Origin of the sequence: Shewanella sp. 4_MG-2023, from assembly GCF_030548015.1 — a bacterium.
Lineage (GTDB): Bacteria > Pseudomonadota > Gammaproteobacteria > Enterobacterales > Shewanellaceae > Shewanella.
In genome coordinates this window covers 1-57671 of the sequence record NZ_JAUORL010000009.1, presented here as the reverse complement: position 1 = coordinate 57671, position 57671 = coordinate 1, and the positions used below count along the sequence as shown (strand labels likewise).

45 protein-coding genes (1 of these 45 running past the window's edge) are annotated in these 57671 nt (G+C 41.8%); 17 read left to right on the top strand and 28 right to left on the bottom strand.

Annotation, left to right across the window (positions count from 1 at the left end; genetic code table 11):
- Both Q4546_RS06930 and nrfA read right to left on the bottom strand, forming a co-directional pair.
- Positions 1 to 138, bottom strand: partial view of a GFA family protein gene (locus Q4546_RS06930; RefSeq protein ID WP_303445966.1) — the 5' end (the start) only. Its footprint begins 288 nt before the window's first position; 138 of the gene's 426 nt are visible here — the first part of the coding sequence; the start codon lies at positions 136 to 138; its stop codon lies off the left edge, out of view.
- A 128-nt stretch (positions 139 to 266) separates the two neighbouring features.
- Positions 267 to 1661, bottom strand: coding sequence for an ammonia-forming nitrite reductase cytochrome c552 subunit (gene nrfA, locus Q4546_RS06925; protein WP_303445965.1), 1395 nt, complete (start codon positions 1659 to 1661; stop codon positions 267 to 269).
- A gap of 249 nt (positions 1662 to 1910) precedes the next feature.
- Between nrfA and narQ the strand changes: the two genes are divergently transcribed.
- Positions 1911 to 3647, top strand: coding sequence for a nitrate/nitrite two-component system sensor histidine kinase NarQ (narQ, locus tag Q4546_RS06920; protein WP_303412005.1), 1737 nt, complete (start codon positions 1911 to 1913; stop codon positions 3645 to 3647).
- Positions 3640 to 4269 (top strand): response regulator, encoded by a 630-nt coding sequence (locus Q4546_RS06915; protein ID WP_102438422.1) that lies wholly within the window; start codon positions 3640 to 3642, stop codon positions 4267 to 4269. Before narQ ends, Q4546_RS06915 begins: the two co-directional genes overlap by 8 nt.
- Before the next feature lie 137 nt (positions 4270 to 4406).
- On the opposite strand, the gene Q4546_RS06910 is transcribed toward Q4546_RS06915, so the two are convergent.
- Positions 4407 to 4778 (bottom strand): YacL family protein, encoded by a 372-nt coding sequence (locus tag Q4546_RS06910; RefSeq protein ID WP_102438420.1) that lies wholly within the window; start codon positions 4776 to 4778, stop codon positions 4407 to 4409.
- A 257-nt stretch (positions 4779 to 5035) separates the two neighbouring features.
- Here Q4546_RS06910 and Q4546_RS06905 point away from each other — a divergent pair, with 257 nt between their 5' ends.
- Positions 5036 to 6004: a zinc transporter ZntB gene (locus Q4546_RS06905; protein WP_102476908.1), complete on the top strand. Its 969-nt coding sequence runs from the start codon at positions 5036 to 5038 to the stop codon at positions 6002 to 6004.
- A 55-nt stretch (positions 6005 to 6059) separates the two neighbouring features.
- On the opposite strand, the gene fkpA is transcribed toward Q4546_RS06905, so the two are convergent.
- Positions 6060 to 6812 carry an FKBP-type peptidyl-prolyl cis-trans isomerase gene (fkpA, locus tag Q4546_RS06900; RefSeq protein WP_303445964.1) on the bottom strand — a complete coding sequence of 251 codons (753 nt, stop codon included), beginning with the start codon at positions 6810 to 6812 and terminating at the stop codon, positions 6060 to 6062.
- A 150-nt stretch (positions 6813 to 6962) separates the two neighbouring features.
- On the opposite strand from fkpA, the gene Q4546_RS06895 reads away from it, so the two are divergent.
- The 6 genes from Q4546_RS06895 (at position 6963) to pepN (ending at position 13593) form a co-directional block, all read left to right on the top strand.
- On the top strand, positions 6963 to 7928 hold the full coding sequence (locus Q4546_RS06895) for a WD40 repeat domain-containing protein (protein WP_102438414.1): 966 nt from the start codon (positions 6963 to 6965) through the stop codon (positions 7926 to 7928).
- A gap of 21 nt (positions 7929 to 7949) precedes the next feature.
- Positions 7950 to 8162, top strand: coding sequence for a SlyX family protein (locus Q4546_RS06890; protein ID WP_076540726.1), 213 nt, complete (start codon positions 7950 to 7952; stop codon positions 8160 to 8162).
- Positions 8163 to 8296: 134 nt separating this feature from the next.
- Positions 8297 to 8833 (top strand): peptide deformylase, encoded by a 537-nt coding sequence (def, locus tag Q4546_RS06885; RefSeq protein WP_303445963.1) that lies wholly within the window; start codon positions 8297 to 8299, stop codon positions 8831 to 8833.
- Positions 8833 to 10200, top strand: a complete 1368-nt coding sequence (locus Q4546_RS06880; RefSeq protein WP_102438410.1) for a COG3014 family protein — start codon at positions 8833 to 8835, stop codon at positions 10198 to 10200. Before def ends, Q4546_RS06880 begins: the two co-directional genes overlap by 1 nt.
- Before the next feature lie 68 nt (positions 10201 to 10268).
- Positions 10269 to 10862, top strand: a complete 594-nt coding sequence (gene lpoB, locus Q4546_RS06875; RefSeq protein ID WP_175609517.1) for a penicillin-binding protein activator LpoB — start codon at positions 10269 to 10271, stop codon at positions 10860 to 10862.
- Between the two features lie 97 nt (positions 10863 to 10959).
- Positions 10960 to 13593 (top strand): aminopeptidase N, encoded by a 2634-nt coding sequence (gene pepN / locus Q4546_RS06870; RefSeq protein WP_102532007.1) that lies wholly within the window; start codon positions 10960 to 10962, stop codon positions 13591 to 13593.
- A gap of 53 nt (positions 13594 to 13646) precedes the next feature.
- On the opposite strand, the gene Q4546_RS06865 is transcribed toward pepN, so the two are convergent.
- A complete protein-coding gene (locus tag Q4546_RS06865) occupies positions 13647 to 14969 on the bottom strand; it encodes an endonuclease/exonuclease/phosphatase family protein (protein ID WP_303445962.1) in 1323 nt (440 codons plus the stop codon).
- Positions 14970 to 15181: 212 nt separating this feature from the next.
- On the opposite strand from Q4546_RS06865, the gene Q4546_RS06860 reads away from it, so the two are divergent.
- From Q4546_RS06860 to Q4546_RS06850, 3 genes are all read left to right on the top strand, one after another.
- The gene (locus Q4546_RS06860) at positions 15182 to 16558 is read left to right on the top strand and encodes a DUF4397 domain-containing protein (protein ID WP_303445961.1); all 1377 of its coding nucleotides are present in this window, start codon (positions 15182 to 15184) and stop codon (positions 16556 to 16558) included.
- Positions 16559 to 16738: 180 nt separating this feature from the next.
- The gene (locus Q4546_RS06855; protein ID WP_102519184.1) at positions 16739 to 17302 is read left to right on the top strand and encodes a CIA30 family protein; all 564 of its coding nucleotides are present in this window, start codon (positions 16739 to 16741) and stop codon (positions 17300 to 17302) included.
- 92 nt (positions 17303 to 17394) lie between these two features.
- Positions 17395 to 17994, top strand: coding sequence for an HAD family hydrolase (locus tag Q4546_RS06850; protein WP_303445960.1), 600 nt, complete (start codon positions 17395 to 17397; stop codon positions 17992 to 17994).
- 159 nt (positions 17995 to 18153) lie between these two features.
- Here the strand turns inward: Q4546_RS06850 and Q4546_RS06845 are convergent, their stop codons facing one another.
- Positions 18154 to 18519, bottom strand: coding sequence for a DUF2750 domain-containing protein (locus tag Q4546_RS06845; protein WP_303445959.1), 366 nt, complete (start codon positions 18517 to 18519; stop codon positions 18154 to 18156).
- A 127-nt stretch (positions 18520 to 18646) separates the two neighbouring features.
- Positions 18647 to 19027, bottom strand: coding sequence for a hypothetical protein (locus tag Q4546_RS06840; RefSeq protein WP_303445958.1), 381 nt, complete (start codon positions 19025 to 19027; stop codon positions 18647 to 18649).
- A 1290-nt stretch (positions 19028 to 20317) separates the two neighbouring features.
- Here Q4546_RS06840 and Q4546_RS06835 point away from each other — a divergent pair.
- Complete coding sequence (locus tag Q4546_RS06835; protein ID WP_102438391.1) at positions 20318 to 20533, top strand: TIGR02450 family Trp-rich protein; 216 nt, start codon at positions 20318 to 20320, stop codon at positions 20531 to 20533.
- Here Q4546_RS06835 and Q4546_RS06830 read toward each other — a convergent pair whose 3' ends face one another.
- From Q4546_RS06830 to Q4546_RS06820, 3 genes are all read right to left on the bottom strand, one after another.
- Complete coding sequence (locus Q4546_RS06830) at positions 20534 to 21205, bottom strand: nitroreductase family protein (protein ID WP_303445957.1); 672 nt, start codon at positions 21203 to 21205, stop codon at positions 20534 to 20536.
- Between the two features lie 63 nt (positions 21206 to 21268).
- Positions 21269 to 21442 carry a YbaM family protein gene (locus tag Q4546_RS06825; RefSeq protein WP_102438387.1) on the bottom strand — a complete coding sequence of 58 codons (174 nt, stop codon included), beginning with the start codon at positions 21440 to 21442 and terminating at the stop codon, positions 21269 to 21271.
- A gap of 154 nt (positions 21443 to 21596) precedes the next feature.
- Positions 21597 to 21971, bottom strand: coding sequence for a PH domain-containing protein (locus tag Q4546_RS06820; protein ID WP_102438386.1), 375 nt, complete (start codon positions 21969 to 21971; stop codon positions 21597 to 21599).
- 431 nt (positions 21972 to 22402) lie between these two features.
- On the opposite strand from Q4546_RS06820, the gene Q4546_RS06815 reads away from it, so the two are divergent.
- On the top strand, positions 22403 to 23119 hold the full coding sequence (locus Q4546_RS06815) for a nucleoside-diphosphate sugar epimerase (protein ID WP_303445956.1): 717 nt from the start codon (positions 22403 to 22405) through the stop codon (positions 23117 to 23119).
- Between the two features lie 167 nt (positions 23120 to 23286).
- Here the strand turns inward: Q4546_RS06815 and cydC are convergent, their stop codons facing one another.
- Together cydC and cydD are read right to left on the bottom strand one after the other, a co-directional pair.
- On the bottom strand, positions 23287 to 25074 hold the full coding sequence (gene cydC, locus Q4546_RS06810) for a cysteine/glutathione ABC transporter ATP-binding protein/permease CydC (RefSeq protein ID WP_303445955.1): 1788 nt from the start codon (positions 25072 to 25074) through the stop codon (positions 23287 to 23289).
- The gene (gene cydD, locus Q4546_RS06805; RefSeq protein ID WP_303411970.1) at positions 25074 to 26954 is read right to left on the bottom strand and encodes a cysteine/glutathione ABC transporter permease/ATP-binding protein CydD; all 1881 of its coding nucleotides are present in this window, start codon (positions 26952 to 26954) and stop codon (positions 25074 to 25076) included. Before cydD ends, cydC begins: the two co-directional genes overlap by 1 nt.
- Before the next feature lie 350 nt (positions 26955 to 27304).
- Here cydD and Q4546_RS06800 point away from each other — a divergent pair, with 350 nt between their 5' ends.
- Positions 27305 to 28186, top strand: coding sequence for a sensor domain-containing diguanylate cyclase (locus Q4546_RS06800; RefSeq protein WP_102476892.1), 882 nt, complete (start codon positions 27305 to 27307; stop codon positions 28184 to 28186).
- A gap of 56 nt (positions 28187 to 28242) precedes the next feature.
- On the opposite strand, the gene Q4546_RS06795 is transcribed toward Q4546_RS06800, so the two are convergent.
- Positions 28243 to 29316, bottom strand: coding sequence for a DUF3626 domain-containing protein (locus Q4546_RS06795; RefSeq protein ID WP_102520552.1), 1074 nt, complete (start codon positions 29314 to 29316; stop codon positions 28243 to 28245).
- Between the two features lie 277 nt (positions 29317 to 29593).
- Here Q4546_RS06795 and Q4546_RS06790 point away from each other — a divergent pair, with 277 nt between their 5' ends.
- On the top strand, positions 29594 to 31009 hold the full coding sequence (locus Q4546_RS06790; protein WP_102438374.1) for a DEAD/DEAH box helicase: 1416 nt from the start codon (positions 29594 to 29596) through the stop codon (positions 31007 to 31009).
- Positions 31010 to 31312: 303 nt separating this feature from the next.
- On the opposite strand, the gene dbpA is transcribed toward Q4546_RS06790, so the two are convergent.
- The 8 genes from dbpA to Q4546_RS06750 form a co-directional block, all read right to left on the bottom strand.
- Positions 31313 to 32716, bottom strand: coding sequence for an ATP-dependent RNA helicase DbpA (dbpA, locus tag Q4546_RS06785; RefSeq protein WP_102438372.1), 1404 nt, complete (start codon positions 32714 to 32716; stop codon positions 31313 to 31315).
- Between the two features lie 144 nt (positions 32717 to 32860).
- Positions 32861 to 33742 carry a pirin family protein gene (locus tag Q4546_RS06780; protein WP_303445954.1) on the bottom strand — a complete coding sequence of 294 codons (882 nt, stop codon included), beginning with the start codon at positions 33740 to 33742 and terminating at the stop codon, positions 32861 to 32863.
- A 185-nt stretch (positions 33743 to 33927) separates the two neighbouring features.
- A complete protein-coding gene (locus Q4546_RS06775) occupies positions 33928 to 34323 on the bottom strand; it encodes a DUF2391 family protein (RefSeq protein ID WP_303445953.1) in 396 nt (131 codons plus the stop codon).
- A 52-nt stretch (positions 34324 to 34375) separates the two neighbouring features.
- Complete coding sequence (fumC, locus tag Q4546_RS06770; protein WP_303445952.1) at positions 34376 to 35788, bottom strand: class II fumarate hydratase; 1413 nt, start codon at positions 35786 to 35788, stop codon at positions 34376 to 34378.
- A gap of 173 nt (positions 35789 to 35961) precedes the next feature.
- The gene (locus Q4546_RS06765; protein WP_102438364.1) at positions 35962 to 36321 is read right to left on the bottom strand and encodes a group 1 truncated hemoglobin; all 360 of its coding nucleotides are present in this window, start codon (positions 36319 to 36321) and stop codon (positions 35962 to 35964) included.
- Between the two features lie 423 nt (positions 36322 to 36744).
- Entirely contained in the window at positions 36745 to 37401 is a 657-nt protein-coding gene (locus Q4546_RS06760; RefSeq protein ID WP_102438362.1) for a hypothetical protein, read from the bottom strand.
- A gap of 222 nt (positions 37402 to 37623) precedes the next feature.
- Complete coding sequence (locus Q4546_RS06755; protein WP_303445951.1) at positions 37624 to 38346, bottom strand: hypothetical protein; 723 nt, start codon at positions 38344 to 38346, stop codon at positions 37624 to 37626.
- 642 nt (positions 38347 to 38988) lie between these two features.
- Positions 38989 to 39438 carry an SMI1/KNR4 family protein gene (locus Q4546_RS06750; protein ID WP_102476887.1) on the bottom strand — a complete coding sequence of 150 codons (450 nt, stop codon included), beginning with the start codon at positions 39436 to 39438 and terminating at the stop codon, positions 38989 to 38991.
- 413 nt (positions 39439 to 39851) lie between these two features.
- Between Q4546_RS06750 and Q4546_RS06745 the strand changes: the two genes are divergently transcribed.
- The gene (locus Q4546_RS06745) at positions 39852 to 42266 is read left to right on the top strand and encodes an ATP-binding protein (protein WP_303445950.1); all 2415 of its coding nucleotides are present in this window, start codon (positions 39852 to 39854) and stop codon (positions 42264 to 42266) included.
- 167 nt (positions 42267 to 42433) lie between these two features.
- Here the strand turns inward: Q4546_RS06745 and Q4546_RS06740 are convergent, their stop codons facing one another.
- From Q4546_RS06740 to Q4546_RS06710, 7 genes are all read right to left on the bottom strand, one after another.
- Positions 42434 to 44593, bottom strand: coding sequence for an ATP-binding cassette domain-containing protein (locus Q4546_RS06740; RefSeq protein WP_303445949.1), 2160 nt, complete (start codon positions 44591 to 44593; stop codon positions 42434 to 42436).
- A gap of 3 nt (positions 44594 to 44596) precedes the next feature.
- Entirely contained in the window at positions 44597 to 46207 is a 1611-nt protein-coding gene (locus tag Q4546_RS06735; protein ID WP_198589346.1) for an ABC transporter transmembrane domain-containing protein, read from the bottom strand.
- A complete protein-coding gene (locus Q4546_RS06730) occupies positions 46200 to 47576 on the bottom strand; it encodes a TolC family protein (protein WP_102438349.1) in 1377 nt (458 codons plus the stop codon). Before Q4546_RS06730 ends, Q4546_RS06735 begins: the two co-directional genes overlap by 8 nt.
- Positions 47573 to 49804: a response regulator gene (locus Q4546_RS06725; RefSeq protein ID WP_303445948.1), complete on the bottom strand. Its 2232-nt coding sequence runs from the start codon at positions 49802 to 49804 to the stop codon at positions 47573 to 47575. Before Q4546_RS06725 ends, Q4546_RS06730 begins: the two co-directional genes overlap by 4 nt.
- A 2-nt stretch (positions 49805 to 49806) precedes the next feature.
- On the bottom strand, positions 49807 to 51156 hold the full coding sequence (locus Q4546_RS06720; protein WP_102438345.1) for an HlyD family type I secretion periplasmic adaptor subunit: 1350 nt from the start codon (positions 51154 to 51156) through the stop codon (positions 49807 to 49809).
- 43 nt (positions 51157 to 51199) lie between these two features.
- Positions 51200 to 51523, bottom strand: a complete 324-nt coding sequence (locus Q4546_RS06715; RefSeq protein WP_102438343.1) for an Hpt domain-containing protein — start codon at positions 51521 to 51523, stop codon at positions 51200 to 51202.
- 184 nt (positions 51524 to 51707) lie between these two features.
- Positions 51708 to 57671 (bottom strand): tandem-95 repeat protein (locus Q4546_RS06710; RefSeq protein WP_303445947.1); only part of this gene is annotated, 5964 nt, incomplete at its 5' end.

Sequence of the window (57671 nt, the reverse complement as noted above, 5' to 3'; positions counted from 1 at the left end):
CGCACCTGATGACTTTTGACACTGCACACAATGGCAATAATCTGCATCAAACGGCGCGGCACTGACTTGATAGCGGATCGCGCCGCACAAACAGCCACCCGTTAGCATCACAGCCTGTTCAGTTGATTTATCATCCATATAAACATCCTGTTGTTAATCCTGTAAACCTTAATTAAAGCACAAATTTATGCCAATAAAAAAGCCCTCACAAGAGGGCTTTTACAAGACATAATGACCTAAGCTCTAGTGCTAAGTTCTAGTGCTAATTAATAAGTCGCTTCGCGCTTTTCAGCTTCAGCATCCCACTGTGGCACAAGATCTTTTAAGAACTTTTGCTTATCAGCATTCATTTTGTCCATATCCATGCCAAGTGCTTCCTGTGCTTTCTCTTTAGTAGAGATATCAGGGATAGCGATAGGCATTTTAACGCCTTTAGCAGCAAGTAATTGAGCCAGCTTGATACGTGCATCAGCGGCTTTATCAACAGCGCCACCTAAAATACGTAATGCTTCAGCTGGAGCATGTGCAGCAACACCGTGAGATGCAGTTGCAAAGTCCCAACGCCACTGGCTGTGACGGATATCCATTAGGATAGGCTTCATTTCAGCTTCAGTTGCACCAGCGTCCCATGCAGCACCCGCTTCGAAGTGAGCGTGTACAAGTTGAGTTTCAGCTCTTAGCTTGATTTCTGTAACACTTTTTTGATTAGCATGTGTTACTTCCATCATGAACTCTTTAGTCTTGCCTTTATGACAAGTTGCACAAGTTTCTTCGAAACGATCAAATGGGTTACCCACTTTATGATCGGTAAACTTACCTTTACCATTTGCTTTAGCAACACGTGGCATGTGACAGTCAGTACAACTTACGTTGTTCTTACCGTGCATACCTAACTGCCAAGTTTCATAACCTGGATGTTGTGCTTTGAGCATCGGGGTTTTAGACACAGCATGAGTCCAATCAGAGAAGTTGATGGCATCGTAGTACACTTCCATTTCTTCAACTGTTGTACCGTTATCCCAAGGGAATTTTACGAAACCTTTACGGTCTGCTGTTTTCTCGAAGTAGTACTCAACGTGACATTGACCACAAACCATAGATTGCTTGTCTTTACGAGAAGCTTTATCAAATGGCTTATCAATTGCTACTAGAGCGCGATCAACATATGGACGAGAAATACGTAGTTTTGGTGAACCTTTTTCATGACAATCGCCACAGCCAAGACTGTTAACGATTTCAGGACCGCCTTTAGCCCATTTACCTTTGAAGTAACCGTCTTCGCCTTGCTCTTCGATCATGCGAGGTACATCAGGGCTTTTACAGCTCCAACATGCCATAGGCATTGGGCCGTCATCAGGTCCTGTTGGTGCGCCAGTACGTAATGTATTACGTAAGTCAGTCACGGTATAATGGTGACCACGTGCTTTATTGTAATCCTTAGCAAAGCCGTAACCTGCCCATAACACAACAAGGTTTGGATCTTGAGCTAACACATCAACAATTTCATCACTTTCTGAGGTAGCATGCCAAGTTTCATATTGAAGCTTGTACTTATCTTTATATACTTCATTTCTAGGTTCTGTTTTATCACTAGCCATTGCACTAGTCATCATAAAACTGCTTGCTAATAATGCACTTAGTGCAACAATCTTTCCTTTCATCTTCATCACCGTTCATCTCCGTGTTACATTTTATATTTGAATAATCACGACATCTCTATTGGCAAACTTATACATTTAAGGTTCAATTAAGAATACCCCTTAATGAGTATTAAGCAATAAGCTTGCGCTAGATCAAAGTGTTAATATGTTGTATGTCACATATTTGCTATTCTGTTAACATAATGACAAGACTCTCAATGAAAAAATTGAGTGCTTTGTGTTCAATAATATACTTAAGTTGGGTAACTCATGGCGCAGCGAGGCAGTCTCACATCAACAATATTAAGACTAATGTTAGTACTAATATTTATTTCTTCCAGCCTAGCTGTGTACTCAATTATTAATCTTTCATTTAGTATTGGCGATGCCCGAGCCATTAATGCCTCTGGTTCATTAAGAATGCAAAGTTACCGCTTAAAGTTATTTTTAGAGCGAGAACCACAGTTATTGAATGAAAAAATAAATCAGTTTGAAGAAACCCTAGACTCTGAAGCACTACAGCGCTCCAATGCTTGGTATAGCCCGAAAGAACTTTCAGACCAATATTTATTGGTCATTGATAAATGGCAACAAATGCGTTATTTCATTGAAAATAATGAAAAACCACTCTATACCGCTGCCCTAAAAGACTTTGTTGATACTATTGATTTACTGGTTCTAGAAATGGAGCGGTTTGCGGCATTTAAGCTCAGAGCATTAGTTATAAGCCAAATAATCGGTTTATTTTTAATGCTAATAGTGGCAAGTTTTGCGACCCGCTATACCCGCAAAAAGATGGTGCAACCGATACTGCAATTAATGGATGTGGCCAATTCAATATCTAAAGGAAAATTTAACGTTGAGGTGCCAGCCACAGACTATATAGAGCTGCACTCATTAGGGGTCGCTTTCAAAAAGACCGCCGCCGAGCTTGATAGGCTATATCAAGACTTAGAAGGCCAAGTAAATGAAAAAACCACTGCCTTAACTCGCGCCAATAATGAGTTGAGTTTTTTATATGACAACTTAATTATGCTTCATGCTGACAGACTGGATTACAAAGCATTGGGCTTAGCATTAAACCAGCTGCAGCAATTTGAAAGTCTTGATTTTTTACGCCTTGTTATCGAACATGATGACCATTCAATCGATACCATTGAGGCTGATACAGGCTGGCCATCACCTGAACATATCCTAAATAAAGAAAGCAAACTAATCCCTGTTAAGTTTGACCTTAAACTGGAAAATAAAACCTTAGGTTATCTGGAAGTTATTTCTCTAAAGCCGATCAATAACATGTTATTTGTCAATTTCGCTATGATGCTAACCCGCTCTATTGTGATCCATAATGCCACCGAAGAGCGCCAGCAATTAGCTTTAATGGAAGAGCGCGCCGTGATTGCCAGAGAGCTACACGACTCTCTAGGTCAGCTATTATCATATTTAAAAATTCAGGTGAGTTTATTAGGAAAACAAATTCAACCAGCACATAAAACTGAGAAAGTAGCATCACAATTAGCTGATATTAATGAAGGTGTTAGCGTAGCATACGGTCAATTACGAGAACTATTATCCACCTTCCGCTTAACCATTAAAGAGCCTAATTTAAACCAAGCCATTGAAGTCATGATTAGTGAGTTACGTAAGCAATCTGGCATTAACATTGAGCTTAAATATAGCCTTTCGCAGCACCTATTTGCCTCAAGCCAGCATATTCATGTGCTACATTTAATGCGTGAAGCAACCATTAATGCCATAAAACATGCCAAGCCAAATAAAATAGTTATTGATTGTTTTTTAGCAGACTCTGGTATGATACAAATCAACATAAAAGATGACGGCATTGGTGTCTCTCACTTAAAAGAGCGGGATCAACATTTTGGCATCGGCATCATGCATGAGCGTGCAACTAAATTGCACGGCACGGTAAAGTTTGACAATAATCCGCAGGGCGGCACAACTGTTTCCCTCGTATTTCCACCCCAGCAGGAGCCTTTAAATGGGTAAACCTTATTCTGTACTCGTAGTTGATGACCACCCTCTACTTCGGCGTGGCATCTGTCAGTTAATAACCTCAGATAGCGATTTTAAACTATTTGGTGAAGCCGGAACGGGGTTAGATGCATTAACCGCAATAGGTGAAGACGAACCTGATATTATTTTGCTCGACCTTAATATGAAAGGCATGTCAGGCTTAGATACCTTAAATGCTATGCGTCAAGAAGGAGTCACTGCTCGTATTGTGATCTTGACCGTGTCTGATGCTAAACAAGATGTGGTGCGGCTATTACGCGCTGGCGCTGACGGCTATTTACTTAAAGATACTGAGCCAGATTTATTATTAGAGCAGCTTAAAAAAGCCATGCTTGGCCATCGCGTTATTAGTGATGAGGTCGAAGAATACATTTATGAGCTGAAAAATGCTGATAATGATGAAACTTGGATAGCCTCGTTAACCCCACGTGAATTGCAAATTCTCAAAGAGCTTGCCGAAGGTAAAAGCAACCGCGTGGTCGCTGAAGATTTACATATCAGTGAAGGTACGGTAAAAGTTCACGTGAAAAACTTATTACGTAAAGCCAATGCTAAATCAAGAACTGAAATGGCGGTAAGATACTTAAACCACTAACTTCAGTCGCAGCTACTTGTGCCCATTGAAAGTGTTTAGGCCATAAAAAATGGATGACAGCCACTGGCTATCATCCATTTTTATCTCTAAAGCAATAATAAACAGCTATAAGGTCAAGATGCCTGACGAAACATCAACTAGGCTCTGGCGATAAACTCAACCCAACTCTTTAAGGCACTTTCAAAGTCTTCTAAACCACAAAAGGCTTCTGACTCTGCATCATACATATTCATTGACTCTTCCAAGTCAAAGTCTTCATCAAAATCAATGGCATTGGTATAAATCCGCACCTGCTCACTGTCAATCGCGATAGACAAATCGTTACTTTGCCACGACCAGCCTGCTTTTTTGCTGGCCCTAATTTGTTCAATTTGCTGCAAAATATCGTGGCATTGGGATTTATCAGTACCAAGTTGCTCAGCAAAAAATCGTCCGAGTATCGCATGCTCCATACTGAATTCTGCAAACACGGTGCCGTCTAGACTATTACGGCGAAATTCATATTCCATGGTAAAGCTCAATTAAATAAGGCATTAAGTCTATTTTAACTGATATTGATGCAAACTGCTTAATTACAGCCAGTAAATAATTAAAAATACCCCGAATGGTATTTAAACTTACAGCATCTAAAATGCCTTAATAAGGCATTAGCAAGTAGGTTAAATAGTTAGCGGTATATTTAATGCTAAGTGATAGGATAGGCATTACCAACAAGATAAATCCGCTTTTAAACCATACACCATACCGCCTAGGTATAAGGAATCATATGGAATCAGGTTTTATATATTGCTTATTGTTATCAGGTCCTAATGCTGGTCAAAGTTTAACACCTGAGCAAGTTAACCAATGGCAGCCTGCAGATGGTTTATTGTGGCTACATCTGCGTTATAGCGCAGCCGATGCCATAGCGTGGATTAACAACGCCCAATTACCCGCCACTGAAACAGACACCCTACTGGCAGAGCACACTCGCCCAAGGGCTCTTAGCACTGCAGATGGTATATTAATGGCTTTACGCGGAGTTAACCTTAACCCCAATTCAGCGCCAGAAGACATGGTGTCGATGCGCGTTTTCGCCCAGCCACAGCGGATAATCTCTACCTGTGAACGGCCACTACAATCGGTAAAAGATATTGCTCAACAGATAATAAGCTCACCTGGTTCTATTGATTCTAGTGCTGATTTTCTTATCTCTTTATGTGAACGTTTAACCCACAGAAAAGTAGAACTAATCCATAATCTTGAAGATGAACTAGATAATCTTGATGAGCAGGTGTCTGAGCATAACAGCCAAACTTTACGCTCCGATATTGCTGAGCTGCGTAAGCAAACGGTTATTTTACGGCGATACTTTTCGCCCCAACGGGATGCTTTTTCGCGGCTACTTAATGACAGCCACTTGCTCTTTAATACTGAGCATAAGCTTCGCATTAGAGAAATTAATGAAGTGCTCATTCGGGTCATTGAGGATTTAGATGCGGTGCGTGATAGAGCCAGCGTCACTCAAGAGCAGCTGCAATCAGTGCAATCTGAGCAGCTTAATAAACGGCTTTATTTTCTGTCACTGATCTCAGCAATATTTTTACCATTGGGCTTTTTAACGGGCTTGCTTGGGGTCAATATTGGCGGCATACCTGGTACTGATAGCCATTTAGCGTTCAGCTTATTTTGTGCAGGACTGTTTGCCATTATTGCGCTGCAAATGTGGCTATTTTATCGCTTTAAATGGTTGTAGTGATTTTCAGACAATAAAAAAGGACGCTTGGCGTCCTTTTTTATTATTCGAAAAATTACTGTGCAGCTGGTGCCGCTTGTGCTTTTTCGATAGACAGCAATTCAACTTCAAATACTAAGGTTGAATTAGCTGGGATAGTACCAGTATCACGTTCGCCGTAAGCAAGTTCTGATGGGATAACGAACTTGTACTTAGCACCAACAGGCATTAATTGAACACCTTCAGTCCAACCAGGAATAACGCGGTTTAGTGGGAACTTAGCTGGCTCACCACGGCTGTATGAGCTATCAAACTCAGTACCGTCAATCAAAGTACCTTTATAGTGTACTTCAACCGTGTCTTCAGCAACTGGAGTGTCACCTGTACCCGCTTCAAGTACTTCGTACTGTAAACCAGATTCTGTGGTTACTACGCCTTCTTTAGCTTTGTTGGTTTCAAGGAACTTTTTACCTTCTTCAACCGCTTTGCTGGCTAATAATGCAGCTTGCTCAGTACGCTTTTCGTTTAATTTAGTGTCTAAACCTTGAAGAACCACTTGCATCTCTTCTTCAGTTAACTCTAGCGTATCAGCTAAACCATCGCTAAAACCTTGGATAACTAAAGTTCTATCAACTGCAAACCCTAACTCTTCTTGTTCAGTAATATGACCCGCCATGTAACGGCCAATAGAACCACCAACACTGTAAGCTTCTTTTTGTGCATCCGTTGTTAATTCAACTTTTTTAGCAACAACTTCTTGCTCTTGATTACACGCAGTTAGACCAACTACAGCCAATGCAACTAACGATAATTTGTAAATAGATTTCATTAAAGCTTCCTCAGCACTCTTGAGCGGTTACAATAACCTTTAAATGTAAAATTTGTATATATTTGGCCACTTTATACTAATTAAAGTGTTTTTAGCAATGGCCGTAAGTCATATCAACGCCAATGAGACAACATTTATGGGAGTAAGTTCATGGTTAGGATCATAATGCTGATATTTTGCATTTGCTTACTCATAGGTTGTCATCCCTCTGCCACACACGTCTTTAGCGTCACTGATGATGCCAGTTACAGCGCCAGCTTATCTGAAGATGGCCAATATGCACTTGTTAGTACAGCAAGTAATGGGATTTTATGGTGGGATCTCAAGGCTAACCAGCTAAAATACCATTGGCAGCATGGCAATAGTGCTAGCGAAAGCGATAATAGCGTCTTTGATACAGCGATCTCTGCCAATGCGCATTATGCCGCGACATTATCTAATAGCTCATTAGTGATTTGGAATATCCAAAGTGGTAAATCCATTGGCTGGTGGTCCTTGCCCGCATCAGCACAATCGGTGGCGATTGCTAATAATGCCCAAACCCTAGTGGGATTAATTGATGGCTCAGTAATGTCATTGGCACCAGAAAAAAATCTGATTAAATTTTTGGGCCATAATGAGCGCGTTTCAAGCGTGTCAATTTCCGCTGATGGCCAGCGGGCACTAACAGGCTCCAATGATGGCTCTGTTATCTTGTGGCAAGCACAAACAGGCCAACCGATTCAGCAATGGCAACTTGAGTCACGCCTTAGTAAAGTACAATTGAATCAGCGCGGCAGCTTGAGTTTTGTCAGTGATATTAAAGGTCATGCCTATATCTATCACAATGACACTGGCGCACAGCAATCGCAATTGGCCATAAACCGACGCCAAATGACCTTTAGTAGTGCCAGGTTTATTCATCAAGATAAACAGCTAATAACAGGCTCACCTTCCAAAGAAATTATATTATGGGATACAAAAACTGGTAAAAAACAAACAACAAGGCAAATTCAGCTGACGAAAAACAGCCAAAATAGAGGTGCCGTTGTATACTCTATTGCAAGTGATGAAAATCAAAACATCATCAGTATCAGTAATCAAGGTTTAGTAGAAACATGGGGCAACTTAAAATAGTGCCATGTTTGGAGAAGATTAATGCAAGATGTACATCAAAAAATTGATGATTTAGAAATGAAAGTCGCTTTTCAAGAAGCAACCATTGAAGATCTCAATCAAGAAGTGATTAAATTAAATGACCTTGTTGCGTTTCAGCAACATCAATTGTCATTAATCGTCAATAAACTACAAGCGATTGAACCCAGTAATATGGCTTCTCAAGCAGATGAAACACCACCGCCACATTATTAATCTATGCTATATAAGCCATGATGAGCTAAGCCGCTATGAGCTAGCTTTTAGATAACGTGGTCGCTTTATTATTAACATTAAAGAGTCAAGAATTCGCTTGATGTTATCAAGCTGAATTTTCAGTAAGGGATTATATGCTAGAAAGTAACATTCTAACGATTGCTAAAACCGGTGCCGCTATTTTAACTCACCAAACTCAGCCCGTTGTTACTTTTGATCAAGCTCTGGTTCAGCTAACCGACGATATGATGGCTACTATGTTGGCAGCCAATGGAGTCGGGATCGCTGCGCCACAAGTGTTTAGTAATAAAGCGGTATTTATTATGCATTCAAGGCCAAATGCGCGCTATCCCTCAATACCCACAAGCCAAGCAACCATAGTTATCAACCCACAAATAATTAGCAGTTCGTTAGAGGTGGAAGCGGCTACAGAGGGATGCTTATCAATCGATAACCAGCGTGTTAGCGTCTATCGGCATAAACACATTAACGTGGAATACCAAACCTTAATCGGTAAGTGGGTAACACAACAGTTGAGCGGCTTTGATGCCCGCATTTTTCAACATGAATTTGATCATTTACAAGGTATTACTTTGCTAGAAAGGATAAATATGCCAGATCAGCAACAGGCCTTCGACCAAGAAAAATCACGGTTGCAGGACGTATGCTAATGAAAGCACTGAGCAGTATTTTCCTATTGCCAATCCTGTTATCAGGCTGCGCTTATAATAGTGTGCTGATTAACTACCCTTCGCAAATTGCGCCGATTAAACAGCAACTCAGTGGCCCAACACCCAGCGCCAAACTTAATGAGTTGGCCGGTGAAATTGATACCAATGATGGCCTACTTTACGCCCAAGAAGCTGGCCGAGTAGCGCAAATATCGGGTGATTTTGATGCCAGTAAAAATTATTACCAACAAGCCATCAAAGCCTATCAAGCCTTTGATGACAGAGCCGTTATTAGCGCCTCAGACTTAACCGCCACCGCCAGTAGCCTAGTATTAAACGACAATGCCATTCCATATCGCGGCCCAGGCTATGAGCGCATTATGGTGCATCAATACCAAGCCTTTAACTATTTATTTGCCGGCGATCCCCAAGGGGCGTTAATTGAAGTGCGCCGCAGTAATGAGCTGCAAAGCAGTGAGCAGGCGCGCTACCAAAAATCGCAAAAATCAGTGCAAGCCATGGCTAATGGCACCATTGATAGCGAATTAAATAAATTAGGCTCAGCGGCTGGCACTGTCACCAGCTCCTTTTTAAATGCCTACAGCTATTACACCACCGGCTTACTACATGAGTTATTGGGCGAGCCCAATGATGCCTATATTGATTACCGTAAAGCCGCTCAAATAAGCCCGAATAATAAATACCTCCAACAAGATTTAGTCAGGTTAGCCAAGCAACTTTCAATGCCGCAATATGATGAATTCAAACGCCGTTGGGGAGATGCCATTTTACCTAAACAAGGCCAAGGTCAGGTGGTGATGGTGGTTGAACGTGGCTTTGTCCCCGAAAAACAAAGCCTGACCGTGCCGTTTACAATTCATGGCAACTGGCAAACGGTGTCATTAGCCACTTACCAGCCCTATAACCAAGTGATCCCGCCCTCAATCATTCAAGGTTTTGGCACAGTGCTAAAAGCTGAGCCCATTGCCAATATCGATGCCTTAGCCATTAATGCCTTAAAAGAAGATTTACCCGGCGCATTGGTTCGACAAGCCGCGCGGGTCTATACTAAATCAGAGTTTACTCGCAGCGTCGAAAGTGGCAGTAAACGCCGTAATAATGAAGCCGATGCCGCCGCCATATTAATGCAAATTTTCAATGTAGTAACAGAGCAAGCCGACAGAAGAAGTTGGCTAACGCTGCCAAGGCAAGCGCAAATAGCGCGCCAATATATTGAGCCAGGCGCCTATCAAGTCAGCCTAGGTAACAGCCCAGCTGCGACCATTAATGTTCACGCTAATCGGGCCACCTTAATTTGGGTAATAGAAACTGGCAATCAAACCCGTTTTTATTCAATAATAATTTAATACGACTCCTATTTAACGCGACTTTTTAAAAACAACAACTTTACCTTTTATCTAACATGGAACTTACTATGAAACATTTTAAACTGATTTTTGTTTTAGCTGCGGTTATTGGGCTATCAGCGTGTCAATCTAAGGTTGAGTATGGCGATGCCACAGAAGTAGAAACCGTGAATGAAAACTTCGGTTCAACGGATCTACAAGTCATTGCCGCCAAAATGGTCGACAGCATGTTAACCTTCCCACCAGTGATCGTAATGACCCAAAACGATCGCCCAATTATTTTCGTTGATAAAATTAAAAATAAAACCTCAGAGCACATCGACACTGAATCAGTCACTGACACCATCAGTAACAAGCTATTACGCTCAGGTAAGTTCCGCTTTATTGACATGACCAAAGTCGATTCAGTGCGCAAGCAGCTTGATTACCAAAACAATGCTGGCATGGTCGACCCATCAACTGCGATTAAGTTTGGCCGCCAAGTGGGCGCGCAATACATGCTATACGGCAATCTTTCTAGCATAGTAAAACAAGATGGCAGCACTAAAGATGTTTACTATAAAATGACCATGCGTCTTATGGACCTTGAAACAGGCTTAATTGAATGGTCTGATGAAAAAGAAATCCGTAAAGTAAAATCGAAGTCTTTCTTAGGCATGTAAGCCTATTCGATTTACAATCATAAGCCGACGTCACGTCGGCTTTTTTATAGCAAAAATAACAATAATAAAAACATCAAATTAGGTTAGGGAAGAATTTGTGAACTCGTTTAAGTCTGCGCTTATTGCACTGGTCTGCTCCAGTTTATTTGCCTGTAATGCCACCGCGCCCAATATCAAACCCCGAGATGGCAGCGCGAACATCACTCAGGGCCAAGCTAAAGCTCGCTCAAATGTGGTGTCAGAGGTAGATTACCAACTCAGTTTTACCCTCACTGGTGAAACCCGTTTTGAGGCCATTAGCAAAATAGATTTTAGCCTTGCAAGCACAGCGGAAGCATTAACCATCGACTTAAACCAAGCCAATATCAGCAAATTATTGATTAATGGCAAAAGCCTTTACCCTAACTACAATGGCGCATACCTCACCATTAACCCGCTGCTTTTATCAAGTGGCAAAAACACCATTGAAATAAGCTACAGCCGCGAGCACAGTACCAATGGCGAGGGCTTGCATCGCTTTGAAGACCCCGTTGATGGCAAGGTATATTTGTATTCCCATTTTGAACCCGCTGCTGCCCAGCAAATGTTTGCCGTGTTTGACCAACCCGATTTAAAAGCCAGCTTTCAAATTACTGTTGAAGCGCCGCCAAGCTGGCAGGTGATAAGCACCATGGCTGAAACCCATATTGAAGATCTTGGCGACAGCAAAATTTGGACTTTCCCAGCGACGCCAAAACTGAGCCCTTATAACTTCTCAATGCATGCTGGGCCTTATCATGTGTGGCAAGATAACTCAGGCAAATACCCCATGCGTTTATTTGCCCGCCAATCTGTGGCTGAGCAAGTTAACTATCAAGATTGGTTTACTTACACCAAGCAAGGCCTCAGCTTCTTCGATGATTACTTTGGTATTGACTACCCTTTTAAAAAGTACGACCAATTATTAGTGCCTGATTTTCTCTATGGCGCGATGGAGAATGCTGGCGCCATTACCTACTCAGAAAGCCGCTTTATGGTAAAAGACACCATGACCGCCGCCCAAAGGCAGCGGTTAGCTGGGGTTATCATGCATGAAATGGCGCACCAGTGGTTTGGCAATTTAGTGACCATGAAATGGTGGAATGGCTTATGGCTTAACGAAAGCTTTGCCTCCTTTATGGGCACCTTGGCCACCAGCGAAGCCACCGAATTTAACCACGCTTGGCGCAGCTTTTACGCCAGTGGCAAGCTAAAGGCGTATCAGCAAGATAGCCTAGTGACCACTCACCCCATCGAAGTTCCTGTGGCCAGTAGCAATAATGCCTTTGATAATATTGATGCTATTACCTATTCAAAAGGCGCGTCGGTGTTAATGCAATTACGCCATTTACTGGGCGCTGAGACATTCCAACAAGGTGTGCAGCAATACCTTAAAACATACAGTTATCAAAATGCCCAGTTAGCGGATTTTATTAATAGCCTTGCCAAAGCCAGTAATCGCGACTTAAGCCAGTGGACACAAGAGTGGCTGTACCAAGCTGGGGTTAACACCTTAACAGCCCAATACCAATGTAAAGACCATCGCATCAGCAAGTTTTCATTGCTACAAAGCGCCCCAAGTGAAGACTTTGCCACCCTGCGAGAACAAAAAGTACAAGTGGCATTATTTAGAGCAGCGCGGCATTTTATTCACCATAGCACCACGGTAGCGGTCACTTATAAAGGCGCCATTACCGAGGTACCTGAACTTGTAGGCGAGTATTGCCCAGACTTGGTTTACCCAAATTTTGATGATTGGGGCTTTGTAAAGGTTGAGTTAGATCAGCGCTCGTTTAACACGGTAAAGCAGCAGTTAGCTAAGGTCAGTGACCCATTACTGCGGTCAATGTTATGGCAAAGCATGTGGGACAGTGTTAGCGATGGCCACACCTCATTAAAGCAGTTTATTAATGTCGCCTTAGTTAATGCCCCATTAGAAAAAGACTACACCATTTTAGGCCAAGTCATTGGCTACTTAACAGAGGTGCAAAAAAACCTTCATAGCATGGCGCCTAACCATAAATCTTATGCCACTAAAGTCAGCAAAGCGCTAACACAAATGAGTTTACGCATGACCATGGAGCACCACGACGATGCTGATTTTCAGCGCCGTTGGTTTGATGCTTATATTAGCTTAGCCAGCGACAATGCCGCCCTTGGGCACTTAGCCGATATCTTGGCTGGCATTGCGCCGATTAAAGGGTTAACTATCAGTCAGGATTTACGCTGGAAAATAATCATTCAATTAAATCGCTATGATTACCCTAATAGCGCGGCGTTGCTGGCAAACGAAAAACAACAAGATAACAGCGACAGTGGCCAAAAATCTGCCATTGCCGCAGAAGTGTCTCGCCCTCAAGCTAGCCTTAAACGTCAATGGCTACACAAGATACAAGATGACAGCCGACTGCCCTTTGCCAAAGCCCGTATCGCCATGGATCATCTTTACCCAAGCGAACAAAAATTACTGAGCGCCGCTACTGCGGAGCAGCGTTTAGATACGCTAAGTGAGATTGATAAAAAAGGCCCGGTATTTATGCGCGCTTACAACCGAGCATTAATCCCCATGGACTGCACCAATGCCAATATTGAAGCTTTATCTGAAGTGTTAAATACCCAAACGGGATTATCGAAAATGACTCGGCGGGCACTGTTAGAAGCCCGCCAACAGGAACAAACCTGTGTCAGCATGAGTGAGGCCTTAGCAAGATAATAAGCGAGCGCTAGCTTTTTGAACTCGCGCTAGCTTTTTGAACTCACGTTAGCCTAGCGCCTAACCCTAAAGGTCATCATAATAGGCGCGTGATCAGTACTATCACTGTCACGTTCATATTCTGGCCTAACTAAGTGTCTATCATAGGTTTGATAGGCGCTGACCTCAGCTAAGTTTCTTGGATGCGAGGCATCAAACTCACAACTTGCCAAGATATAATCTAAAACCGAGCCGGTATTGCCATAATAATGGGTTGCTGGCCTATCATGCTGATGTAAATCAGGCGCTGGCGCATCATCAATATCGCTAGTCGATTCATCTGCATTAACACTAGATTCATATTCATCTTGGGCTAAGGTGGCATTGAGCTTTTGCCCTGCTTGAAACAATTCATAACTATCAAATAAGCTAAAGCGTTCAAACTCAGCTTTAAGATTAACGTCATTCAATACTTTAAGGTTTGGATCGATAATATCGCTTCTAAACACGCGTTTACTGTTAGCCCTAAAAGCCTCCAGCGCAGTGCTTTGAATAGAATCGTTAAAATCACCCATTAATAACACCGGCAGCTGATTAGCCTGGCGGCGTTTAGCAATTTCATAAAATAATAACGCCGCTTCACTGCCCCGCTGCATATTCGATGCCCACGTACCAAGGGCTTGTCTGGCCATAATATCAGCGCCGCCAGTCATGCCAGTATCGGCTAAGGTGTCAATACCCATGCCACTGCGTTTAGACTTTAAATGCACCACATAACACTCACACTCACCAAAGTGAGGTATGTTTACCCTTGCCAGTAACGGTTGGCGGCTAAAGCTAAAATCACTGGCAATGCCCATCAGTGGCAGCAGTGAATCATCAACGCTAATTAAGGCGGTTTCGGTGATCGGAAACTTAGAGGCCAGCGCCACCACTGGGCTTTGATAAACATAGTCACTGACTAAGGTGGGTTCATCTAATACTGCAAAATAGTCATAGCCTAAAGTAAGCAATAACGCTTTTAAAGCATCGGGGCTAAAGACTTCTTGAAAGCCAATAATGTCAGGTTGCTGCTCAGTGACATAGTCAGTTAACCAGCGACACTTTTTTTGCCATTGCTGATGAGAATAGATGTTTTCAAAATCATAATAAGCCGCAGGCGGCTCGATGAAGTTGAATAAATTAAACGAGGCCACCCGAAACTGGCGCTCAGTTTTTTGTTCAATTTTAGCGGCAACGCTAGGAGCAATTTCAGGTTCGACTTTAGATTTGATTTCAGCAGCGACATCTGCCGCTATTGGCAGTAACAGATCATTATTTTGATCCTTTTGCAGATCTTTTTCTAGACTATTTTTAAGAGCTTTATTCAGAGTATTTTGACGGCTTTTTAAACTCACACGCGACACCTTACAACACCGATTAAGACTACAGATTATCCCCTATTCACCCCTATGTCGATGTTTGTCATACCGACTAAAAATCACCCTATTAGAATCTCTAAAACCAACAATTGTGTTTAAAGATTAAATAAAAACATGATCCTAAATTAGCAAGTGCCGTATTACCCATCGACATGACAATACGACAAAATGAATTTGAGGATATAAAGATGAAACGGAAATACTCCCTTGGTCTGTGCTTTTCACTAATCGCCCTAACCGCTTGTTCAGATGATGACGATGACAAAATTGTTATTGAAGAAACCCCCAATATTGAATATGCCCAAGTACGCGTTATTCACGCATCAAGCGATGCGCCTATGGTTAATGTCACTGCCGATGGCGCTCAGTTATTAGCCGATGTCGATTACGCCGTTTCAAGTGGTTTGTTAGAAGTTGAAGCCTCAACCTACGCCATTACCGTAGATGCAAAGCTTGCAGATGGCACCACTACAACGGTATTGTCAGCCGACTTAGCCGCCGCTGCTGATATGGAATATACCGCCGTTGCTTTAGGTAACGTCAGCGATGAAAACTTGATGCTCAAATTGGTTGCCAATGAAAAAGCCGACATCACCGCAGACAATGCCCGAGTGCAAGTATTACATGCTGCTCCTGATGTGGGTTTAGTGGATATTTACGTCACCGAGCCAATGGCAGACATCGCCATGATGGAGCCAACCTTATCGGCCAATTACATGGATAACAGTGATCAGCTTGAAGTGCCGACCGCTGATTATCAAATTCGAATTACCCCAAATGGTGACAAAACCGTGGTGTTTGATTCAGGCACTGTCAATTTAGCCGCAGGTAATGATTACTTCATTTCGGCAATCCCAAATGAATGGTCAGGAGACTCACCTGTCGCGCTGTTAGTGGCATTACCAGATGCACAAGTACTTTTAAATGATGTGAGCAGTGGTAGCGACATCCGTGTAGTCCATGCCGTAGCAGACGCACCTGCTGTTGATGTGTTTCTTGATGGCAGCATGACTCCCGCCATTGACATGCTATCGTTTGGTCAATTTGCAGGTTACGTCAACATCCCAGAAGGCATGCACACAGTCACTGTGGCAGCTGATGCTGATAACTCAGTTGAAGTGATTAAAGATGCCGAAGTCGATTTAATGCTAGGTGCCAGCTACTCAGTGCTCGCTGTCGGCTCTTTATCTAACAACGACATTAGCCCTTGGGCCTTTGCCGAGCACACTCGCCGCATTGCAACTGAAGCTAGATTAAACGTCATCCACGCTTCGTACTCAGCTGGTAATGTCGATGTTTACCTCACCCCTACAGCCGACATCAGTGCATCAGAGCCTGCGCTAACAGATGTACCATTTAAAGCAGCGTCAGGTAGTTTAAGTGTTGCCCCAGGTGATTACACCGTAAGCGTCACTGTAACAGGTACTAAAACTGTTGCCATTGGTCCACTGCCAGTGAGCTTAGCTGCAAATGGGCTATACAGCGTTGCTGCAGTGGATGCAGAAAATGACACTTCTATGTTTTCAGTTATTCTAATGGATGACTTTGTTGCCGAAGAAGAGTAACAACCAATTCAATACTGATATCTACCCAGTATGAGTATTGATTAAACACGATTTACCCGTCCCTGCGTTACCTTTTGCGACTTATCCCTCACCCAGATAAGTCGCTTTTTTTACTAAAATCATCAATCAAAACCATAACTCAACTTAAATGCCAGCTAAACAACCTTGAGGCACAGCATTATGCTAAAGTTATTTCCGCTTTATATTGTCACTTTGGTGTTATTTCATTTACTCAGCATAAAGGCTTTCGCCATGGAAATTCAGTTTGATAACCCCAATCATGTCAAAGAGGGCAGAATAAGTAATGACACGGTAATGGGCGGATTATCGGCAAGTCAGCTTGACTCTCAACAAGGCCAAAATGCCGTATTTAGCGGTAATGTCTCGCTAGATAATAATGGCGGCTTTGCCTCGATAGAGTTTCAATTACGTCAAACAGCCCCTTATAGTGACCGTATTACCCTTAGGGTCTTTGGTGACGGTAAACGCTATCAATTACGCCTAAAAACCGCCAAACTGAGTTTTGGTGAAGCCTATGCCGCCGACTTTGATACGCAAGCGGGGCAATGGAGTGAACACACATTTACCGTGACAGATTTTCTGCCACGTTTTCGGGGTAGAAATATCAGCGCGCCAGCGTTAAAATTTGCTGATATCAGCCGTATTGGGTTACTGATCGCCGCCAAACAGCAAGGCCCATTTAGTATTACCTTAGATACGCTTATATTTGATAGCCACATATAAGCTCAAGCTAAGCACAAGCTGAGTAGAATCAGAGCGTGAGCGCGAACGGCTATCGCACCTCATCACCCTATTTTTGACTGCAAGGATTAGCAATGAAAAGTTTGGCCGGCATTAAAGGGGTCATTTTTGATTTAGATGGCACCTTGGTTGAATCAGCACTGGATTTTAGCCAAATAAAAAAGGAATTAGGTTGCCCATGCGATGTTGACCTACTGGGTTTTGTCGCCGATATTACCCATCCGCCTTTGCGAGATAGAGCCAACCAAATTATCTTGGCCCATGAAACACAAGATGCCACGAATGCCAAACCCTTGCCGCATATGCATGAATTACTCAGCAGCATTGAACAGTTAAGTTTGCCCAGCGCCATTGTTACCCGCAACAGTAAAGCGGCCACGGCCACCAAGCTTAGGCAAAATAATATCAATCTCGAACTGGTATTAACCCGCGAATGTTATCCCGCCAAACCCGCCCCAGATGCACTGCTGGCCATCGCCACCACTTGGGATTTAGACCCTGCGTCACTGATTTATGTGGGCGATTATTTATATGATATTCAAGCGGCGAAAAATGCAGGGATGAAGTCGGTGTTTATCAACCACAATAAGCAGCCTGATTATCAATCTCAGGCTGATTTTATTGTGAATGATTTACGACAATTACAACACGCGATTTTGGCGTCTAATAGCTAGTTAACTCGCTACTTTAGGGGCATGATTGGGATTGGTTTGTAACTTTTTTTGGACAAAAAGTGGGTTAGTAACGCCGCACTAAGCGGACTAAAATAGAGGGTTTAAATGCGTAGCAAAGCTAAACGTAACCCGCTGTTTTAGTTATATTTAAATGCCTCATTAACTGTTCACCAGGAACTTAGCAACTTCAATAGGTTCAACTTCTTTGCCGAACATATTTGCATCCCAGTTAGCACCGACTAAACAATCGTCTTTGTGCATACCATGAAGCCAATTATCTATAAATGAATCAAGAGTAATCATCTCAGGCTTATACTCTTTCCAATTATCTTTTGCACAACGTAATGCATATGCTTCATCAGACCAAAAGACATACACATCAATATCTTCATATTCGTTAGATGGGCATACTGCCCAACCACCTTCTGGGTGTTTAAGTCCCCAAACAGCGCCAAACTCAGATACTCGCTTTAAGAAACGTTGATAATTACTTTCAGTTGTTGCTACATCTTGAAATACATACACTCCTTAAAAACAGTTAACGCTTCACATATGGGGCGCAGACTTGCTGGCTAAAATTGCGCGTAGCGCCAGCCAGCGAGTATGCGTCCCAATGAGCGAAGCGAATGAACATAATGTGTTTGTTATATTTTTACTCAAAATCAACCTCTAGTGTTACGGACATGCCACACCCAGTACCGTAGCTAAAACTTAAATAATGCTGTTGAAAGTTTTTGTGGTCTGTAACGAACCATACTTTAGTAACACCATCATCTTCATATGTGCTTAATGTAGCAAAAAAGGTGGGGTGTTCAAGATTGCTCACGAATAGCGAGACTGAATCAAAGCGTTGACCATCAATACTTTTTGGCAACTCTGCAATTACGTCGTATGCACCGCTGTTCAGAGTAGTTTCTACTTTGAAAAGATTACCGTATTTTTTATTCCACTCTTCCGCTTGCGCCTCTGTATGAAAGCAAGTTGTTGAATTAGCAAAACAACTAAAAAAACACAGTGCAAAGATAGCTCTCAATGTTCAATCCCTAGAAAAATATAACAGCTTATTATCCAGCGTCTCGGATAAAGCCCTGCCTTATAATTAATTTTGAATTCAATTTATCATGTAACTTACTGATATAAAAGAACTAATACCTACTTTATTGGCCGCATTAAGGTTAATCACTCCGCAAAGTTGAGCCTGAACATTTATCGGGTCCATTGTTACTCAATATGAATAACATAAACCCATGAAATATATAAGTTAAACTTTCAACCTCAAATTTATCGATGCCAATTGACCTGATTTTGGCTTCGATAATAATGAAAAATTCTTTGAGGATTAATATAACTGCGTTAATACACAGTGATATTAAGCTTTAAACTTCATTTATATTGGCCCCGTTACAGCAGGCCATTACTTCAATCTAACCAATTGCCTGCCGCAGGTGATGTATAGGATATACAAATGTCGCGATCACATGGTCAATGATGTTCCCGACATCATCATGACATTTCCCAAATCCCTATGGGTCAGATGTGAAAGAGCGACCTTATGTGCAAGCACTACTGTGACACGCTGCATTCTTTATATAAATCAAAAGGTCCCTGAAAGCTCTGCCAAAACAAATAACATCCTTGTTAAACGGCCAGTTCGGCATCCATGCCTCTCGCTCAGAACGTTTCACACTGTGAAACTTCGCCATGTCATGGACGGTCACAGCTGCGCTTACACCGGAATGTTCATATCTTCGATTTAGCCTCATATATTGCGGCAAGTAAAAGCTAAAGAGTTGAAGATCTATTTGCCTCCGACTCAATTTGAATTGAGGACGCAGAGAAAATAGCGTGTGCTCACATGGATGTGAGCATAGCTTTCGCGGTGCAGGGTCACTCCTTAGCATCCATGCCACCGTGACATTTGTAAATCCATTTACTTCAGACTCACCATCGGAAGCGTTAGCATTTTCACTCTTTATAATAAACAGGGGCCGAAGTTAGCAACAAACGAAGTCAGAAGCTGGATCAATCCCCGTCGAAAATTATGCGCTTTTCAGCATTTTTCGTCGGGGGCTGAGGGATTGTTAAGGGGGACAAGCAGTTTCCCCCTTGACTCTGGTGTGGGCGAAGCGCCACGACTTTGATTTTTACATGGCAAAATAAATTGAGGGCAAGTGTGAATGTGAAAAAACCACAATGTTAATCCAAACAGAATTTGGAAGCAGAACCCTTCTATAGCTGAACCTTTTAACCCGATTCAACGTAATAACGTAATGAGGTAAATAAACAATCAGATGAGATATAGACCGCCAACTAGGAAAAATGAATGAACCCATTACACCCAAAAAAGTTACTTCATAGTAAATGGACAAAGGTCAATGTGACCGAAAAACTAAAACACTTTTCGGTCACTAAAGTCAGTTTTGATGAACAACAAAACGTGATTGAATGCTTAATTAGAGCTGAGCTAAACGGTCAAGAATTTGCTATCAATTGGCGCGAGTTAAAACAAACCAGCCAGTGGTTACAAGGCTGGAAGTAATCATAAAAAATCACAAATCTCAGTTAACGGTTTCTTGTGTAAAGCATGCTCTGGTACCGTAGCATTCTCATCAGGATAACCAGCCACAATCAGCATATAGGGGCGCTCATTGTCATTATCTCGGCCACATACTTTACTTAAAAACGACATAGGTTTGGGAGTGTGAGTTAAGGTGCCAAGGCCTGCATTGTGCAGCGCCTGAATTAAAAAACCTGTGGCGATGCCTACCGACTCATGCACGTAATAATTCTGCTTTTGCTCACCATTATCTTCGCTGCGTTTTTTAGAAAACACCGCAATTAACCAAGGGGCGGTTTCTAGATAAGGTTTGCTGGCATTAGTGCCTAATGGCTTTAAATTATCGAGCCACTCTTCACCGCCGCGACCGGCATAAAATGCTTGTTCGATGGCTTCAGCTTGCTGGCGAATTTGCGCTTTAATCTCAGGGTTACTGATGGCGACAAAGTGCCACGGCTGATGATTGGCGCCATTTGGCGCTGTCCCTGCCGCTAAAATACATTGCTCAATGACCTGCTGAGGAACCGCTCTATCAGAGAACTTACGTATCGAATGACGGCGTTTTACATTTTGATAGTTTTGCTGCGCCCGTACAATCATCTCTGCTTGGCTATATTCGATGAAATCGGTCAGTGGTAAGTGAGCTTCGGTCATATCTGTTCCTTGATTATTTTAGTTCGACCATGTGAGTGGTTCTCAAGCCGTTACTCCGGGCAATTACGTGCCCTGTTGCTGCTTTTTTTTGAAATCAGCTAAGGTGATTTGTAATGCTTCAATCGCCGTTGTGGTATCTATTTTATTTTCTTCGAGTAACTGAATTAAATCGACCGCAAGTTGAATGGATTTAGGGGCATCATTCAGAGGTGATGGTTGCGGGTTATCTGTGGTCATTTGCGTTATCCAATATGTAAAGTAGGCCTAACCATACGCACATAATGATTGCGTTAAGGCTCAGCCAATATGTTAACTCAGTAATTGTTGTTGGCCTGCGGTTTCTTGTAAGCCGTTAGCTGGCAGCTTTGTTATAAAACACATTAACTCGCAATTAAAGTGAAAAGTTAGCAATGGCTTTTTGAATGCCCACCACATCAGTGCCTTTTTTTAGCTCTTTAACTATGGGTTGCTCTGTGCCTGAAATATAAATTTTCAGCTCGGCATCCATATCAAAGGTACCTGCGGTTTCAACAATAAAGTGAGTCATCGATTTATAAGCAATTGAATGATAACTCACCTTTTTGCCCGTCATGCCTTGTTTGTCGATTAAAATAAGCCGTTTGTCGGTGAACACAAACATATCGCGGATCAATTTATAACCCAGATGCACTGACTCATTGTCAGCCAAAATTGGCGCAAGCTCTTGCTCTAATTCTGCTAAATCAACTTCTGACGAGTTACCTAATATCGCATCAAATAATCCCATAACGTCTCCCTGTTTTTATGTTTTCAAACTGAATGGTCAGCTTATTCATTATATTTATGCCACAAAATACTGTGCTATCTTGATGATATTAACAAGCTTATTCCATGCTAAAACCGACACTTATTAGATGTTCAATGACAGCAGTTATGTACTGATAACCCGGTAATTTCCTATGCAATAGCGCTTTCTGCGCACTTATTTTGAGCCGTACTAACAAGCTTATTCCATGCTAAAACCGATACTTATAAATGTTCAATAGCAGCTGCTATGGACTAATAACCCTGCAATTACCAATGCAATTACCTATGCAACTACCTATGCAGCAGCGCTTTTGCGCACTTATTTTGAGCCGTATTAACAAGCTTATTCCATGCTAAAATCTCTACTTATAAAAAAGAGTCAACATGCTGGCTTGGTACTTTAGGAAAAATATGAATGCTGCAATAATTGGTGCCACAGGGCTTATTGGTGCAAATGTGTTACTTGGATTACTGGCTGATGAGCGCTACCAGCAAGTAATGGTTTTAGGTCGACGTCTGCCACAACTGGCTGAAGGCACCCACGGCATCGACAAGCTCAGCTTTATTCAATGCCAGCTAGAAGACATCCCCAGTTTATCCATTCCGATCGACATCGATCATGCATTTTGTTGTTTAGGCACCACCATTAAGCAAGCGGGTAGCCAAGATAATTTTAAAAAAGTAGATGTGACTGCAGTTATTGATTTCGCTAAGTTAATCCAACAACATCAACTTAGCAGAAACCGTTCAAAGCCATGGTCTTTTTCAGTGGTCACGGCATTAGATGCCAATGCAAATTCAAGCATTTTTTATAATCGTGCTAAAGGTCAGGTACAGCAAGCCTTAGTCGCGCTTAACCTACCTAAACTAATGATATTTCAGCCAAGCTTGTTATTAGGGGAGCGTGCGAGTCAGCGAACCTTAGAAGATATAGGCCAAGGGTTATTTAAACTCACTTCCGGTTTGTTTATCGGCCCACTTGTGAAATATAAGCCCATAAGCGGCGAGCGAGTGGCAAAAGTGATGTTGCAGACAGCTATACAAAATGAGCTACATACAGCCGCTAATAACCACTCCCCAGCAGTGCAAATCATAGATAACAAAGCCATGCATTTAACGGCTAAATAACTTATTCATTTCCATAAAAAAAGGCGCTTATTATAAGCGCCTTGATTAATTAGCCTTGTCATTTAGATGCTTATTTGATGAAAGCTTATTCATTAAAAGCTTTGCCAATGAAGGCGCAGTTAATAAAGGCTAATCTAAAAATAACACTAGCCTTAAAAATTAGCCGATTAGTCTTTGGCTAAATGCTTATATAAACCTTGGTATTCAGCACAATCTTGCATTAAGTCTTCATGGGTGCCACTGGCGGCAATCAGCCCATTATCCAGCATATGAATTTGATCCATTTCAGCCATGGCGGTGAGTCTGTGGCTTATCATCAGTAAGGTTTTACCTTCAGCAAACGTAAACAGTAAGCGTAAAATTTCCCGTTCAGTGCGTTTATCAAGCCCTTCGGTTGGCTCATCAAGCAATAAAATAGGCGCATCACGCAGTAATGCACGAGCCACCCCAATTCGGCGCTGTTCGCCACCTGATAACTGACGCCCGCCGTCACCAATCCAGCTGTCTAAACCAATTTCTTCACCGCGATCTGTAGCCGTTACGGACTCAAGTAACGTGCCTAAGCCCACTTGCTTTAACACTGCGATTAAGCGCTGATCATTGGCCTTTTTCTTTTGCCCCTCAACATAAGGTAAGGCAATGGTTAAGTTATCGCGTACTGTGCCAGCAAATAAATGCACCCGCTGACTCACCACTGTCATCGCGTTGCGTAATGACACTTCGTCATAGTCAGCAATATCATGACCTGATAATCTGATTTGACCTTGTTGCGGCATCCACTCACGGGTGATCAGTGCAAGCAAGCTTGATTTACCACAGCCCGTTGGCCCAAGTAAGGCCACTTTTTGGCCTTGGGTTATATGTAAATTAACCCCGGTTAAAATTGACCGCTCAGCTTGATAGCCAAAGTGAATGTCGTTTAACTCAAGTTCTGTAGCAGCTAATTCACCCCCTTGAAATTGGCGCTCACCGTACTGAATATCCCCTTGCTGATCGGTAATTTCAGTAATACGTTTAGCCGATAACACACAGCTAGATAAATGCTGAAACGCCCCAGAGATTGGCATCATCATTTCAATTGACGCCATAGTAGCAAACACCATTGTCGCCATTAAGGGGCCTGGCGGCACCTGCGCACCAACGCCTTGTCCAGCAAGATATAACATCATTACCACAGCAAAACCGTTCACCGCAATCAATAGCCCTTGGCTAAAACCAGTAATATTGGCCATGGCTGTTTGGCTGTTAAATAAGGCTGTTTCAGCATCACGTAATTTTTGTCTATAACGATCATTAGCTGCAAAAATGCTTAATTCAGCTTGTCCCTGAATAACATCAAGGATTAACACTCTAAAGTGGCGCTTAGCATCTACCACAGCCTCACCAGGTTTTCTGCCTAAGCGATAGAATATCAATGGCAGCACAATCCATACACTCAGCAACAAACCACATAGGCTTAACGCTAGGGTTAAATCAAACCAAGATAAAAATGCATACAAGGCAATGATGGTCAATAACGACGCTGTCATTGGCACCAGTAAGCGTAAATACAAATGATCTAAGGTATCGATATCGGCCACTAGACGGTTAAGCATGTCGCCTTGTCGTAACCCTTGCAGATTACTGGCACTAAGCGGAAACAGCTTTTTCCAAGACCAAACCCGTAAATCCGTAAGTAATTTAAAGGTCGCCTCATGGGTAGCTAAGCGCTCACCATAACGACTTGCGGTGCGGGCAATAGAGAAAAAACGCACCCCACCAGCAGGAGTAAAAAAGTTAAAGGCTAATGCCGTGGCTGCAGTTAAACCCGCGATGGCGGTTGCGGATAAAAACCAGCCCGATAATGACAATAAACCGATACCCGCAAGGATAGTAGTACAGGTAAGAAACAAGCCAATGGCCATCATCAGCCATTGGCGTTTAAACAATTTAAGGAACGGATATAAAACTTGCATTATTTATCCTCCTTAGTGCCAATGCTCTGCGCCATTTCGGCTTGGTTATTTACGTTTGCCGCGTCAGTATCAGATTCAGCAGTAATAAACAGTGATAAACCATCATCTTGTTGCTGCATTGATTTGAATAAACCCGGTTGCTGGCTGAGGGTTTTATAGTCGCCTTGTTGCACAAGTTTGCCATTATCAATCACTAAAATATTATCCATATCTTGTAGCTGGTCTAATCGATGGGTGATCATCAAGCTGGTTTGCTGCAACTTGGCTTGATTAAGGGCGGCGCTAACCAGTTGCTCACTTTGGTTATCAAGACTGGCGGTGGGCTCATCCAACAAGAATAAGCTCGCAGGTTGCGACAACGCCCGCGCAAGGGCAATACGCTGAGCTTGTCCCACTGAAATACCCGCTGATTGGTCACTAATAATGGCATCAAGCCCTTGGGGATGAGCCTGAACAAAATCAGCAATATTGGCTTGTTGCAGTAACGCCATAATCTCAGCATCGCTGAGCTGTGCGTTGCCTAGGCTGACATTATCGCGGATAGATCCATGGAACAACTGCGGGTCTTGACCTAACCAAGCAAGCCTTGAGCGCCAATAGTTTTTATCAAGTAAACTCAGCTCAGCGGCATTAATTTGCAGTGAACCTCTGTAAGGTAAAAAGCCCAGCAAGGCATTTAATAAACTGGTTTTACCGGCGCCACTTGGGCCAACAATAGCAATATGTTCGCCGGCTTTAATGCTAAATGAAATCGGCCCTAATAAGGGTTTTCCCTCTAAGGTGAGCACTTCAAGATCTGTTGCGGTGATCACAATTTTACTGAGATCGGTGTTTCGCAGCTGGCCAGTTTGCTCGCTAAAGTTTTCGTCAACTTGCTTTAATGGATTAGGATGTTCAAGAAGTTCTACCAAGGCTTCTGCTGCACCAATGGCTTGTGCTTTAGCATGGTAATGGGTGCCTAAATCACGTAATGGCTGAAAAAACTCTGGCGCTAAAATCAGCACAAACATACCGGTAAATAAACTAATTTTAACCCCATAATGACCAAAATTAAGGTGCTCTAGGTAGCTAAAGCCAAAATACACCGCCAGCACAGCGATAGATAGCGCGGCAAAAAACTCCAGTACCGCCGAACTTAAAAATGCCATTCTCAGCACTGACATAGTGCGTTGCCTAAAGTCTTCTGAGCCAGTTTCGATTTGCTTTACTTCAGCTTCTGCGCGGTGAAACAGCTTGAGGGTACTTATGCCCTTTAAGCGATCCATAAAATGGCCGCTTAAACGTGACAGCGCGCTGAAGTTTTTACGATTAGCATCGGCGGCGCCCATGCCCACTAAAATCATAAACATGGGGATCAACGGCGCTGTGGCCAGTAAGATCAGCCCTGAGGCCCAATTGAGCGGAAATACCGCCACTAAAATAATTAGCGGAATAAACGCTGCCAGCATCATTTGCGGTAAATATTTAGCATAAAAATCGTGCAGATCTTCAACTTGCTCAAGAACCACACTGGCCCATGCCCCTGCTGGTTTACCTTTAATAAAAGCTGGACCTAAATCGGTGAGCTTATTGAGCACAGCTTCACGAATGTCGCCACGAAGGCGTTTACCCGCTTCAAAACTCAAACGCTCTCTAGCATATGCCAGCACCGCTCTGACTAGAATTAAACTAATTAAAGCGCCAAATTGCAGCGTAAAACTGCCCATGGGTAATTCCAGCATGATCACCCCATGGAGGATGGTCGCCAACAAGTAAGCTTGGGCAACAATTGCCACCCCATTAGCGGCCCCGGTAAAAATGGCTAATTTAAGGAAAATACCACAAGATGATTTCTGCGATTTAAGCCAGTGAGTGAGGGACTTTTCTAAAGTTTTATCCATTAGATTCCTGAAGAGAAATACGCCTAGATTGGCGCAGTAAAGTGTGGAAAATTGCCGCAGTATCGCAAGCTAAAGCCCTAGATTACAGCCGCCACCTTAGAAGTGTTAACTGACTCACACAATACTAATAAAAATTATAGTAGGTAAAGCTTATTAACCTTGTTTAGAGGGTTAAAAGATCTGCTTAAAAACCACAGCGGCTTTGATGACCAGAGCCATAAAAACTCCCCATGACTAAAACCATAAACATTGTTACGTTCAAATATTAACCATTGACAAATACCCTAATTCTACCCACATTTAGTTAGTCCTTTTTAATGACTAAAAATTCACTGTGGAGATGCAATTAAATGCAATTTGATCTTCCTGCGCTGCGGGCCCAAGCATTTGATTATTTATTTGATGCTGTGGTGGTCACCGACACTGAAGGTGTTGTGATCGATTGGAACGCAGGTTCTCAATCTTTATATGGCTATAGTAAAGCCGAGATACTGGGTCAACACGTCAGTATTTTGCATTCGCCGGAGGATACTGAATCTATCACCGAACAAGTGATGTCTGCAGTGGCCAAGCATGGCAAGTGGAGCGGTGAAATTCGCTTTAAACATCAAGATGGCACCATAGGCTGGATTGAGTCCATGTGTATCCCGCTGTTTGATGAGCAACAGCAGTTTCTCGGCGCACTCGGCATCAACCGCGATATCACCAAACGCATTGAAGATGCCCAGCGGTTATTAAACCTTGCCTATTACGATCAACTCACCCAAATGCCCAATCGTCACTTACTCACTGACAGAGTCGGACAATATATCGAAAGAGCCAAACGCAATAACAGTCGTTTTTGTCTGTTTTATATTGATTTAGACGACTTTAAAAAGGTCAATGACAGCCTTGGTCATAACGAAGGTGATCAAGTGCTAATAGAAGTGGGCCGCAGGTTAAATGCCCAAGTCAGAGATGCTGACACCATTGCTAGAATGGGTGGTGATGAGTTTGTCTTAATGATTGAAGGCATTCACGACAACAACGACATTGCCGCAGTGGCAGATACCTTAATTGCATGTTTATATAAGCCCTTTCAATTGGGCGAACAATCGGTAAACGTTAATTGCAGTATTGGTATCGCCACTTACCCTGATTCGGGTGAATGCTTTGATAGTTTGATTAAATCAGCTGACTTTGCCATGTACAAATCCAAGCGCCAAGGCGGAGCAACCTATCGTTTTAGCTAGCCTTATCAGGCTGCTGATTTAGCTACTGGCTTTAGCAACAGGCTTTAGCAAGTCGCTTAAGATGTTGGCTCAGTTGGCGCAATCGCACCAAATTTCACTAACACATGCCAGATTAACTTCAACTGCTGTAACTGCTGTGCTTGCTTACCGCGCTCACTCCATAACATTGGCTTTAAGGTGAGATCCATTGCCGCTTTGCCAATTAATTGTGCGGTGATTAAGCCGTCTTTCGCAATTGCTTGAGCAAGTACTGGCATATCAGGGCCACGAAAATCTTTTGGCACGCTATCAACTGTTAATTGATAACCCTGATGCCACAGCAATCTGATGTCATATTCCTCACACAGGGCTTGCATGCAATCCCCCACTTCAGTGAGTTTAAAACTTGGGTCTGCCACCAGATAAGCAATATCATCATCCAGTGATACATCACCGTGGATCTGCGCTTCGATATAATGATCAAGATTACCTAAGGGCTGGCGAGCAAAGCGTGCATTAACTTCCATAGGCAGCTGCTGTAAATGCGTAATAATCTGCGCTGGTTTGATATTAGCCAGCCCCAGCGCATAATGGCGCTCAAAACTTTCACTAAGTAACGCCGCTAAAATCACTTCAAAACACTGCAGCGTGCCCTTTTCTTTTGGCAAGCGATATGAATCCATATAACTAAAACTGCAGCGAGATAACACTTGGGGCTTTGTAATGAAGTAACAACTACCAAAACGGGGTGCTGGGCCTAGTGGGCAAAAACCTAAATCTAAAGCGCCATATTTAGGCCGATGTTTTACCCCAGAGTAGCATTGACCAAACAGTTGGTTCTCCCAATGATCTCGAGGGCCACCTAATTCAGGTGATAACTGGCCATTGGAGATATGAGTCTCAAACTGGGTTTTATAATAGCCATCTTTTAATAGCCCAGCAGCCACACTGAGCCCGCGACTATCAATGCGATCGGGATGAAAATGCAGTGCCACTTGGCCGTGAGCATGTAACTTTTTCATTCCCTGCTGCACATCTTGGCTGGAAATATTAGACATCAGCAAAATATTTTTAATCACCGAACAGGCTTGTTCACGAAGGCAAGCCAGCGTTTTTTCAATATGAACTTGCGCGGCAAACTGCGGTTTCATTTATCGCGACTCCATTCGGTAAGTGATTGTATTTCATTGTATGTTAAATAGCCGACTTTGCCATCAAAGATTAATCCTTATTCATCGATTTCGGCCATTGTGCTGAGTGAAAGTACCGCTAACACCAGCGTTAGCTGTGGATGCCATGCCCTAAGGCCAAGGGTTAAATTGGCGATTTATTAGCACTTATGCACCTATTCAGGTAAGCTTCACGCCCGCCACATTCTGGCTCCCATTTATTGTAAACAACGTTAGCGTTGACCAAAGAGATCATTCTATGAGTTTTGCCTCCCTTGGCTTAAGTGCAGCAATTTTAAAAGCTGTTGAAAAACAAGGCTATGACACGCCTTCCGCTATTCAAGCACAAGCGATCCCTGCTGTACTTGAAGGCAAAGATGTTATGGCTGCAGCACAAACCGGCACCGGCAAGACAGCAGGTTTTACCCTGCCACTACTAGAATTACTTTCAAAAGGTCAACGTGCACAGCGCGGACAAGTTAGAGCCTTGGTATTAACTCCAACACGTGAATTAGCCGCTCAAGTTGCTGAAAGCGTGTCAACGTATGGCGCAAACTTACCGCTAAAATCTGCAGTGGTATTTGGGGGCGTATCTATTAACCCGCAAATTGCAGCACTAAGAAATGGCGTTGATGTTTTGGTGGCGACACCGGGTCGATTATTAGATTTATGCCAACAAAAAGTATTGAGCTTTAGTCAGCTTGAAGTGCTTATTTTGGATGAAGCCGACAGAATGCTGGATATGGGCTTTATTCGTGACATTAAGAAAATCTTAGCCATGTTGCCAAAGCAACGTCAGAACTTAATGTTCTCAGCCACCTTCTCAGATGAAATTCGCGAGCTGGCTAAAGGCTTAGTGAATAACCCAGTTGAAATTTCAGTAACGCCACGTAACGCAACAGCGAACACGGTTGATCAAGCGGTATACGCCATTGATAAAAGCCGTAAAGCTAAAATCCTAACCAAGCTAATTAAAGAAAATGATTGGCATCAAGTGTTAGTTTTTTCACGCACCAAACATGGCGCCAACCGCTTAGCAAAAAACCTAGAAGCTGATGGCATTAAAGCGGTTGCTATTCATGGTAACAAGAGTCAAAGCGCTCGTACTAAAGCTTTAGCTGACTTTAAAGCAGGCACTGCACAAGTGATGGTGGCCACCGATATCGCTGCCCGTGGTATCGATATTGACCAACTGCCATTTGTGGTTAACTTTGACTTACCGAATGTGCCTGAAGATTATGTGCATCGTATTGGCCGTACTGGCCGTGCGGGTGCATCTGGTCAAGCGGTATCATTAGTGAGTGATGAAGAAGTCAAATTACTGCATGATATTGAGCGTCTTATTAAGCGCGTAATTGAACGTAAACAGATTGCCGGTTATGAAGCATGTCATACTTTGCCTGAGCCGAATTTGAATCGCGCTGGTGGCCACAACAGCAACCATAAAAAGCCGAACCCAAATCGCCGTAAGCATGCGAGCCAAAACAGCAGTGATAGATCAGGTAAACCAGAATCTAGACATAGCTCGCGCCAGAATTCGCGCGCTGATGCCTCGGCAAATTCAACAGCGGCTAAAAAGCCACAACGTCGCCGCCAAGGTAACAATAGCGCCAATAGCGCAGCTTCTGGCAGTGTGAATCCTTACGCTAATGCAAGACCTAAGTCCCGTGACTAATGCTAATCGCTAAAGCGAGTTCTCGATGAATTAGCTCAATAAAAAAGGTATGAAGACAATAGTTTTTATACCTTTTTTTTGGGATTTTTTGTTGAGCACTACGATACTAGGGGAAGAGCGACACTGATTAATATGCTATCCGGAGTCGATAACGGTCAAGCGACAGCTACATAGAATCAACAGTACTGAGCTTTACATCAACAGCACTGAGCCATAAATAGATATAAAAAAGCGAGTTTAGTATTAACTAAACTCGCTTTCAATTCAGTGAGTAACGCTAGCGCTACCGACTCAAAATAATATCTACAAGAACCAAGCGCGGTAGGTTTTACCTTTTAAACGGCCTTTAGTGATCTTGTTAAGTGCCTTTTTAGACGCGGTGCGTTTCACTGCCACAAATGAACGGATATCGGTCACTTTAATTTTGCCAATGTCTGCGCCATCAATGCCATTTTCGCCAGTTAAACCACCAACGATATCGCCAGGGCGAACCTTATGCTTCTTACCTGCATCGATTTGAATGGTAACCATCTCAGCTTCAAGTGGCATTTTCGTTAACGCACTCATGGCTGGTAATGCTTCACCGTCGATTTCGCGGCCAATTAGCTCACCGATTTCAACCATACGATGACCATCTTCATGACTATAGAAAGTGTAAGCTGCGCCAGTACTGCCCGCACGACCGGTACGGCCAATACGGTGAATGTGTACTTCGGTATCGTAGGCAATGTGATAGTTAAATACCGCGTCTAAGTCTTCGATATCTAAACCACGAGACGCCACATCGGTTGCCACTAATACGCGGGCACTTTTGTTGGCAAAACGCAGTAACATTTGATCGCGCTCGCGCTGCTCTAAGTCGCCATGTAAGGCTAGTACGCTAAAACCTTGTTCAGCTAACGTATCCGCCACTTTTTGAGTTTCACGGCGGGTGTTACAAAACACCACCGCACTTTCAGGCTGCTTATCCAGTAACAATAACTGTAAAGCCTCCATACGTGCATGATTGTCTTCGGTTAGATAAAAATGCTGATCGATAGTGAGGTTGTCGTGCGTCGCTTCAACCTTAACCATTAATGGCTTATACATGATTTGATCAGCAACCTGCTTAATTTGCTCAGGGAAGGTCGCGCTAAATAGCAAGGTTTGACGCTCACGCGGCGTGTCTTCAATAATTTGGTCTAATTGCTGCTGAAAGCCCATTTCTAACATGCGATCGGCTTCATCTAAAATCAGCATGTTAACGTTGCTTAAATCTAAGCGATTGCGATCAAGATGATCAACAATACGTCCTGGGGTGCCAACAATAATGTGCGCGCCATGTTCCAATGAACCAATTTGTGGTCCCATTGGTACGCCGCCACACAATGTTAGTACTTTCACGTTATGAATGCCGCGAGCTAGAGTACGGATCTCTTTTGCCACTTGGTCGGCGAGTTCACGTGTTGGGCACAACACCATGGTTTGGATGCGAAAACGTTTCACATCTAACTTGTTTAGTAAGCCCAAACCAAATGCTGCAGTTTTACCTGAGCCGGTTTTTCCTTGGCCAATCACGTCATCACCTGCAAGGATTGCTGGTAAGCTCTCAGCTTGAATTTGAGTCATTGACTCGAATCCCATGGTTTTGAGATTTTCAAGCAAATCAGGTTTAAGATTTAGTGATGCGAAAGCCGTATTAGCGGCTTGTTGAGTAGACTGACTCAAGGCGAATATCCTCTGATATAAAACGGGTACTGAAACAAAACGAGTACAAACAAAACGAGTACAAACAAAACAGCCAAGATATTTATACCTTGGCCTAATTGCATATTGTAGCAATTTTATCCGCACATGGCAGATATATCTTTGCTAAATGATCTTACCAAAGCGCCCTTGTTGGTAATCATCTACTGCTTGATCTATTTCAGCTTGGCTATTCATTACAAATGGGCCCATATGGACTATTTTTTCATTAATGGGTGAACCTGCCAGTAACAATAACCCTGTCTCGGCAGAGATAGCATTGTTAAAATGACTTAGCTCAGCTGACAATAACAATAACTGTCCGGCGCTGGCCGTCATCAAGTCTCCATTGGCGGCGATATATTCAAGCTCACCTTGATAGATATAGGCATGAACCACCTCATGGCTGGATAAATCAATACTGGCGTGGCCATTAGCTGCGAGCGTTAAATCCGCAATGGCACCATTGCCCGCCAAGCCTTGAATACTCGAGACTAATACCTCAACGTCATTGTCCCTATCATTGCCAGCAAATTGCCAATGGCCAGCAAGCGCCTTTAACTGCGCACCGTCTTGGTTAGTACCCGTTGGATTAGCCTTTTCTGAGGTATCTTGATAGATCGCCGGACGCATTTTGTCTTTAGCGGGCATATTGAGCCAAATTTGAAAGCCATGTAGGCCATCTTCAGCATCGGCTAATGGCATTTCAGAATGAATCACCCCACTGCCAGTACTCATCCACTGCACATCGCCAGCGCGTATGGCTTTAACATTACCTAATTGATCGCGGTGTTCAAAGCCACCCTTACGAATATAGGTAAAGGTTTCAATACCGCGATGAGGATGCGGTGGAAAACCACCAATGAAATCTTGCTGATCATCTGATTTGATCTCATCAATCATTAAATACGGATCAAAGCGGGTATTCATAAAGTCGGCAACCCGCTTAATGTTAACCCCGTCGCCATCCATTGCGGGGCGAGCGTTAAAACGACTTATTACTTTCATGATGTTCTACTCTATCAGTGATGAATGATCCTAGTTTAACAAGCAACTAATCGAATAATAATTGCAATAAAACGCTACTTTTAGTCGATTTAATAGAACAATCATTATCAGCAATATTGAACGGTCATAGCTGAATACTTATAGCTAAAGAGGCAAGGTTATTTTACAGGTTACTCTTTTAAGGCTTACTCTTTATCAAAGCTATCCACCACTATTGCGCCCATAGAGGCTGGCATAGTAATGATAATAATTCGCCGTAATGAGGTTATGGGATCGTCTAATAAGGGTAATTTATTAAGGCATAATAACACCAAGCTCACTACCAAGGCCGCCATCAAATAAGCGATCACAATCCGAAATATAAACACAACAACCCTTGATTTAACATCATGTTGAAACACGCTGTGATAGGTAAATAACCCCAAAAACACCACCGACAACACAAACAGCATCATGACGTTGATTAAGGGTAAAGTCTCACCCAGTTTCCACGCTTCTTCTGAAAAAGAAATTGGTACAGCTAAAGCAAAAGCGCCGACAAATATTTGGCTGGCATCTTCCATATTAAAATTAAGTTTCATAAGCAGCTCTTTACTTAGACGGTGTTTTAAGCGAGATCATTCGATCGTTTATTTAAGGTTTGCCTTTAGGTACATCATGGGGCGCTAGCATCTTCTCTACCACGACCCACTGATTAAATTCCGCTTCGGTGAGTAATCCAAGGGCAAGGGCTGCCACTAGCAGGGTTGAACCATCTTGATGGGCTTTTTTAGCGATGCTGGCGGCCTTATCATAGCCAAGGTGATCATTTAGCGCGGTAACCAACATTAATGACTCATCACAAAACTTAGCGATATGCGCTTCATTAGCGCTAATACCACTAACACATTTGTCAGTAAAGCTGACACAACCCTCTGCTAGTAAAGCAATTGATTGCAGCAGGTTATAAATCATCACTGGCTTAAAGGCATTGAGCTCAAAATGGCCATTGCTGCCTGCCACAGAAATGGTCGTATGATTTCCCATAACTTGCGCCGCGATCATAGTTAACGCTTCACATTGGCTCGGATTAACTTTGCCCGGCATTATCGATGAGCCGGGCTCATTTTCGGGCAGATTAATTTCCCCTAATCCACAGCGCGGCCCAGAGGCCAAAAAACGAATATCATTGGCAATTTTCATCACACTGACGGCCACGGTATTTAATGCGCCACTGGCTTCTACAATGGCATCATGACTTGCTATGGCCTCAAATTTATTGCTGGCGGTGATAAAAGGTAAGCTCGTCAACTTGGCAACTTGCTGGGCAAAACTGATATCGAAGCCGTTAATTGAGTTCATGCCTGTCCCCACAGCAGTGCCGCCCTGAGCCAACTGCAATAGCGCCGGCATAACCGCTTCAACTCGACGAATGGCATTATTCATTTGGGCACTGTAACCTGAAAACTCCTGACCTAAGGTCAGCGGAATCGCATCTTGAATATGGGTTCTACCGATTTTTATAATATGATTAAATGCTACCGATTTTATCGCTAGCTGCTGCTGTAAATGCCTTAATGCGGGCAACAATTGCTGGTGTAACTCCAGTACTGCTGCGATGTGCATTGCAGTGGGAAAGCAGTCGTTTGATGACTGGCCTAAATTACAATGATCATTTGGGTGCACGGGGGTTTTACTGCCAAGCACGCCGCCAAGCAATTCAATGGCGCGATTAGCAATCACCTCATTGATATTCATATTGGTGTGAGTGCCCGAGCCAGTTTGCCATACCGACAACGGAAAGTGTTCATCCAGTTTGCCTTGCATCACCTCGCCAGCGGCCTGTTCAATCGCTTGACCAATATCAGTATCGAGAATGCCAAACTCCATATTCACCTTGGCCGCACATTGCTTCACCATTCCCAAAGCATGAATTAATGGCTTGGGCATGGTCTCGACCCCAATAGCGAAATTGATTAAGCTGCGCGCCGACTGAGCGCCATAGTATTTATCCGCAGGCACCTTTAATGGCCCAAATGAATCCGTTTCTGTGCGAAATGTGCCCATAAGGTTATCCTTTGCAGCCGAGCTATTGATGACACAAGCTATAGAGCTGGTTTGAAGTCTGCGTTAACAGATTAGTGATAAGAGACTAGTGATAAGAGACTAAGTCGATCCTGAATAACTGGTTAACTTAGCCTACTCTCGGGGTTAAGTGAGCCTTTTAGGGCAGTAACAAGCTAAACCAACACGATATCAGATCGCATGCTGTACAAAATATACAGCGCTTGTTCTTGATCCCGCTGGCTAATATTATTCATTTCAAATGCCTGCAATGCATCATCCAGTACCGCCATAAATTCAGCCGCCGATATGTTCATGCCTTTATGTACCGAGAGCATATCTTGGCCTTTATACACACTTGGGCCGCCAGTTCCTGCAATGAAAAATGTCGCCGCGGCATTTTTTAGCGCTACGGGATCTGATTTGGCAAATCTTGGGGAGATTGTCGGGTTGGCCATATGCAAATCGACCAAGTCATTTGCAATACTCTCAATGCCAGCACTGCCGCCAAGTCGTTCATACAGTGAATTACTCATAAACTATATCCTTGCTTTGATTCAGGTGAATCACATTGGCGTTTAATATTTAACAGCGAGTTTATTACGAAGAAATATCACGCCACTCGCCCTAAAGGGCACTGATAAATTGTAGGCTAAAATGGCGAAATGAGAGGGCTGCGACTCAATAAATAGGACTATTGATTGAGCAAGGTTATAGGTTGGCAAAACTCAATTAGGTTTACTTCTGCTTTTAGGTGAGCTTTGAGAGAGCGTTGAGACTTTATATTAACACTAAGATTTAGCACTAAGATTTAGCACTAAGATTTAGTGCTAGTTTTCAGCCTAGGTTTTGGTGCTAGTTTTAGCCTAAAGCGCCAACGTTAGCTGCTGATAAAAATTGCATCTTGCATAATACCTTAAGAGATCAATCCAATCTGCCAAAGAAATTAATTAACCCCCTTACTCGAGTATATTTTCGTTTATTTTCAATAAACAGCATTTAAAAAAATAGCCAAGCCAACTAACAATACCAATCAGCTTAAAGCCATCCTCAAACAAAATACGTGAGTCGCCAATAAAGGCCTCGATTGGAGTTTGAAACTGATCAACCAACACTGACAAAGCAAAAAAAACAAAGGCGAGCAGCAGAATTAGATACTGCGTTTTTAGGATGCACTTTCTGAAAACCACCATCCAGCAAAACATTAAACTGAAGTAAGCCAATAGAAAAAACTTCTCTTTGATAGCTAAATAACGCGGAAAAATATAATCGTGCAGCATAAAAAAGTCGTCACATAATAGCAGCGTGGTTAATAGGCCTGAACACAACATAAATACAGCGAACCACTTTTCTTTAGGCTGATGACGAAAAACCTCCCAAGTTAAAAAGCATATGGTCGCAGCAGCTGCCCACAATAAAGCGCCAACATTTGATGTCACCCCAGTTAAAGGATTCACTTCTGCCGTCGCAGCGAGATCACGGGTAAAAATGCCAAAAGGTAAATCCATTGTGGTACTGGCGAGGATAACAAATAGCAATAAGGCAAGGGGTAAAAAATAGAGAAGAAAGAAGAAACCGGTGAGATTTTTAGCCTGAGAAACTATCTGCATGTTCATGTTTAAACTTTTCCTAAACGTTTTGGCAGGCTCACCCATTAGAGTCGACTATTTAAGTTATAGTCGTAACTTGGGTGATAGTAAACTTTAGCGCTTGGGGTTTTAGCTGTGTGTTCTTGTGACTTGAATGAATGGAAAAACCCTATAGCGATCAATCTGCTTTCACAGTTTTCTTACTATAATCCGGTAAAGTCTGTGCAACTCTACGGCGAAGATCATAGCTTATGATTCTGAGCGATGAATAGCCAAACAAAGCTTTCTATTAAGCATCTCTCGATATAACGCACAGTTTAATATTGCGATGCCATACATTTCAAACGCCTCTTCAAATACTCGGCGCAGTTTGTACAATAAGTCAGCCTTGGAATCGACTAATCCGTGCTCTAACATCACAGCACCTAGATATTCAAAACCAATAGCCCCGGTAAGAAAAATCCCCCCTGAAAGTACAAAATAAAAAGCGCTTTGTTTTGATAATGATCTTAAAAATGGCACTAGCGAGACGCCTACAACAAACACAAACAACACCCCAAAAGGTAACCATGTGTGTGAGCTAATTAAGGCCGGTATGATGTCTTTCGCAGCAAGGTAATCATGAATATTTGAAAAATTTTCGTGTACCCCTACGCTCTCATCACAGGATAATAATAAAAATAGCACTGCTAAATATAACCAATAATTAAAGCCTTTATGATGATTGGTTTTTTCAAATAGATATAAAACAAAAAACAATATTGACGCTAATAGTAAATTTAATACCGAGAAATAAGTCGGAAAGCTTTGCTCATTACCTACGTCAAATAACGGCAAGAAACCCAATACATATTCATGTCCAGTGATATGAGCATAAATATAGGCAGCGAGCCCAGCAAGAACCAACAGGGTGACTATTGAGAACTGAGTAATACAGAATGTAGATAATTTGATATTCAATTTTATGTCCACAACCACTCCTTGCATCGCGTCATCTGAATTAAACTCAAGGCCTGTGCAGTTTAAATTTCAAGCAAACAATAGCTTAAACATAGCTTTGCGATACCGCTTATGTAAAGTAATATTCTGACTAAAAACCAACAAAAAAGGACTCGATATCGAGTCCTTGGATGAATTAGCCTGAATTAACACAGTGGCCAAAAAATGCCCCCAAATTAAACTTCGAGTCTTATACTTCGAGCCTTACATTAACCATATTAGCGGCTGTTATTGGCATCGTACTTGATAAAACAGTGCTGTTTTAATCGTGGAATAAATATCTAGTTAACCTCTGTTTTTCGGCAACCATACTATTTCATTTGATCCCTACTGCCACCGAGATTATGACCCGTTTCCCTATGGATGACCCCATAGTGACATCATTAGAAGACCCTTTATTGCAAAAAACATTCTTAATCATTTTTATGGTATTTATCAGTTTTGTTATTTACCAAATGAACTGGTTACGCAAACAAAAATAATCCATAAAAAACCGGCTTAATTACTTAAGCCGGTTTTTTCACTAACAGAAACTTACACTTAAAATCAATATACTTAGACAGTTAACCTACTGGAAGCTATACAATAAGTAACTTAGCTAGTGATAAATCCGCTTTAAAGATCATTGAACTGCTGTAGCCATTCACTGAACGAATTAGACACCTTTTCAACCGTGCCCCAACCTTGATTATAAAACCACACAGCCACATCTTGCTGCTGAGTTTGACACTCGGTTTGCTTAAAGCAAAACATGTTGCCTTTACAATCAGAGGCAAACAAAATATGCCCTTTTGGCATGCCGCTCATCTCATATAAGTTGGACAGTAACGCCACATCTTCAAGGCTTAAAAAGTCCTGCACTTCAGAAATATCGACACCTAAATCGCAAATTTTTGTCAATACATTAGGGGTGTGCACCAAGCCATAGGTTGAGATTAAATACTTATATGAGTCTGGCAGCACTGCCGTCAGTTTTGCTTCAAGTTCAGCGATAAACTGACTCTTTATTGGCACCATGGCATTTTTACTGCCCCAGTTTTTTACAAATAGATCGATGCTATTCATGCCTACATATTCCCAAAACAACTAAAGCCAGAATACTGGCCAAAAAATTGTGACTAAAATACCAGAGAAGCCCAAAAAGTCCGCGGTTTAACTGTAATTAATATTAGTTGACCACTTGTATCTTGAAGCTTTGGATGATTAGCAATCTGTATCACGCTATGTGCTTACCCAAAAACGGCAAGGTTTTTCATTATATTCAAGCCTTACCCATGTCAGCCTGAAACAATGCAGGTATGAGTAAGCTAAACCTGCTGCATTTTGTTTGTACTGTGACTGATAAACTTAACCTATGGCTTGATTTTATCAGTGTTTTATCAATCTTTTTCTGTTTGTTTTCTGATATTAATATGATTTACAACTATAGTTATTAGATAGGATTGGCAATGATAATGGATTACTAAAGGTTTATGGATATGAAAACTTTTGCACGACTTAATCTTAAGCAGTTAATGGCTGTTGGTGCGGTTTCAATATTTATTATTTTGATACTTTTTTTAATCGCCAATCAAAAAACTATTCAACAGCGACACGAGCTCGGAGTGTTTCAAAATAAGATATCGCTTGCCTCCAATACCCTTTTACAACTTCGCCGATTGGAAAAGGATTTTATCCTAAGACGTGAAGAGCAATACATCACCCAGCTTAATTACAGCGAAAGATTATTAGAGCAACAACTGCTGGATATCAATAGCATATTGATATCCCATGACTTACAAATAGACTTTAACGGCCTTGACAGTATCAAGAGTGTCGCCCGCTATACCAACACCTTTAACGAACTTAGCAAGCAAACCTTTTTGATTGACGGAGATGACCTTGAACCTGGTTATCAAAGCAGATTTAAGCTTGCGGAGCTGGCATTTGAGCAAGATGCTTTGCAACTTCATGATGCTGAATTAAACCAGATACTGCTTGATATTCAGCAGCAGACTTTGGAGTTTTTCTCCAGCTTTGACCCAAAGCAGCTTGAACAAATTACGCTGCAATTTGACACGCTTGGCTCACTTCTGGGCCGAAATAATATCGATAAATCCATTACTCGCCATTTAGAAGCCTATAAAAACGCATTTTTCACGCTACAAACTGCACATCAAAAGCTTGGCTACGACTATAAATCAGGGCTACAAGGTGAGCTTCGCGCCTCGATTCAACAGGTTGAAGAGGAGCTTGATGGGTTATTTAATCAACTTCCAAGCATGATAGATGAGAAAATTAAAAATTACTTATTGTATGACTATCTGCTTGCCTTATTATTATGCTTACTTATCTTTATAACCTTATATACGGTCAACATTGCCAGCCATCAACTTGAAGAAGAACTGATTGACGCTAAGCAAGATGAAATAAAGGCCAATCGGGCTAAAAGCTCGTTTCTCGCGAATATGTCCCACGAAATACGTACTCCGTTAAATGGCATTATTGGCATGACCGAGATCCTCACAGACTCTAATTTAAACGCCATGCAAAAAGACTATTTAGCGACGATAAATGCATCCTCTCAAACACTATTAATGCTTATCAATGATATTTTAGACCTCTCCAAAATTGAATCGGGCAAGTTTGATATTAATGTTCACACTTGCGCCATAAAAGAAGTTATCTACGATACAGCAGCCCTTATCGCCCCCAAGGCACAGCAAAAAGATATCGAATTGCGTATCGATATGGATGCACAAATACCGACGTTAATCCGTGCCGATGAGCAAAAGCTAAGACAAATTTTGATGAATCTCGCATCAAATGCGATTAAGTTTACTAGCTCAGGTTCAGTGCAATTTACCTTGCGACAACAGCCATTAAAAAGCGCCCAAGACCATAAGGTTAATTTATATTTCTCAGTAAGAGATACTGGTATTGGAATAGATGAGGACAAACAAAGTCAGGTATTTGAAGAATTTAAACAAGAAAGCAATAGCACCTCTACTGAATTTGGTGGCACAGGTTTAGGGCTGGCTATTTCAGCAAAAATGGTTCAAATGATGGGCAGTAAAATTGAAATCAACTCAACCAAAGGAGTCGGCTCAGAGTTTTATTTCAATTTGATTTTAGACAAGCAGGCCCATACAGCCCCTGCTAAGCCAGCTCAAACCATTTATTACTGTGCTAACGAGCATGAAACCCTGTTACTGCAAAATTTGGATGAATTTAACTACCCTGTCATCTTACTTAAGGCCTTTGATGAGCTGCCTGAATCAATATCAGACAGTGCAGTATTACTGCTCAAGCAAACTCCCACGACTAAAGCCTCTGACATCATTAACATAACTAAAGCTTACCCAAACTTGCCTGTGGTGCTATCTCGTCATAACAATGATAGCAAGGATGACTTTGGCGAATCCATTTCTGGCTACGTCACAATCCCATTGTTAGGGCTTAGATTAGATACCTTACTGAAAACCGTCACAAGATCAGTTACTGCTGACATTGAAAGCACTCAAGCGACGATGAAAAGTGACAAACTTATTTTGCTGGTGGAAGATAATAAAATTAATCAGAAAGTGGTTGTAATTAACTTAAAAAAATTAGGAATAAATTACAAAATTGCCAACCATGGTGGCGAAGCGCTAGAAATATATAAACGTCACCATAAAAACATCGAATTGATACTGATGGATTGTATGATGCCAGTTATGACAGGCTTTGAAGCCACTGAGGCCATACGCGCTTTTGAAAAGGTAGAAGGCTCAGAGCCTGTGGTTATCATAGCCTTAACCGCTTCAATTTTAGATGATGATATTCAAAAGTGTTACGATGTGGGCATGAACGATTATTTACCTAAACCCTTTAGACGCGAAATTCTGGTAGAAAAGCTCACTAAATTTATTTGATGTCTTTTATCTGTGCTTTATTTATAGCGAAACTCAATTCACAGCTAAGCTCAATTAAAAGCCCACTACAAGAATACACTACCAAATTTGACTGATGAAAAAGGGGGATTAAAAGTAGCCTCCTTAGACCCTGTTGAAGCGAATACCATCTGCAAAGGCTACGGCCTTTAATACAATATTTTAGACGCCGCTGATAAGACCTTATCAGGCGTACCAAAAAACTTCTGCGCCCCCTCTTCATCCAGCAGTAAACACAGATCTGATGTTGCCACCATGGCCTTCTCATTGCTGGTATAGATCACTGTGCATTTCTTTAAATAGCTAGAAAAAAGCGAAGTTAAATAATGGCTATTTTCTTTTTCTGAGCCGACAAATGGCTCATCAATAATAAGAAATTTTTGCTGACAACTACCAATACCAATCATCAGCTTTATTTTTCTTAAAATACCATCTGGTAAGCTTTTGATTAATCCGCTGGTGATCAGTGTTGACTTACCTTCTGGCAAGTATTTTTCTAAATGAAAAAAGCTGATCATTTTATCGATATGGTCTTCATCAACATAGCCATTATAAAGCCGATAATTAGCCAGAATTGACCCTTGGTATAAATGAAAGTCAAAGGGGATATAGCAGATGCTATTTCTATATTTGAAGCTATTAAACTGGGTAATATTATAATTATCTAGCGTGATTTGACCTTGAAAACGGGTTTCAATCCCCCCTAAAAGGTTCATTAACGTGGTTTTACCTACCCCAGAAGGCGCACAAACTGACACTTTCTGGCCTTTGTCAACACGAAAAGATAAGTTAGTTAACCCTTTTGAAAGCCCCGTATAACGATGGGTTAGCCCGGTGACTTCTAACTGTCCCTGAAATTGATTTAATGGCGAGCTTTTCTCCATTTTATTGCGGTCATCATCTAGTGACATTAGCGCATTAATTTGCCCCGTTGAAGCTTTAATAGTATCTATTTTGGCTAAGGAATTATAAATCCCCATAATTGGCGTTAGTGCCTTCCACACTAAAATGATAATCGCCAACATAGCACCTGCATCTGTCGTGCCTTCCATCACGCCTGACACCGCGGTGACAATACTGGTGATGCCGATAATTTGAATCAAACTACCACCCATACTCTGCACTTTGCTGTTAGTGGTACTAACTTGGTGTGAATCGCTTAATCGTTGTATTAACGCTGAATTAAAACGTGATTTTAATACCGAAATTAATGGTAACCCTTGAATTGAGGAGGTATTGGATAATATTTCATTCCACTGATAAGAAACCATCGCATTGGCTCTAGAACTTTGAGAAGCCGATTTTGAATAGATGTAGCGGCCATACACACAAAAGCCCACCATGACTAAAATACCAGATATTACGGTTATCGCCGCGGTGCCAGACATGATGACTATGGCAATGATAAAAATAAAGATAAAAGGTAAATCAAAGTAGCTTAAGCTTGATTCAGCTGTCACTAACTGCCTAAATTGGTCAATATCTTTGAGTCTGGCTAACTGTGAAGATGTACCAGCACTTGATGTCATCGCATAGGGCAGCCACAGCAGTTTAGACAAAACACTGTAAGAAATATAACAAGAGAGCTCTTTGCCTGAGGTTGCTAGAATTTCCATACGCTGCTTTTTCAAAATATATTCGAAACAAGCGACCATCACAGCCCCTGCTGAAAGCCACAATAAGGTAGAAATCGAGCCTGCACTTAAGGCAAAATTATATACACTCATAATAAAAAAAGGCTGCAGGGCGCCCAACAAGTTGATCCCTAAACTCAGTTTAATGAGATCTTTAAATTCTGCGTTATATCGATAAAACGAATATTTAATCCAATTCTTTTTATCTTGAGACTCTGGCGGCGGCTCTCGAAATAACCGAGAGTAACTTGATATGTAACAGATCGATGCGACAAACTCGCCGCTGGGATCAAACACATATTCGAAAATATTGTCATTTTCATAATCATATAAGAAGCAGGTTTTATCGTTATAACTGAGTAAAATATAATTTTGATGTTTTAGCGAAATAAAGGCCGGACATGTGACCTCGTGTAATTGATCTTTTGTTTTTATATCAATGCTTAGACACTCATAGCCAACTCTGGTTAATGTGGCTTTAAATGCGCTAAGGTGGTTGTCATGATGAATAAAGACATCGGATAAAATACTGGGGGTCCCTTCCCACTCTAATGCAATCAACGCATAGGCTATGCCATTTAATAATGGCGTTTGTTCAAAGCGCTGCTGATACTCACCATGCTTAAAGTGCTCTAGTCTTTCGTTAAGCTCATCAAATGCTATTAAAGTATCCATTTTTTAACCCAATGTAATCGTTTCAACCAGGGTGTCAGTATTGGTGATTTTATTACTCACTATGACAAAGGAGTATTTTCCGGTGCGGGGCCTCAAACAAGAGAGCAAATTAATGGCCACTTCTTTATCGTAAACAAGATCAAAATCATCAATAATAATAACCAACTTGTTATTTAATAGTGCTCTTACAATAAGTAATAAAAAAGAAACCTGACGAGAAAATACTTTACTATTACCGCTACTGAGCTCAGTAAAAAAACCGAGTTTGAGTTGGTCGATATCTTCTTTTATTGATAAAGCTTCACAAAGAGAATATGCCGCCTTATGTAATTGCGGCCTAAAACAAGTGATATTATCTATGATAGTCCCTTCAATAAAACTGCTGTTTTTATCTATAGTTACAACAAGGTTAGCATCGATATTCTCTTCTTGAGATTTTTGTACAATGCGCTCAATTAACCGGGTTTTACCACTACCCGACTTGCCTTTTAGTAGGGTTATTTTTCCCTTAGTAAAAGAGATTTCTCGATTATTAAAAATTATCTTGGGGATCCTACTGTTGTAGGCTAATAACGCTTCGTTAGCTTTATCACTGGCCAACACACTTGAACCAGAGCTAGTGTTAGGCTCTTGCCCGGCAGCAGACTCAGGCGAGGTGCAAGCCGCTTTATTGGTATTTTCCATCAGCAACATTTCATTCAAGCGATCAATATAAATTTTATTGATTTTCCATTGTCCCATAGTTCTCATCGCTTGCTGATACGGGCCAAAATAGCGGTTAGTTAATAAAATAATAGCCGCCATCACCCCTTGGCTCATTTCTGTTGCGATCACGCTAAGGGCACCATTAATTACCACTACCGCCACTGAAAGCTGCTGCACCAAAGAAAGAATTAAGGCAAAATTTGATTCCTGTCTTTCAAATTTAGTACTGAAATGCTCTCGTTGTTCGATCATGTTATTCATCAAGTTTTCAACTCGGTATTCCATGGTGCGACTTTTAATATCCAGTGGATATGACACAATCTCGATTATTTTAGAGTTTGTAATCCCCTCAATAGTCGACTTGGTTTCTAATAACTGCACTTTTTTACTTGTTGAAAAATAGGCAATAATAAATAGAAATAATGACGCTACACTGATGATAATACCGGTATTCAGATTAATGACCGCCAGTACGACTATGGTCACAATACAAGTAAATATATTGATAAAAGATGACACTAAGTCGCCACTAAAATAGGATTTTAAGCTGGGGATCGTATTGAGTCGTTCTAAGTATTCACCGACTTCAAGCTTTTTAAAACGGGTGATATTGGCATGACATACCGCCTGAAACAGTTGATTGGTGATTTTTCTTTCAAACTTATTACCAATATCAGCAATAAGGGTTTCTTCTAATGCTTTCACTTTGTAATCTAAAATTATCGCTATTAAAATAATTGAATAGATAAAATACAAAGTGGAAGTTGCTTGATTTGGCAGTACCCGGTCAAAGATAATCAAAATTGCAAATGGTAGCACCAACCCAAGTAAGGTCGTCAGAATACTTGAAGTGAATAGAAAAACTAAGTCGATTATCGACAGTTTAGGAATATAGGATAATTTATTCATCAGCTTCCTTTTTCAACTTTTCAAGCACTTCCAAATCAAAATTATTCTGTATCGGCACCATACTATTTGATAATGCACTAAGAATATTAAGGTCAACTGGGCCGAGTAAGGCGTCAAACTTAGTCATATTGATGATGTAATCATATTGATTAGAATAAAAATCACGAATACTGTTGTATAAATTTGACTCTGAAGAAAGTAAATCCGTTAATGTTTTAGTTCCGATTTTATAAGCTTTTTGCGTTCCTTTATAAACTGAGTAGTTCGATATAATAATTTTCCGCAACAAATTAATTGATGTGACATTGTCATTAATTTGATAAATCAACTCATCAAATTCAACTCCTGCGTCATCAATTGATTGCCTATGGTTAGCGATACTCTGGAATATTTTATTCTTATTTTTTTGATATTCATAATAAGTGGAGCCACCACTCATTATGGGAACATTTATATTTAAAGAGTAGCTGATATCATCGTTATAGGTTTCAACATTATTATTGCTATCATTGACACTATAATTTGCCGACGCTGAAATGGTGGGGTAAAAGCCTGATTTGGTTTTATCCAATGTGGTTTCTGATTTTTTGATATTGTATTGTGAAATAATAATGTCGTAGTTTTTATGGGCTAAGTTTTTTTTAAGCTTACTTTTGCTTCTTGATGGGATCTGTTGATAGTGCTGATTTAATTGGATATCAAACTTAGGTTCGAGCTTTGTTTGGGTTGTAGAATTGAGCTTGATTAGAGAAATCCTGATGTCTTTTTCAATGCTTGCCAAGCTTTTTGCATTTTGCTCCTTCTTAGCATAGGCCTCATAAACATCTGTTTTGGCCACATTACCCAGCTCATTGTTTCTACTAATTTGCTCTAGGCGTGCTTGAGATGACTTTAGCTCCGCTTTGGTGGCTTTATGCTGCGCTTTGAATTTTAAATAAGAGAAATAATTTTCAACCACCTTGATGATAATATCATTGAGAATTTTATTATGTTTTATTTCATTTATTTGTAACTCTAACTTGCTCAAGTCGTAGTCATATACGATAGAGTAATCCAGTAATACCTGTGACAAGGATAAACTGTAACCATTACTGTTATAGTCATTATCGGTACGACTACCGTCATCAGGGTTAGGATAGGTGGTTTTAGATTCATTCCAAGTGGAATTTGCCTGAATATTCACGGTTGGTAAGAAAGGCGAAGTCCCTTTTTGTAGATCATATTCTGAAGACACTAATTCAAACTCAGAACTGATAATCTGATAATTATTCCTCAATGCCTGATCAATTAACAAAGATAGCTCTGATGCCCTTGTAGAAGCAGCATTAACAACACACAACAGTATTAAAGCGAATTTAATAATCTTCATTTATTCGCCTTATTAATTGCTAGATACTTTCTTAATACATTAAAAATCTCATCTTTTTTATAGGGCTTATGGATGACATAATCCATGCCCGCACTGATACATTTTTGATGTTCATCGTTACTGGTTAAAGCGGTCGCACCGATGATGACCCTGTCAGGCAGATTATTTTCATTGTCACTCTGTCTGATCCTTGATGTCGCCTCTAAACCATCAAGATTAGGCATAATACAATCCATAAACACCGTTTTATAATCGCCCACTTTGACTGACTCAATGGCTTCTTTACCATCATTAGCCGTATCACAATCAAAACCTAAATCAGTGAGTATTTTCTTCAAGATAAATTGCTGCAACCTATCATCTTCAACGATTAATATTTTTTCTGATTTTTCATCTACCGCTGCGTCTTCGTCTTTATTTATATGCTCAACAATATGGGCGATAAAATCACTGGGTGGACAAGGGTGATAAAAGACATGATCAACATGTTCGTAGAGCTTCTCATCGATATTTGAGGATGATAACGACAAGAATATTTTGATCACTTTCTTATTCAGCCTCGCCTTTAATATTTTACAAAATGACTGTAAATTTACCCCCTGAATAGTATTGGTTAAGATGATGCCATCTTGGGGTGAAAGCTCCTTTATAGATTGAAATAATTCATTGCCGGTGCGGGCAATAATCACTTTAGCCCCTTGATCTGTTAGCATTTGTTCAATCACATCAACTTGCATATAAGATGCACCACAAATCAGCAGCGTTCTGCCGTAGAGCTGGTTATTTTCAGTCTGATAATCAACAGGGGTGACATCAAAAGAGATCCGCACTCTTGATATGTCATCAATATTTTTTTGAATGACATGATATTTTTTTATTTGATTGAGTAATGTTTTAACCAATGCCTTGTTGGTTATGTCTTTTTTAGGTACGACACCCCAAGCTAAATTTTCGATATGCTCCATGGAGGGTATATCTTGATCATAGAGGTATAGATCAATATTAATCTGTAACTTCTCAACCCTTGTTGCCGAGCTGCAACTTAAAGAAAACAGTACGTTACGACAGTTGGAACTGGAGATTGTTTCGGAAATTTGCATCAGCAAAAGCCAAAATAAACCAGTATGATGACCATAAAAGGATAAGGGAATAGTATTTGCGACGTAACATTCTATAAGTTTATTTTGTTGCTTAGATTTTGTTGATAGTAGTACTACTAATTCACTAATTAAATTGTAAAAATCGACCAACTTTGTGCTAGAAGATGACTCTACTGTTGAAAGTAAATTAAAATTTTCAGCAAGGTTTTCTAATGTTCTGGTCGCAGTGGTGATCTCTTTGGCCTGTAAAACCTCTTGAACATTCTCTTTATTGACCAGTAAATCAATGCCCCCGTGTATGGTGTTAGTTATGCCTCTAATTTCATAACCTAATAAGTTATACAGCCTTTGGTATAAGTCAGTTTTACTCATTTGCTGCTCTAACTTTTCAAAACTAAACAGCAGCATGGAGTAGATTTTTTTTTCATCTGAGCTTGAGTCAATATCTGATAAGCGATGCTTTAGAGAACTATGATTGAGGGTTTTAACGTCACCTAAAATATGATGAAACGACTGCGATAATCTGCTCTTTTCTTTTACTGTGTATCGAATTTGCTTCCTTATCAGGTACCAGCCAAACACAAAAAAACCAAATGTGGCGGTATTGATGGCAAAAAATATCGCCATTTGGGATTGTGAATTTTGCTTTATATCAGCTGCTAATTTTTGATTTAGGTTAGCTGAAATATCACTAACTTCTGCTAAACTTCCTTCGATATCAAGTTTTAATGTATTGATATCTTTATGATCATTATACTTTTTTACATATAAGTTAACGTAGTCAAACTTTAACAGACCAGCAAGGGATATAAGTTTTTTTTCAGTAGATGCGATAGAAATGAAAGACTGTACGTCTTTAGCAATTTGCTGCGTCAAAACAGAAATTTGAGCCTTATTACATAGTGAGCGCCCTACTTCGCATAAGGAGAGGGTGGCATTTAATATTTCAAGTTGATCGACGATATTGTTTGAGGTGTTAATGAGTGCATCTTGATTAGCCGTGACGGCAGGCTTCTGACCAGAAACGGTATTTTTTAGTGAATAAACCACCTGGCCGAGAGTTAATATCAGCACAATAGCAAAAGCAATTTTAATTTTTAGCGCATTATTATTATATTTTACATTCATGTTTAACGCTCATTAAACGACTCTTCTAACGCAGCCATTATAGGTTTAAGAGCATAATCAATAATTTTTCTACTGCCTGTTTTTACATCTGCAGTAAATTCCATATATGGTGCTAAGTGGTACTTAACCCCTTTATTTTCTAGATAATTTTTATTGATTGTGAGTTCGGCTAGAAAAAATTCTTCTTCTTTTTCTTCGTATGATCCTCTCGAGATAGATGAAATCACCGCATCGATAACACCGTATTTAGCAAAATTATAGGCATCAAGCTTTAGTTTTACTTTTTGGCCTTTAACGATAAAACCTATGTCTTTGCGGGCTATTTTTATCTCAGCTCGTAAAGCATTATTTAACGGCGTGATATCAGCAATGCTATCCCCTGGCGATATAATGGCAGAGATATAATTATAATTAAGCTTATCTACTGTACCGTCTACCGGTGAATAAACAAACAAGCGATCCACTTTATCTGAAATCGATGGCAGCATTTTTGACTTTATTGAAAGCTCTTTGTCTAGCGCAACAACCTTGGTTCGATATTCGCTATCCCTAATAAACTTGGTGTTTTCCAGTTGCTTGGTGAGACGAGTTAATAAAAAACCTTCATTAACTACTGACTCCTCTAAATTTTCAATTTCACGCAGCATATTCATTTCTTGCACTTGCATATTAAGCACGTCGGTATATGACGCCATTTCTTCTTTATACAATTGCTCTTTTATGGCGAGTTGCTTTTTAATTATGTTTAACTGGGCTGTAGAAGAAAGTATTCGCTGTTTCATAGAGTCGATGATCACCGTTTTATGGGCAATATCATGCTCCATTAAATCATCACTGGTTACATTTTTGCTATTCTCTTCTCGCCATTGCTCTTGCTGTATTTTGAGCGTTTGTGGATAGTCTTTAAAGGCTGAAAAGTCGGGTTCTTGTTGGGATATTAAAGATTCGTATTTTATTAGCTCTATCCTAAGCTGATTGATTTCAAAAAGATTAACAGCAAGATCACCAAGCTTATCTTTTGATCTTAATTGTGCAATTTTTTGGCCTTTGTAAACAATATCGCCAGGGGCGACATAGAGTTTTTCAAGTATCCCTCCTTCTAAGTGTTGCACTTTTTCGATATCTGAGTTTAGAAGAATTTCCCCTCTTGTGGCCACAGTAATTTCAAGCTCTGCTTGTGAGCCCCATATCAATAAAATAAAGAAAAAGACAAATGCAACCGAGGAAACTTTTTGTGAACTATTACTGCTGTTTTTAGCTATTAATACGCTAGAGCTATCAGAATGAACACTGTTAATAGACTCCTCGATGATGTCTTCAAAGTTTTGCTCAAGATTATCTTTACCTTTCATTTATCTCCATCACTACCTTGTTATGTCAATGAAATAAATTTTTTTAAACGGAAAGGCTAACCTGCTCAGCAATTTTTGATAGGTGTTGCTGTATTACATCTATTTGCTGCCTGCTTGGCATTTCGCCCTTTTTACTTATCCCCTCGGCCTCCCTAATCAATGGAACAGCATCTTCTTCGCACAAGTTAGACAAAGAACCTGATAAGGTATGAAAAACATGAAAAAGCGCCTCTGTATCCTGAGTACTATAATGCGCCTCAATGGTTGTTGCGGCATCAGCATTGCACTCTAAATACAAACCTAATAGCTCTTTTACGCACTCTGTATCACCATCAAACATGTCACTTAACGCTGTTATATTTATCATATTTAAAACTCATTTTGACTTGGTTAACACCACCTAAATTGACGACTTAGGTACTGTGTAATTACGATTTAATAATCCCTAATAGTAACTTTAGTTTAAAATCCAGATATCTCTATAAAAAACATATATTTTATAAAGATACCTGCACTTTAACGTCTTATCACTGTAAATATTTAATCGTGATTTATATTGAATCAGCCAATGTCGTTGAGTCATCCTCTGTTGTTGTATGAGCGCTATCATCAAAGCTGGCGCTGTCATCCATAACGTCAATACCGAGATCGGTGTTATCACCTGAAGTCCAATCACCTGCATTACTATCATCAGAGCCTGTGATTAATTGTTGCGTATCAGCACTTGAGCCATCCATTTCATAAGAGGAATTGACGTCAATGGTAATAGACGTTGCTGCTCCATCAATTGGTTGATCCATGCTATTAACACCACTCATGTCCATATTAATATCACCGCTAAAGTTTTCTGGTATTTCTAGCTTGACTGGTTGACATAAGTCCCCAGCAATTAAGTATTCACTGTCTCCTTGCTCTATACCTGACTGAGGCGAAACACCTTCTGGTAAACCAGAAATAATCACATGGTCGACTTCACTGTTTGAGCTGATATCTGTTGGTATGAATACATTTACACTGCCACCAGGTGCTGCTGTATAGTCATAATCTTCAGATTCATTCCCTACTGCAGAGCCAAGGGTTATTGAGCTATCGACTGTATCTGTGCCATTACTGACACTGTAAGTTAAGTCTAAAGAACCTTGTGAATCAGTATCTTGCTCAACACTATAGCTACCATCAAGTAAATCGATAACGACTGCATTTTCTGCCTGCACGTTTGAAACAGTTAAATTATCACCTTCTATACCTTCTACATTTTCAAGTAACTCATCAACAGTTACGATTGTTGCAGCTGGCGCTTCGATACTTGCCTCGGCAATATTATCTACTGCTGCCTCTGTGTTTATTGCCGATATTTCAAAATCAACCGAATGAGATGTGCCGTCATCTACGGTAAAATCGACAGTGACCGGTCCTTGATAATCAGGATCTGACCAGAATGTCCATGTCTCATTATCGTTGTCTATCAATACTCCTTCTTCACCTGAATAACTCACGCTTTCAACATTGACAGCCTCTGAATCTAAACCTTGAGATTCCAATAAATCGCTGGCCTCTAAAAGTACGTAACCATCATCATTCATGGCAAATGCTTCTTCATGTGGCACATCGTTCAATAATGGACTGTCATCCTCTACTGAACTTTCATCGCCAACATCTAAAGTAACTGAAGATACTGTGACAAAGAAATTACCGTTGTAGTCTTCTGGTGGCGTCATTGATAAGTCTTCAAGATTCCATTGGGTTATATCAACAACCTGCCCTTCTTCAGTGATAGTCATGGTATTGGTGCCATCACTCACTACGAAGCCTACTGGGTAGCCTGTCATCACAAGACTTTCCATTGTTTCTGATGCATCAAGCATTTCAACATTAAGTGAGAAATGACCCGTGCTATCTTCAGCAAAAACAAGTGGCCCTTCATGAGCTGTGGTAATAACAGTACCGTCAGCTACAGGTCGAATATAAATAGGTAAGTCGACCGTTGCTTCACTATTTCCATCTGTTGCGACGATCTGCAAACCTGCGGTACCAGCAAAATCACCTGTCGGGCTAAAGGTCCAGGTTCCATCACCATTGTCAGTAATACTGCCGTCAGCCTCCTCACCATCTGCGGTAACCACTTTCGAAATGGTTAGTGAGCTGTCAACATCACCGAATAAGGCTAATAAATCAGCTTCGCTAAAGGTTATGTCGCCATCTTCTTGAATAGTCAGATGCGCATTACCATTTTGGAATGGTGAATCATCCACTGGGATGATATCCATTGCCAATTCACCTTCAACTTCCTCTCCAGTTTCATCAGAAATGGTATAACTTAATTCTATTAAGCCATTGAAGTGCTCAGGAGTAATGAGGTTATAAGTACCATCCTGATTCTGTGTTAGTGATGAGTTGGCAGGTTGACGAACCGATAGATTATCTAACGTCAGATTATCACCATCGATATCACTTGCCTGTGAAAGGATATAGTTAGGGTCAATGGTTATGCTGACGTCTTCAGTACCCTCTAGATTGATAGTAGGTGCTGTCGGTAAATCATTAATTGGATTTACTGTTAAATCCATTGCGGCAGAAACAGTTGCTTCACCATCTGAAACATCAAATGTCAGCCCTAAATCGCCGTTGTAATCTGGATCTGGTGTAATGGAGAATGTGCCATTACCGTTATCAACCACACTGCCATTACCATTAACAGCTAAATTACTAGCAGTTAACTCATCACCATCGATGTCACTGGCATTAGCCAGTAACTGCTCTTGCGTGACCGTAATAACACCATCTTCATCCATAGTGTAAGCGACATTGCCATCAACTACAGGTGCGTCATTAACTGCCAGTGTAGTAATGCCTGCGGTGGTTTCAGCAGTGGCGCCGTCATCATCGATAACCACCACATCCAGGCTGATGTCACCGTTGAAGTTCTCATTTGGCGAGAAGGTCACTGAGCCATCTTGGTTTTGAACCAGGATACCGTCGGTACCAGAATATGACACTGAGTCTAGGCTGACGGTGCCATCCACATCACTTGAGTTCGCTAATAGCTGCTCAGCGCTAATGGTGATTTGGCCGTCTTCGTTGACTGTGTAACTTGTACTGCCTGCAACCGGTGCATCGTTGACATCCGTAACCGCAATGTCGATGTTAGCTGGTGTGGTTACCGTACCATCGCTGACGCCGAAATCGAGCTGTAAATCACCATTGAAGTTTTCATTTGGCGCAAAGCTATGGGTGCCATCACCGTTGTCGGTAAGCACACCGTCAGTGCCGCTGTACGTCACCGTATCAACAGATAGGTTATCACCATCGATGTCGCTCGCATTCGCCAGCAGCTGCTCATCTGTAATGATGATAACGCCGTCTTCATTCATGGTGAATTCAACGTCAGGGGCAACCGCGGCATCGTTAACGGGATTGACTGTGAGGTCAACACCTGCTGCCACTGTGGTGGTGCCATCTGAGACATCAAAGCTTAAGTCTAAGTCGCCATTAAAGTCCGCATCTGGGGTAATCGTAAAGCTGCCATCGTCATTCGCCACAACTGTTGCGTTACCAGCAACGCTAAGCCCTTCAGCGGTTAAATCATCACCGTCTACATCAGATGCATTGGCAAGTAATTGTTCTTGGCTGAGAGTAATGGTGCCATCTTCATCGACATTGTAAGCCAGGTTACCATCAACCAATGGCACATCATTGACCGCGAGTGTGGTAATGCCTGCGGTGGTTTCAGCAGTGGCGCCGTCGTCATCGATAACCACCACATCCAGGCTGATATCACCGTTGAAGTTCTCATTGGGCGAGAAGGTCACTGAGCCATCTTGGTTTTGAACTAGGATACCGTCGGTACCAGAATATGACACTGAGTCTAGGCTGACGGTGCCATCCACATCACTTGAGTTCGCTAATAGCTGCTCAGCGCTAATGGTGATTTGGCCGTCTTCGTTGACTGTGTATGAGGTTGAACCCGCAACCGGTGCATCGTTGACATCCGTAACCGCGATGTCGATGTTAGCTGGTGTGGTTACCGTACCATCGCTGACGCCGAAATCGAGCTGTAAATCACCATTGAAGTTTTCATTTGGCGCAAAGCTATGGGTGCCGTCACCGTTGTCGGTAAGCACACCGTCAGTGCCGCTGTACGTCACCGTATCAACAGATAGGTTATCACCATCAATATCACTCGCACCTGCAAGTAGCTGCTCATCGGTAATGATGATAATGCCGTCTTCATTCATGGTGAATTCAACGTCAGGTGCTACTGCAGCATCATTGACAGGATTGACTGTGAGGTCAACACCTGCTGCCACTGTAGTGGTGCCATCTGAGACATCAAAGCGTAAGTCTAAGTCGCCATTAAAGTCCGCATCTGGGGTAATCGTAAAGCTGCCATCGGGGTTAGCCACAACGGTGGCATTATCACCTACTGATAGGTTTTCAGCGCTTAGGCTGTCACCATCGATGTCAGTTGCATTAGCTAGTAATTGCTCCTGGCTGAGGGTAATTGAGCCATCTTCGTCAACTGAGTAAGCGATATTACCATCAACTACAGGTGCGTCATTAACCGCCAGTGTAGTAATGCCTGCGGTGGTTTCAGCAGTCGCGCCATCGTCATCGATAACCACCACATCCAGGCTGATATCACCGTTGAAGTTCTCATTGGGCGAGAAGGTCACTGAGCCATCTTGGTTTTGAACTAGGATACCGTCAGTACCAGAGTAAGACACTGAGTCTAGGCTGACGGTGCCATCCACATCACTTGAGTTCGCTAATAGCTGCTCAGCGCTAATGGTGATTTGGCCGTCTTCGTTGACTGTGTAACTTGTGCTGCCCGCAACCGGTGCATCGTTGACATCCGCAACCGCGATATCGATGTTAGCTGGGGTCACAACGGTGCCATCACTGACACCAAACTCTAATTGCACATCACCATTGAAGTTTTCATTTGGCGCAAAGCTATGGGTGCCATCACCGTTGTCGGTAAGGACACCGTCAGTGCCGGTGTAGGTCACCGTATCAACAGATAGGTTATCACCATCGATGTCGCTCGCATTCGCCAGCAGCTGCTCATCGGTAATGATGATAACGCCGTCTTCATTCATGGTGAATTCAACGTCAGGTGCTACTGCAGCATCATTGACTGGGTTAACGGTTAAATCAACGCCTGTCGCCACGGTAGTCGTGCCATCTGAGACATCAAAGCGTAAGTCTAAGTCGCCATTAAAGTCCGCATCTGGGGTAATGGTAAAGCTGCCATCGGGGTTAGCAACGACGGTGGCGTTATCCCCTACTGATAGGTTTTCAGCAGTTAATGTGTCGCCATCAACATCGGTTGCATTCGCCAGCAGTTGCTCCTGGCTGAGGGTAATTGAGCCATCTTCGTCAACTGAGTAAGCGATATTGCCATCAACTACAGGTGCGTCATTAATCGCCAGTGTAGTGATGCCTGCGGTGGTTTCAGCAGTGGCGCCGTCATCATCGATGATGGTGACATCCAGGCTTATTTCACCGTTGAAGTTTTCATTGGGCGAGAAGGTCACTGAGCCATCTTGGTTTTGAACCAGGATACCGTCGGTACCAGAATAAGACACTGAGTCTAGGCTGACGGTGCCATCCACATCACTTGAGTTCGCTAATAGCTGCTCAGCGCTAATGGTGATTTGGCCGTCTTCGTTGACTGTGTAACTTGTGCTGCCCGCAACCGGTGCATCGTTGACATCCGTAACCGCGATATCAATGTTAGCTGGGGTCACAACGGTGCCATCACTGACACCAAACTCTAATTGCACATCACCATTGAAGTTTTCATTTGGCGCAAAGCTATGGGTACCATCACCGTTGTCGGTAAGGACACCGTCAGTGCCGGTGTAGGTCACCGTATCAACAGATAGGTTATCACCATCAATATCACTCGCACCTGCAAGTAGCTGCTCATCGGTAATGATGATAACGCCGTCTTCATTCATGGTGAATTCGACATCTGGCGCTACTGCAGCATCATTGACTGGGTTAACGGTTAAATCAACGCCTGTCGCCACGGTAGTCGTGCCATCTGAGACATCAAAGCGTAAGTCTAAGTCGCCATTAAAGTCCGCATCTGGGGTAATGGTAAAGCTGCCATCGGGGTTAGCAACGACGGTGGCGTTATCCCCTACTGATAGGTTTTCAGCAGTTAATGTATCGCCATCAACATCGGTTGCATTCGCCAGCAGTTGCTCTTGGCTTAGGGTAATTGAGCCATCTTCGTCCACTGAGTAAGCGACATTGCCATCAACTACGGGTGCGTCATTAACCGCCAGTGTAGTAATGCCTGCGGTGGTTTCAGCAGTGGCGCCATCGTCATCGATAACCACCACATCAAGACTGATGTCACCGTTGAAGTTCTCATTTGGCGAGAAGGTCACTGAGCCATCTTGGTTTTGAACTAGGATACCGTCGGTGCCAGAATATGACACTGAGTCTAGGCTGACGGTGCCATCCACATCACTTGAGTTCGCTAATAACTGCTCAGCGCTAAT

What these genes read in the sequence shown, in the direction of transcription:
- nrfA (WP_303445965.1), bottom strand. Translation starts at nt 1,661, where the DNA reads ATGAAAGGAAAGATTGTTGCACTAAGTGCATTATTAGCAAGCAGTTTT.
- narQ (WP_303412005.1), top strand. Translation starts at nt 1,911, where the DNA reads ATGGCGCAGCGAGGCAGTCTCACATCAACAATATTAAGACTAATGTTA.
- Q4546_RS06915 (WP_102438422.1), top strand. Translation starts at nt 3,640, where the DNA reads ATGGGTAAACCTTATTCTGTACTCGTAGTTGATGACCACCCTCTACTT.
- Q4546_RS06910 (WP_102438420.1), bottom strand. Translation starts at nt 4,778, where the DNA reads ATGGAATATGAATTTCGCCGTAATAGTCTAGACGGCACCGTGTTTGCA.
- Q4546_RS06905 (WP_102476908.1), top strand. Translation starts at nt 5,036, where the DNA reads ATGGAATCAGGTTTTATATATTGCTTATTGTTATCAGGTCCTAATGCT.
- fkpA (WP_303445964.1), bottom strand. Translation starts at nt 6,812, where the DNA reads ATGAAATCTATTTACAAATTATCGTTAGTTGCATTGGCTGTAGTTGGT.
- Q4546_RS06895 (WP_102438414.1), top strand. Translation starts at nt 6,963, where the DNA reads ATGGTTAGGATCATAATGCTGATATTTTGCATTTGCTTACTCATAGGT.
- Q4546_RS06890 (WP_076540726.1), top strand. Translation starts at nt 7,950, where the DNA reads ATGCAAGATGTACATCAAAAAATTGATGATTTAGAAATGAAAGTCGCT.
- def (WP_303445963.1), top strand. Translation starts at nt 8,297, where the DNA reads ATGCTAGAAAGTAACATTCTAACGATTGCTAAAACCGGTGCCGCTATT.
- Q4546_RS06880 (WP_102438410.1), top strand. Translation starts at nt 8,833, where the DNA reads ATGAAAGCACTGAGCAGTATTTTCCTATTGCCAATCCTGTTATCAGGC.
- lpoB (WP_175609517.1), top strand. Translation starts at nt 10,269, where the DNA reads ATGAAACATTTTAAACTGATTTTTGTTTTAGCTGCGGTTATTGGGCTA.
- Q4546_RS06860 (WP_303445961.1), top strand. Translation starts at nt 15,182, where the DNA reads ATGAAACGGAAATACTCCCTTGGTCTGTGCTTTTCACTAATCGCCCTA.
- Q4546_RS06855 (WP_102519184.1), top strand. Translation starts at nt 16,739, where the DNA reads ATGCTAAAGTTATTTCCGCTTTATATTGTCACTTTGGTGTTATTTCAT.
- Q4546_RS06850 (WP_303445960.1), top strand. Translation starts at nt 17,395, where the DNA reads ATGAAAAGTTTGGCCGGCATTAAAGGGGTCATTTTTGATTTAGATGGC.
- Q4546_RS06835 (WP_102438391.1), top strand. Translation starts at nt 20,318, where the DNA reads ATGAACCCATTACACCCAAAAAAGTTACTTCATAGTAAATGGACAAAG.
- Q4546_RS06830 (WP_303445957.1), bottom strand. Translation starts at nt 21,205, where the DNA reads ATGACCGAAGCTCACTTACCACTGACCGATTTCATCGAATATAGCCAA.
- Q4546_RS06825 (WP_102438387.1), bottom strand. Translation starts at nt 21,442, where the DNA reads ATGACCACAGATAACCCGCAACCATCACCTCTGAATGATGCCCCTAAA.
- Q4546_RS06820 (WP_102438386.1), bottom strand. Translation starts at nt 21,971, where the DNA reads ATGGGATTATTTGATGCGATATTAGGTAACTCGTCAGAAGTTGATTTA.
- Q4546_RS06815 (WP_303445956.1), top strand. Translation starts at nt 22,403, where the DNA reads ATGAATGCTGCAATAATTGGTGCCACAGGGCTTATTGGTGCAAATGTG.
- cydC (WP_303445955.1), bottom strand. Translation starts at nt 25,074, where the DNA reads ATGCAAGTTTTATATCCGTTCCTTAAATTGTTTAAACGCCAATGGCTG.
- cydD (WP_303411970.1), bottom strand. Translation starts at nt 26,954, where the DNA reads ATGGATAAAACTTTAGAAAAGTCCCTCACTCACTGGCTTAAATCGCAG.
- Q4546_RS06800 (WP_102476892.1), top strand. Translation starts at nt 27,305, where the DNA reads ATGCAATTTGATCTTCCTGCGCTGCGGGCCCAAGCATTTGATTATTTA.
- Q4546_RS06795 (WP_102520552.1), bottom strand. Translation starts at nt 29,316, where the DNA reads ATGAAACCGCAGTTTGCCGCGCAAGTTCATATTGAAAAAACGCTGGCT.
- Q4546_RS06790 (WP_102438374.1), top strand. Translation starts at nt 29,594, where the DNA reads ATGAGTTTTGCCTCCCTTGGCTTAAGTGCAGCAATTTTAAAAGCTGTT.
- Q4546_RS06780 (WP_303445954.1), bottom strand. Translation starts at nt 33,742, where the DNA reads ATGAAAGTAATAAGTCGTTTTAACGCTCGCCCCGCAATGGATGGCGAC.
- Q4546_RS06775 (WP_303445953.1), bottom strand. Translation starts at nt 34,323, where the DNA reads ATGAAACTTAATTTTAATATGGAAGATGCCAGCCAAATATTTGTCGGC.
- fumC (WP_303445952.1), bottom strand. Translation starts at nt 35,788, where the DNA reads ATGGGCACATTTCGCACAGAAACGGATTCATTTGGGCCATTAAAGGTG.
- Q4546_RS06765 (WP_102438364.1), bottom strand. Translation starts at nt 36,321, where the DNA reads ATGAGTAATTCACTGTATGAACGACTTGGCGGCAGTGCTGGCATTGAG.
- Q4546_RS06760 (WP_102438362.1), bottom strand. Translation starts at nt 37,401, where the DNA reads ATGAACATGCAGATAGTTTCTCAGGCTAAAAATCTCACCGGTTTCTTC.
- Q4546_RS06750 (WP_102476887.1), bottom strand. Translation starts at nt 39,438, where the DNA reads ATGAATAGCATCGATCTATTTGTAAAAAACTGGGGCAGTAAAAATGCC.
- Q4546_RS06745 (WP_303445950.1), top strand. Translation starts at nt 39,852, where the DNA reads ATGAAAACTTTTGCACGACTTAATCTTAAGCAGTTAATGGCTGTTGGT.
- Q4546_RS06740 (WP_303445949.1), bottom strand. Translation starts at nt 44,593, where the DNA reads ATGGATACTTTAATAGCATTTGATGAGCTTAACGAAAGACTAGAGCAC.
- Q4546_RS06735 (WP_198589346.1), bottom strand. Translation starts at nt 46,207, where the DNA reads ATGAATAAATTATCCTATATTCCTAAACTGTCGATAATCGACTTAGTT.
- Q4546_RS06730 (WP_102438349.1), bottom strand. Translation starts at nt 47,576, where the DNA reads ATGAAGATTATTAAATTCGCTTTAATACTGTTGTGTGTTGTTAATGCT.
- Q4546_RS06725 (WP_303445948.1), bottom strand. Translation starts at nt 49,804, where the DNA reads ATGAATGTAAAATATAATAATAATGCGCTAAAAATTAAAATTGCTTTT.
- Q4546_RS06720 (WP_102438345.1), bottom strand. Translation starts at nt 51,156, where the DNA reads ATGAAAGGTAAAGATAATCTTGAGCAAAACTTTGAAGACATCATCGAG.
- Q4546_RS06715 (WP_102438343.1), bottom strand. Translation starts at nt 51,523, where the DNA reads ATGATAAATATAACAGCGTTAAGTGACATGTTTGATGGTGATACAGAG.